Origin of the sequence: Delftia sp. JD2, from assembly GCF_001682645.1 — a bacterium.
Lineage (GTDB): Bacteria > Pseudomonadota > Gammaproteobacteria > Burkholderiales > Burkholderiaceae_C > Comamonas > Comamonas acidovorans.
This window is the reverse complement of record NZ_LFJT01000040.1, coordinates 1-57,671: the sequence shown is the minus strand read 5'-3', so window position 1 is coordinate 57,671 and position 57,671 is coordinate 1. Positions and strand designations below refer to the sequence as shown.

The 57,671-nt window shown below is 64.0% G+C and carries 50 protein-coding genes and 1 pseudogene (1 of these 51 running past the window's edge); 14 read left to right on the top strand and 37 right to left on the bottom strand.

The genetic code is table 11. The annotated features are described in order from the left end of the window. Positions 1–1,851: the 3' portion of an integrase arm-type DNA-binding domain-containing protein gene (locus ACM14_RS20265; protein WP_023083474.1), read on the top strand. Its footprint begins 84 nt before the window's first position; only the last 1,851 of its 1,935 coding nucleotides appear in the window; its start codon lies off the left edge, out of view; it ends in the stop codon at positions 1,849–1,851. A 441-nt stretch (positions 1,852–2,292) separates the two neighbouring features. After that, positions 2,293–2,478, top strand: a complete 186-nt coding sequence (locus ACM14_RS32760; protein WP_367648578.1) for a DUF2790 domain-containing protein — start codon at positions 2,293–2,295, stop codon at positions 2,476–2,478. Between the two features lie 178 nt (positions 2,479–2,656). On the opposite strand, the gene ACM14_RS20260 is transcribed toward ACM14_RS32760, so the two are convergent. The 3 genes from ACM14_RS20260 to istA form a co-directional block, all read right to left on the bottom strand. After that, positions 2,657–3,754 carry an IS5 family transposase gene (locus tag ACM14_RS20260; protein WP_006226249.1) on the bottom strand — a complete coding sequence of 366 codons (1,098 nt, stop codon included), beginning with the start codon at positions 3,752–3,754 and terminating at the stop codon, positions 2,657–2,659. A gap of 1,039 nt (positions 3,755–4,793) precedes the next feature. After that, a complete protein-coding gene (gene istB, locus ACM14_RS20255; protein WP_005800232.1) occupies positions 4,794–5,603 on the bottom strand; it encodes an IS21-like element helper ATPase IstB in 810 nt (269 codons plus the stop codon). Further along, complete coding sequence (gene istA / locus ACM14_RS20250; RefSeq protein ID WP_005800234.1) at positions 5,593–7,116, bottom strand: IS21 family transposase; 1,524 nt, start codon at positions 7,114–7,116, stop codon at positions 5,593–5,595. The genes istB and istA overlap by 11 nt, the downstream gene beginning before the upstream one ends. Positions 7,117–7,309: 193 nt before the next feature. Between istA and ACM14_RS20245 the strand changes: the two genes are divergently transcribed. Further along, complete coding sequence (locus ACM14_RS20245; protein ID WP_254662102.1) at positions 7,310–7,690, top strand: TIGR02391 family protein; 381 nt, start codon at positions 7,310–7,312, stop codon at positions 7,688–7,690. Between the two features lie 83 nt (positions 7,691–7,773). Here the strand turns inward: ACM14_RS20245 and ACM14_RS20240 are convergent, their stop codons facing one another. The 16 genes from ACM14_RS20240 to ACM14_RS20165 form a co-directional block, all read right to left on the bottom strand. Beyond that, on the bottom strand, positions 7,774–8,703 hold the full coding sequence (locus tag ACM14_RS20240) for a phosphotransferase family protein (RefSeq protein WP_065347128.1): 930 nt from the start codon (positions 8,701–8,703) through the stop codon (positions 7,774–7,776). Between the two features lie 15 nt (positions 8,704–8,718). Further along, on the bottom strand, positions 8,719–10,521 hold the full coding sequence (locus tag ACM14_RS20235; protein ID WP_065347127.1) for an ABC transporter ATP-binding protein: 1,803 nt from the start codon (positions 10,519–10,521) through the stop codon (positions 8,719–8,721). Continuing rightward, positions 10,518–12,344: an ABC transporter ATP-binding protein gene (locus ACM14_RS20230; protein WP_065347126.1), complete on the bottom strand. Its 1,827-nt coding sequence runs from the start codon at positions 12,342–12,344 to the stop codon at positions 10,518–10,520. Before ACM14_RS20230 ends, ACM14_RS20235 begins: the two co-directional genes overlap by 4 nt. 46 nt (positions 12,345–12,390) lie before the next feature. Then, positions 12,391–12,813, bottom strand: coding sequence for a hypothetical protein (locus ACM14_RS20225; RefSeq protein WP_206120602.1), 423 nt, complete (start codon positions 12,811–12,813; stop codon positions 12,391–12,393). Next, positions 12,810–13,712 (bottom strand): DUF1259 domain-containing protein, encoded by a 903-nt coding sequence (locus tag ACM14_RS20220; RefSeq protein WP_065347125.1) that lies wholly within the window; start codon positions 13,710–13,712, stop codon positions 12,810–12,812. The genes ACM14_RS20225 and ACM14_RS20220 overlap by 4 nt, the downstream gene beginning before the upstream one ends. A 72-nt stretch (positions 13,713–13,784) precedes the next feature. Continuing rightward, on the bottom strand, positions 13,785–14,165 hold the full coding sequence (locus ACM14_RS20215; protein WP_013722014.1) for a hypothetical protein: 381 nt from the start codon (positions 14,163–14,165) through the stop codon (positions 13,785–13,787). Positions 14,166–14,189: 24 nt separating this feature from the next. Continuing rightward, on the bottom strand, positions 14,190–14,648 hold the full coding sequence (locus ACM14_RS20210; RefSeq protein WP_046987171.1) for a chromate resistance protein ChrB domain-containing protein: 459 nt from the start codon (positions 14,646–14,648) through the stop codon (positions 14,190–14,192). Between the two features lie 4 nt (positions 14,649–14,652). Then, positions 14,653–15,561, bottom strand: a complete 909-nt coding sequence (locus tag ACM14_RS20205; RefSeq protein WP_005797796.1) for a Fe-Mn family superoxide dismutase — start codon at positions 15,559–15,561, stop codon at positions 14,653–14,655. 61 nt (positions 15,562–15,622) lie between these two features. Further along, positions 15,623–16,819: a chromate transporter gene (locus ACM14_RS20200; protein WP_065347124.1), complete on the bottom strand. Its 1,197-nt coding sequence runs from the start codon at positions 16,817–16,819 to the stop codon at positions 15,623–15,625. A 56-nt stretch (positions 16,820–16,875) separates the two neighbouring features. Continuing rightward, the gene (locus ACM14_RS20195; protein ID WP_005797799.1) at positions 16,876–17,838 is read right to left on the bottom strand and encodes a chromate resistance protein ChrB domain-containing protein; all 963 of its coding nucleotides are present in this window, start codon (positions 17,836–17,838) and stop codon (positions 16,876–16,878) included. A gap of 665 nt (positions 17,839–18,503) precedes the next feature. Continuing rightward, entirely contained in the window at positions 18,504–19,601 is a 1,098-nt protein-coding gene (locus ACM14_RS20190; protein WP_006226249.1) for an IS5 family transposase, read from the bottom strand. A 158-nt stretch (positions 19,602–19,759) separates the two neighbouring features. Next, positions 19,760–22,879: an efflux RND transporter permease subunit gene (locus tag ACM14_RS20185; RefSeq protein ID WP_006226248.1), complete on the bottom strand. Its 3,120-nt coding sequence runs from the start codon at positions 22,877–22,879 to the stop codon at positions 19,760–19,762. Beyond that, positions 22,876–24,393, bottom strand: coding sequence for an efflux RND transporter periplasmic adaptor subunit (locus ACM14_RS20180; protein WP_006226247.1), 1,518 nt, complete (start codon positions 24,391–24,393; stop codon positions 22,876–22,878). The genes ACM14_RS20185 and ACM14_RS20180 overlap by 4 nt, the downstream gene beginning before the upstream one ends. Positions 24,394–24,408: 15 nt before the next feature. Next, positions 24,409–25,716 (bottom strand): TolC family protein, encoded by a 1,308-nt coding sequence (locus ACM14_RS20175; protein WP_175403290.1) that lies wholly within the window; start codon positions 25,714–25,716, stop codon positions 24,409–24,411. A 75-nt stretch (positions 25,717–25,791) separates the two neighbouring features. Then, positions 25,792–26,103, bottom strand: coding sequence for a hypothetical protein (locus tag ACM14_RS20170; RefSeq protein ID WP_006226245.1), 312 nt, complete (start codon positions 26,101–26,103; stop codon positions 25,792–25,794). A gap of 286 nt (positions 26,104–26,389) precedes the next feature. Beyond that, the gene (locus ACM14_RS20165; RefSeq protein ID WP_023657317.1) at positions 26,390–27,031 is read right to left on the bottom strand and encodes a LysR substrate-binding domain-containing protein; all 642 of its coding nucleotides are present in this window, start codon (positions 27,029–27,031) and stop codon (positions 26,390–26,392) included. 107 nt (positions 27,032–27,138) lie between these two features. Between ACM14_RS20165 and ACM14_RS30840 the strand changes: the two genes are divergently transcribed. Continuing rightward, positions 27,139–27,444 carry a helix-turn-helix domain-containing protein gene (locus ACM14_RS30840; RefSeq protein WP_003097526.1) on the top strand — a complete coding sequence of 102 codons (306 nt, stop codon included), beginning with the start codon at positions 27,139–27,141 and terminating at the stop codon, positions 27,442–27,444. A 4-nt stretch (positions 27,445–27,448) separates the two neighbouring features. On the opposite strand, the gene ACM14_RS20160 is transcribed toward ACM14_RS30840, so the two are convergent. From ACM14_RS20160 to ACM14_RS20120, 9 genes are all read right to left on the bottom strand, one after another. Beyond that, positions 27,449–28,339 carry a LysR family transcriptional regulator gene (locus ACM14_RS20160; protein ID WP_003097524.1) on the bottom strand — a complete coding sequence of 297 codons (891 nt, stop codon included), beginning with the start codon at positions 28,337–28,339 and terminating at the stop codon, positions 27,449–27,451. 233 nt (positions 28,340–28,572) lie between these two features. Beyond that, the gene (locus tag ACM14_RS20155) at positions 28,573–28,857 is read right to left on the bottom strand and encodes a CopK family periplasmic copper-binding protein (protein ID WP_023093267.1); all 285 of its coding nucleotides are present in this window, start codon (positions 28,855–28,857) and stop codon (positions 28,573–28,575) included. Between the two features lie 128 nt (positions 28,858–28,985). After that, a complete protein-coding gene (gene copD, locus ACM14_RS20150) occupies positions 28,986–29,912 on the bottom strand; it encodes a copper homeostasis membrane protein CopD (RefSeq protein WP_023093268.1) in 927 nt (308 codons plus the stop codon). A 4-nt stretch (positions 29,913–29,916) separates the two neighbouring features. Further along, on the bottom strand, positions 29,917–30,303 hold the full coding sequence (copC, locus tag ACM14_RS20145) for a copper homeostasis periplasmic binding protein CopC (protein ID WP_023093269.1): 387 nt from the start codon (positions 30,301–30,303) through the stop codon (positions 29,917–29,919). Between the two features lie 141 nt (positions 30,304–30,444). Next, complete coding sequence (locus ACM14_RS20140) at positions 30,445–32,751, bottom strand: heavy metal translocating P-type ATPase (RefSeq protein WP_196693534.1); 2,307 nt, start codon at positions 32,749–32,751, stop codon at positions 30,445–30,447. Between the two features lie 287 nt (positions 32,752–33,038). Beyond that, complete coding sequence (locus tag ACM14_RS20135; protein ID WP_006226242.1) at positions 33,039–33,311, bottom strand: DUF2933 domain-containing protein; 273 nt, start codon at positions 33,309–33,311, stop codon at positions 33,039–33,041. Positions 33,312–33,344: 33 nt separating this feature from the next. Next, entirely contained in the window at positions 33,345–33,830 is a 486-nt protein-coding gene (locus ACM14_RS20130) for a DUF411 domain-containing protein (RefSeq protein WP_023087259.1), read from the bottom strand. A gap of 37 nt (positions 33,831–33,867) precedes the next feature. Then, on the bottom strand, positions 33,868–34,848 hold the full coding sequence (locus ACM14_RS20125; RefSeq protein ID WP_005408883.1) for a copper resistance protein B: 981 nt from the start codon (positions 34,846–34,848) through the stop codon (positions 33,868–33,870). Positions 34,849–34,873: 25 nt separating this feature from the next. After that, positions 34,874–36,793: a copper resistance system multicopper oxidase gene (locus ACM14_RS20120; RefSeq protein WP_016852800.1), complete on the bottom strand. Its 1,920-nt coding sequence runs from the start codon at positions 36,791–36,793 to the stop codon at positions 34,874–34,876. A gap of 254 nt (positions 36,794–37,047) precedes the next feature. On the opposite strand from ACM14_RS20120, the gene ACM14_RS20115 reads away from it, so the two are divergent. The 9 genes from ACM14_RS20115 (at position 37,048) to ACM14_RS20075 (ending at position 48,220) form a co-directional block, all read left to right on the top strand. Next, positions 37,048–37,740, top strand: a complete 693-nt coding sequence (locus ACM14_RS20115) for a heavy metal response regulator transcription factor (protein WP_003097513.1) — start codon at positions 37,048–37,050, stop codon at positions 37,738–37,740. Continuing rightward, positions 37,712–39,148 (top strand): Cu(+)/Ag(+) sensor histidine kinase, encoded by a 1,437-nt coding sequence (locus ACM14_RS20110; RefSeq protein ID WP_006226053.1) that lies wholly within the window; start codon positions 37,712–37,714, stop codon positions 39,146–39,148. Before ACM14_RS20115 ends, ACM14_RS20110 begins: the two co-directional genes overlap by 29 nt. Positions 39,149–39,782: 634 nt before the next feature. Further along, positions 39,783–40,109: a DUF2933 domain-containing protein gene (locus ACM14_RS20105; RefSeq protein ID WP_003090285.1), complete on the top strand. Its 327-nt coding sequence runs from the start codon at positions 39,783–39,785 to the stop codon at positions 40,107–40,109. Between the two features lie 18 nt (positions 40,110–40,127). Next, the gene (locus tag ACM14_RS20100; RefSeq protein WP_003090284.1) at positions 40,128–40,427 is read left to right on the top strand and encodes a heavy-metal-associated domain-containing protein; all 300 of its coding nucleotides are present in this window, start codon (positions 40,128–40,130) and stop codon (positions 40,425–40,427) included. An 8-nt stretch (positions 40,428–40,435) separates the two neighbouring features. After that, the gene (locus ACM14_RS20095) at positions 40,436–42,103 is read left to right on the top strand and encodes a DUF3141 domain-containing protein (protein WP_003090283.1); all 1,668 of its coding nucleotides are present in this window, start codon (positions 40,436–40,438) and stop codon (positions 42,101–42,103) included. 295 nt (positions 42,104–42,398) lie between these two features. After that, the gene (locus ACM14_RS20090) at positions 42,399–43,532 is read left to right on the top strand and encodes an acetate/propionate family kinase (RefSeq protein WP_006226052.1); all 1,134 of its coding nucleotides are present in this window, start codon (positions 42,399–42,401) and stop codon (positions 43,530–43,532) included. A gap of 217 nt (positions 43,533–43,749) precedes the next feature. Further along, the gene (locus ACM14_RS20085; protein WP_016852803.1) at positions 43,750–44,202 is read left to right on the top strand and encodes a MerR family transcriptional regulator; all 453 of its coding nucleotides are present in this window, start codon (positions 43,750–43,752) and stop codon (positions 44,200–44,202) included. A 154-nt stretch (positions 44,203–44,356) separates the two neighbouring features. Further along, positions 44,357–45,673 carry a cyclopropane-fatty-acyl-phospholipid synthase family protein gene (locus ACM14_RS20080; RefSeq protein WP_006226050.1) on the top strand — a complete coding sequence of 439 codons (1,317 nt, stop codon included), beginning with the start codon at positions 44,357–44,359 and terminating at the stop codon, positions 45,671–45,673. Positions 45,674–45,790: 117 nt separating this feature from the next. After that, complete coding sequence (locus tag ACM14_RS20075) at positions 45,791–48,220, top strand: D-xylulose 5-phosphate/D-fructose 6-phosphate phosphoketolase (RefSeq protein WP_006226049.1); 2,430 nt, start codon at positions 45,791–45,793, stop codon at positions 48,218–48,220. Between the two features lie 177 nt (positions 48,221–48,397). Here ACM14_RS20075 and ACM14_RS20070 read toward each other — a convergent pair whose 3' ends face one another. Then, entirely contained in the window at positions 48,398–49,000 is a 603-nt protein-coding gene (locus ACM14_RS20070) for a TetR family transcriptional regulator (protein ID WP_006226048.1), read from the bottom strand. A gap of 105 nt (positions 49,001–49,105) precedes the next feature. On the opposite strand from ACM14_RS20070, the gene ACM14_RS20065 reads away from it, so the two are divergent. Then, the gene (locus ACM14_RS20065) at positions 49,106–49,936 is read left to right on the top strand and encodes an SDR family oxidoreductase (RefSeq protein ID WP_003090276.1); all 831 of its coding nucleotides are present in this window, start codon (positions 49,106–49,108) and stop codon (positions 49,934–49,936) included. An 8-nt stretch (positions 49,937–49,944) separates the two neighbouring features. Here ACM14_RS20065 and ACM14_RS20060 read toward each other — a convergent pair whose 3' ends face one another. From ACM14_RS20060 to ACM14_RS20025, 8 genes and pseudogenes are all read right to left on the bottom strand, one after another. Beyond that, positions 49,945–51,207, bottom strand: coding sequence for an MgtC/SapB family protein (locus ACM14_RS20060; protein WP_003090275.1), 1,263 nt, complete (start codon positions 51,205–51,207; stop codon positions 49,945–49,947). Continuing rightward, on the bottom strand, positions 51,204–52,259 hold the full coding sequence (locus ACM14_RS20055) for a type II glyceraldehyde-3-phosphate dehydrogenase (RefSeq protein WP_003090274.1): 1,056 nt from the start codon (positions 52,257–52,259) through the stop codon (positions 51,204–51,206). The genes ACM14_RS20060 and ACM14_RS20055 overlap by 4 nt, the downstream gene beginning before the upstream one ends. 27 nt (positions 52,260–52,286) lie before the next feature. Next, positions 52,287–53,819: an AarF/ABC1/UbiB kinase family protein gene (locus tag ACM14_RS20050; protein WP_006226047.1), complete on the bottom strand. Its 1,533-nt coding sequence runs from the start codon at positions 53,817–53,819 to the stop codon at positions 52,287–52,289. Between the two features lie 86 nt (positions 53,820–53,905). Next, the gene (locus tag ACM14_RS20045) at positions 53,906–54,937 is read right to left on the bottom strand and encodes a hydroxyacid dehydrogenase (RefSeq protein WP_006226046.1); all 1,032 of its coding nucleotides are present in this window, start codon (positions 54,935–54,937) and stop codon (positions 53,906–53,908) included. Beyond that, entirely contained in the window at positions 54,934–55,188 is a 255-nt protein-coding gene (locus ACM14_RS20040; RefSeq protein ID WP_006226045.1) for a hypothetical protein, read from the bottom strand. Before ACM14_RS20040 ends, ACM14_RS20045 begins: the two co-directional genes overlap by 4 nt. Continuing rightward, the gene (locus ACM14_RS20035) at positions 55,185–55,829 is read right to left on the bottom strand and encodes a DUF6629 family protein (RefSeq protein WP_006226044.1); all 645 of its coding nucleotides are present in this window, start codon (positions 55,827–55,829) and stop codon (positions 55,185–55,187) included. The genes ACM14_RS20040 and ACM14_RS20035 overlap by 4 nt, the downstream gene beginning before the upstream one ends. 53 nt (positions 55,830–55,882) lie before the next feature. After that, positions 55,883–56,782 (bottom strand): ribose-phosphate pyrophosphokinase, encoded by a 900-nt coding sequence (locus ACM14_RS20030; RefSeq protein ID WP_006226043.1) that lies wholly within the window; start codon positions 56,780–56,782, stop codon positions 55,883–55,885. Further along, positions 56,779–57,671 (bottom strand): annotated as a pseudogene (locus ACM14_RS20025) (thymidine phosphorylase); the annotation flags it as partial. The gene ACM14_RS20030 and the pseudogene ACM14_RS20025, both read right to left, overlap by 4 nt.

Genomic DNA, 57,671 nt, shown 5'->3' with positions numbered 1-57,671 from the left:
GTGGTCGCCCGCACCGGCGGCAAGTCGTGGCATTTGCGCTATTACTGGCTCGGCAAGCAAAAGCGCATCTCCCTGGGGAACTACCCCGAGATCGGTTTGCGCGAAGCGCGCACCTTGCGCGACGAAGCCCGGGCGCTTCTGGCAAAGGGCGTCAACCCCCATACCGATCGGAAACAGAAGCGACACGCGGTCAAGCTTGCGGCCGACTACACCTTCAAGGCCGTCTTCGATGCGTGGGTCGAGCATCGCCGCAAGGAAATCAAGGAGGGCAGGAACAGCACGCTGTCGCAGATCCTGCGGATCTTCAACAAGGACGTGCTGCCTAGCCTCAAGCAGATGTCGATCTACGACATTCGCCGGCCCCAACTCCTGGGCGTCCTGGCGAGGATCGAGGAGCGCAAGGCGTTCACCACTGCCGAGAAGGTCCGCACCTGGCTGGGGCAGTTGTTCCGCTATGCCCTCGTCATCGTGGAGGGGCTGGAAGCCAATCCGGCCTCCGACCTGGACGTGGTGGCCGAACCCAAGCCCCCGGTGAACCACAACCCCTACCTGCATCTTCCGGAGCTCCCCGAGTTCCTGCACAAGCTCAGGCTCTACAACCCTCGTGGTTGGCAGACCCAACTCGGCATCCGGCTGCTGTTCCTGACCGGCGTGCGTACCGGCGAGCTGCGGCTGGCGACCCCGGACCAGTTCGATCTCGACCGTGGCCTGTGGATCATCCCGCCGCAGATCGTCAAGCAACTCCAGGACGAGATGCGCAAGGCCGGCAAGCGCCCGCAGGACGTTCCGCCCTACATCGTGCCGTTGTCCGTGCAGGCCATCGAGATCGTGCGCTACCTGTTGGGTGTGATGAGGCCGGCTCAGGTCCATCTGCTCACGCACCGCAGCGAACTCAAGAAGCGCATCAGCGAGAACACCCTCAACGCGGCCTTGAAACGAATGGGCTACGAGGATCAACTGACCGGTCACGGCATCCGCGGAACCATCTCGACGGCGCTCAACGAGATCGGCTATCCCAAGATTTGGGTGGACGCGCAGCTTTCGCACTCGGACCCGAACAAGGTGAGTTCGGCCTACAACCACGCCAAGTATGTTGAGCCGCGCCGCCGGATGATGCAGGACTGGGCGGATCGTCTCGATCTGCTCGAACAGGGCCAAGTGGAAGCGGCCAGCGCGCACCTCACGATCCATATCGAGGGCGTGCCGGCCATGGCAGAGGAGGACAAGCCCAACACCATCGTCGCTGCTGCTTCTGCGGCATCCGTTCCGCCTGTGGTGGCCGAACCCATCGTCGTGACGCCAAACGACGGGGGAATCACCTTCCAGCGACTGTCGCAGGTACCACCGCCCCCGACGCATGCGCCAGAGCCGGAGGTGTCAGTCATCCAGCGCGAGCGCGAGGAAATGCTGGCCATCTACGAATCGCCGAGCAGTCTGCCGGTCCCGCTGTTCGGCAAGTTGGCCGGGAAGTCCAAGGACCAGATCAACCGCGAGCTGAAGGCGGGCAAGCTGCTGTCTATCAGCTTGGGCAACCGCGGGCAACGCGTGCCCGACTGGCAGCTGGTACCCCTCAAGCACAAGCTGGCACAGGTGCTCATGAACCAGTGCCCGCATGCGGATCCGTGGGACCTGTACCGGATGCTGACCCGCCCACATCCGGACCTGGGTGATCGCGCAGCCATCGACATCGTGACACCAGGAAATTTGGGCATGGTCGTGCGGGTCATCGCGGGCACCCAGCAGCAGCCAAACAGGCCCGGACCTGACTCGTCTGTGCAAGGTATTCCAGAGGAGACTCGCCAGCGCATTCAACGGTTGCTAAATGATGCGGCAATGCTCGAAAGTGCCTGACGCTGGCCGACGGCCAAAGATGGATGCTTTGGCCGTCGGAATTGAGCTACAGGATGCGGGCCTTTGCAGTCCACAGCGCATACGGCGCGGCGCGATGAGGCGTGCGGCCATCCTGAAGGCCACAGACTTCTGAGCGGCTACAACCGGACTGAGTCAGCCCCTACGTCGTCCCAGAATGTAGTGGTCGTATTAGTGAGCGCGCCGCAGTAATTAGCGAGATGTAATGGGGTCGTCATCTCACTGAAATGTCTGAATTCCTAGGATTAAATCTCCTACTGAGGGAGATTTAAAAAATGAAGTTATTCAGACATTACATCATCGCACTAGCAATTATCGCTCCTGCTCCCGCCTTTGCTGACGGCTCGACGGATCGACTGTATGGTGAAACGCTGCAAGCAAATGAAGCTTCCACACGTGCATATGCCTTGAACGCAGGAAAGAATCCTGCCTCCCGTCGTCCATTATCGCTACGGAATGACGCTTGATATCGCTAAGGTCATCGGGCTCACGCCCACCTATGGAAAGTGCGGAATAATTCCGGCGCAGATGTCTTATGTGGAATCGAAAGGAGAAATCAACATACTCGAATATCGCGCTTCGGGGAGCGACTGTCGAAACGAGAACTGACTGTACGAGATGCGATTTACAGTATTCAACTTGCCCTAGCAGGCTGCTGAAGAACCATCTGATGTGCGGAGCGGTAAGGCCGTTATTCCGTTCCGAGTGATTGCAATGGCCACAGATTGGGCATGAAGGTGCCGATTCAGGGCCTTGAGCGCCGGTTTCAACACGATTCCCGCCCTTTTCATGCCCTTATCCCGCCCTGCAGGCACAACTGTCCCAAGGTGCGCATGCGCACCAGGTTGTAGGCGGTCATGTTCAACATGAACATCTGATCCACCTTGGCCAGGCCCCGCACCATCACCTGCCGGATGTTGCCGATCAGCTTGGCCCAGCCAAAGCCCTGCTCGATCAGCTTCCGCTTGGTCTGCGAGATCGCGTAACCGGCGCTCGTGGCGATGGCATCAGGCACCGCCGAGCGGCGGTTGCTGGTGTTCTGCGCAATGTGCGCAGCAACCCCGATCTCCTGCAAAGCCTCGACGAACTCGGCTGCGTCGTAGCCCTTGTCCGCACCCAGCGTCAGCGCACCGTCGGGGTTGGCCTGGCGTGCATCGCCGATCATCGCCTTGGCCGCTTCACGCTCGGCGTAGCCGTCGGCATGAGTCACCCGCGCATTAGCGATCAGGCCGTGCCGGTTGTCTGCCAGCGTGTGGCCCATGTAGCGCAGTTCGCTCGCCGTCTTGCCCTTGCGGTACAACCGTGCATCTGGATCGGTCGTGGAGGCATGCGTGTCGTTGCCCCGTGACTTGCCCCGGAAGTCCGTCCCGTCGCCATCCTCACCGCCGTCCTTGCGCACGAAGCTCTTGTGACCGGCCCAAGCCTGGATCAGCGTCCCGTCCACGCTGAAGTGCTCGCCCGACAGCCAGCCACGGGCGTCGGCCATCGCCACGATCTCGTTGAACAAGGCCACCACCACGTCATGCTCGATCAGCCGTTCGCGGTTCTTGGTGAACACTGTCGGCACCCACACCGCATCGTCCATCGACAGCCCGATGAACCAGCGAAACAGCAGGTTGTACTGCACCTGCTCCATCAGCTGCCGCTCCGATCGGATGCTGTAGAACACCTGCAGCAGCATCGCCCGCGCCAGCTTCTCCGGCGCGATGCTCGGGCGGCCTCCCTTGTAGCTCGGCTCGTACATCCGCTCGAACAGCCCGTCCAGGCGCCGCAGCGCCTCGTTGACCATCTCCCGCACCGGACGCAACGGATGGCTGGCTGGGATGAACTCCTCCAGCCGCTTGACCGTGAATAACTGCTCGCTGAAGACGTCTACACCGCGCATGGCATTGAATGAAGTGACTATCCCAATAGTCTACGGATAGAGAGGTTCTTCAGCAGCCTGCTAACGGGGCGTTGCGCGCTTTGCTTGTCTCCAGGGGAAAGCCCTGCGGGCTATCCCCGCCGCGCGAGCTTGGCGCCCCTCAAAGGCCGCCGAGCCGGCTTCCCGATGCCTGGAGCATGAGCTTGTGCATCGAGCCTTGAAGTCCGGGCGTCCCCGGCCAGGAAACATGGCCGGTCGCGCTGTCGTGCTGCGCATCGAACCCCCTGCGGGGTTTCGCCCCTGTCGGGCTTCCATCATTCCCTCGCGCTGATCGGCTGACGCCTCCGGCCCGGCTTCCAGCTTCGGGCCTGCGCGCTTCGCTTGCCGTGCGGTCGGCGCATGGGGAAGGCCGTTGCCTTGTCCAGCCGTCTCCCCTGACTTCATCACCTTGTCCGCGACTGTAGCCCGCTCCCGTGCGCCGTCAAGGCGCGCAGGGCCGTGTCCTCGCTGCGCTGCGGGCCGCACCAACCCTGCGCTTGCCTCCTTGACGGCCCCCGTCCGCGCGCTCCTGACCGTCGCGGGCGATGAACTCAGGAAAGACGGTGGCAACAGGGCCAACCAGGTTCCTCGTGCCGACCGCACCGAACAGCCGAAAGGCTGGGCTCCGAATCTAGGAATCCGGTGTGCGGTTTTCTTCAACAACCAAGTCAGGAGAAAGACATGCTTGCATCCCGTTTTGCTTCCCATTCCCCGGCGCTGCGTTCCGATTACCCCTTGTCGGATGACCAAATCCGGCGCGTGGCCCCGTCCATCTTTGCGGATGCCCCGCATGAGAGCCGTTCCGAGCGGTACAGCTACATCCCTATGTCGGCGCCGATCCAAATCTGAGCCACCGTGCCGACCGAATATTGAGCCAGGGGTGGGGGCCGGCCTTCAGAGGGCCGGCGGTGGATAAGTGTAGGTCTGTCCTGGCTCTTTGACCTCCTCGATGTTGAGTTGAGCGCGCGGGGGAAGCCGCGCAGGGCGTAGCCCGTAGCGGATTTCCCCGCGCGGCGCCGCTTCAGAAGTCGTCCTGCGGCAGCTCGGACTTGCTGCCCTTGCGGGCCTGCTCGCGCGCCTTGATGCGCTTCTTGGCCTCTGCCGTACTGCGGCTGAAGCGGATCGACTCGTTGCCCGTCTCCACGATGTGGCAGTGGTGCGTGAGCCGGTCCAGCAACGCGGTGGTCATCTTCGCGTCGCCGAACACGCTGGACCACTCCGCGAAGTCCAGGTTGGTCGTGATCATCACGCTGGTGTGTTCATACAGGCGACTGAGCAGGTGGAACAGCAACGCCCCGCCGGCCTGGCTGAACGGCAGGTAGCCCAACTCGTCCAGGATGACGAGGTCCATGCGCAGCAAGCTCAATGCAATGCGCCCGGCCTTGCCTTGCGCCTTCTCCTGCTCCAGTGCATTGACCAGGTCGACCGTCGAGAAGAACCGCACGCGCTTGCCATGCCGGGTGATGCCCGATACGCCGATGGCCGTGGCCAGATGCGTCTTGCCCGTGCCCGGCCCACCCACCAACACGACGTTGTGTGCGTCGTCTGTGAAGTTGGTTGCGGCCAGTGTGCTCACAAGCTTGCGATCTACCGGCGAGACCTCGAAGTCGAAGCCGGCGATGTCGCGATGCACCGGGAACTTCGCGGCGTGCATCTGGTGGCTGACCGAGCGCATGGCGCGATCCGTGCCCTCGGCCTGCAGCAAGTGCTCGATCAACCAGCGCGAGGAGTCCACCCCTGCGTTCGTTCCTTGCTCCACCAGGTCGGCCCAGGCGCCGGCCATGCCATGCAGACGCAACGCCTTGAGTTCAACCGTCACGTCACGCGTCATGGCCGGCCTCCTCGGTGGCGTTGTCGGCACGCAGGCTGTCGTAGCGCGCCGTGTTGGCCAGCGGCGGTGTGCTCACCTTCAGCTGCGTCGCAGCCGTCTGCGGCATCGGCACCGCATTCAGGCGCCCCAGCACGTTGACCACGTGCTCCACGCTCACCTTGCCGGGCGGCCCGGTCTCCAGCGCCAGTTCCACCGCCACCAGCACCGCGTCCAGCCCGGCGCTCAGCACGATGGCCAGCACCTGCGCCATCACGCGGTCGCCGCCCGGGTTGCGCAGCAGCCCACGGCGCAGCCTCTGCAGCGGCTCGGGCATGTCGGCGAACGGCGCGCCATTCCTCAGCGCGCCGGGCTTCCTCTGCAGCAGCGGGATGTAGTGCTGCCAGTCATACCGCGTCTCGCCGGCGTTGCTCAGGCGGTCGTGGCGCGCGACGATGTGGTCGTTGGCCACCACGACGACGCTGCCCGGGTACAGCCTGGTGCTGACCATTTGCCCGAACAGCTCGCACGGCACCGAGTAGCGGTTGCGCGCCACCGATACCAGGCAGGTGCTGGACACGCGCGCGGGCTTCTCGACGTAGCCATCGAACGGCGCCGGCATGGGCATCAGATGCGCCCGCTCGTGTTCGAGCATCTCGGCCACGCTGAACTGCTCGTGCTCGGGGTGGCGCACCTCGTCCCACAACGCCCGGCACCGCTGGCCCAGCCAGGCGTTGAGTTCGCTGAAGCTGCCGAAGCGCTGCTTGGCCGCGTCGATCCAGATGCGCCGGCGGCTGTCCTGCACGTTCTTCTCGACGACGCCCTTCTCCCAGCCGCTGGCGACGTTGCAGAAGTCCGGGTCGTACAGGTAGTGCGCACACATGGTCGCGAAGCGCTCATTGACGATCCGGCCCTTACCCTTCTTGACCTTGTCCACCGCGGTCTTCATGTTGTCGTAGATGCCGCGCCGGGCCACGCCGCCCAGGGCTGCAAAGCTGCGGGTATGGGCATCGAACAACATCTCATGGCCTTGGCTCGGATAGGCCACCAGCCAGAAGGCCCGCGAAGCGCATAGCTTCATGTGCGAGACCTGCATGCGGTAGTAGATCCCGCCCACCACCAGCCCTTCCTCGCTCCAGTCGAACTGGAAGGCTTCGCCGAGCTCGAAGGCCAGCGGCACGAAGGCGTTGGCGCTCGCAGATTGACCTTCGCCCTGGCGCCACGCCCGGATGAAGTCGGTCACCCGCGTGTAGCCACCGTCGTAGCCAGCGCCCCTGATCTCGGCGTACAGCGCCTTGGCCGTGCGACGCTCGCGCTTGGGCCGCCGGGCGTCGGCCTTCAACGCCTGCCTGAGCGCCTCGTGGAACGCAGTGAGCTTGTTCGGCTGCTCCCCGCGCCGGTACTTCGGCGGGCCATCCACCTCGCCGTGCAGCCACTTCGCAACCGTGTTGCGCGACAGCCCCGTCATGCGCGAGATCTCGCGCTCCGATTTGTTCTTCCGGGCATGCAAACGCCGGATCCTGCCAATCATGTCCATGGTGATCACTCCTCGTCCTCTGCTGCACAAAAAAACAGCAGAGTAGGTTGAACACCTGGCTCAATTTTGGGTCGGCACAACCCTCATAAGTGGCTCAGTTTTCGGTCGGCGCCAACAGCCACGACATTGGACGCCGCGCGCTCGCGCCGGTCGGCTGAAGGCAGCACTGGAAAACCGCAACGTCCATGTCGAAGTGCTCAACTACTGCCGCGCCGAACTGCTGGATGAAAACTACTTCCATGCCGTCTTCGAGTCGACCAAAGGCGTCGCCGAGCGCATCCGTTCCATGTCGGGCCTGACCATGGATGGAGCCGAGTTGGTGAACCGGACGTTTTCGACGCAAAACCCGATCCTGGTTCTCGGTTCTCTCGCCACCGAATCTGAGAAGAGCGAGCAAAAAGGCTTCGCCCATCTGCTGGTAGGCCTCTTCGGCGCCGTGCGCAACCCACTCGCCCATGCCCCCAAGACAAACTGGCCGATGTCCGAACAAGATGCCCTGGACATCCTGACACTGGTATCACTCATTCACCGCAAGCTGGATCGCACGCTGAAAGCGAATACCGCGGCGTTGTAGCGGCTCCCCGTGTCTCCAGAGGATGGGGGTACTACTCTTTCGCGGGTGATCGGCCGGCGCCAAGACAGCCATCACGTAAGCCGTCAGTGCAACTGCTCGACAAGCTCTTCCAACTCGACGAGCCCTGCAGCGCGGCATTCCAGATCCTGCGCAATGGCGAGCATGTCGGTGAGCACGCAGGCCACGCGCCATGTCTGATTGAAGCTCTCGCTCATCTCCGCCTCGCTGCAGTACCCAGCGTGAACTGCGGCCCGATCGATGGGCCGAGGCCATCGGCGCAGATCGAGCGCCGGGTGGCTGAAATACGCATCGCCGAAGTCGATGATGCCAGTCAACTGCCCGGTCTGCGGATCGACGAAGACGTGCTCGAGGCCGGGGTTGCTGTGCAAGGCCACCCAGGCGTCTGCGTCCGGCAAGGCGCGCATCGCGAGGCGCGCCAACTGCAACGGGTCGACCGCAAATGGCCAGGGCTGGGCCGCCCGAGCCACGGCTGCGACAGCGTCGTCGAAGAGGCCGCCGAACCGTGTGCGAACGTCGGCCGCCGTGTGGTCGCCGGGGATCAGGCGCGCCTCGAACACGGGTTGCTGAGGGATTGCGTGAATGCGACGCAACATGCGCCCCAGGTCAACCAGCGTACGCCGGCGGAGGTCACCGTCGAGCCTTGCCGAGTGTATCGGCTCGCCGGGCATGCGCGTCATCAAGGTGTACTCGATCCCGGGCTTGGCAACGCCCCCACCGAGGACTCGTGGAACGCATACGCCCTCCAGGCCTGCCAACTGCTCCAAAAGGAAACGCTCCTTGTCCAGGCTCGTTCGCGCGCGCAGCTGTTGTGGTCGCTGAACCTTCAGGATCAGGCCGTTGTCGATGGCATAGGCGCGCGCTTCGCCGCCGCTCTCGTCGACGGCCCTGACGGCCTTCGCGCCCGCCGCATGCAAGCGCACGATCGCGAGCACCGCGTCGGGATCGAGCACCGGGTCGGCCGCGTCGGGTTGTATGTAGAAGTCCTTGCCCATGTCTGTCCTCCAACGTCAACGTTGATGCCAATCCCAGCCTGCCGTCTCCATGGCCAGCAGCGCGGCGAAGCGACCCCGGCACCGAATCAACTCGTCCGGCGCGCCTTGTTCGAGGATGCGACCGTCCTCGATCACGATGATGCGATCGGCCTCCAGCGCCGTTGACAGCCGATGCGCCACGATCAGAACGGCACGGCTCGAGTCGTGCGCGTCGCGGCGAAGAGCGGCGCGGAACGCAGCGTCGCTGGCGTGGTCGATCGCGGCTGTCGCTTCGTCGAGCAGCAGCACGCCAGGCTGGCGCACCAGCGCGCGCGTGAGCGCGAGCAATTGCCGTTGGCCCGCGGACAACGCGGCGCCGGCCTCACCCGCGTCCAGGGGCGTGTCGTAGCCCTGCGGCAGTGCCCGGATGAACGCATGCGCGCCCGTTGCCTTGGCCGCGGCTTCGCAAGCAGTCCGGGTCACGAGGACGTCGCCCATCGTGAGGTTGTCGAGCACGCTGCCGCTGAACAGTTGCAGCGTCTGCGGCACGACGCCCAGGCGCTGACGGCGTTCCTCGTCCGTCATGGCGCGTGGATCCGCGCCCGCCACGTGAATTTCGCCGGACCAGGGCGCATACAGGCCACCGGCGAGGTGCATCAGGCTGCTCTTGCCGGCACCGGTGCGCCCGACCAGCGCGACGTGCTCGCCTGCGCGAACGCTCAAGGAGACGCCTTTCAGCACGAGGCGATCGGCGACGTAGCCGAAGATCACATCCTTCAACTGGATCAACGGCTCCGGTTCGCTCCTTGCCTGTTGCACGGAATGGGCGACCGGTGTTTCCTCGACCGGCAGCGCCAAGACCTGGAACACGCGCTCCGCCCCGGACAGCGCGCTCTGCACGGTCTGCCATTCCTCGCCCAGCGTCGTTATCGGCGCGAAGAAGCGGCGAAACAGCAGCACGAAGGCCGTGAGCGTGCCGATAGAAACACCCCAGCCCGCCAGCGCGCCCTCGGCGCCTGCCCACAGCAGGCCGCAGACGATCAGCGACGCCAGGATGGCCATCAGCGGCGTGTAGATCGTTGAATAGCGTGTGGCCGCGAGATAGGCGTGTTGCGTGGCCTGCAGAGCGCCACGAAAGCGGTGCTCGAAGAACCCCGTTCGTCCGAAAGCACGAATGACCTCCGCGCCACCGAGGGTCTCCACGAGTGCCGTGTTGACGCTTCCCACGGCCTCCCGGCTGGCCCGTTCAGCGGCCAATACCCGCAGCTGGAACCAGCGCGTGAACCACAGCAGGGGCGGCACGGCCAGTCCGCAGAGCAGCGTCAGCGAGGGACTGAGCACGAGCATCGTCACCGTGATCGTGACCAGTCGCACGAGGTCGGCGACAAGGCTCGCGATGCCCGACGAGAACAGGCGGTCGATGGTGTCGATGTCTGCGGTGCAGCGACTGACGGTGTCACCCAACGGGGTCGTGTCGAAGTAGCGCGCAGGCAGCCGTTGCAGATGGCCAAACAGGCGCGCGCGCAGGTCGCGCAACGCCCGTTGGGCTGCGATCGCGGTGCCGTACGCAGACGCGAAGCCCAACGCCTGCTGCCCGGCCACGACCAGCAGGTAGAGCACGCCCAGCAGCATCAGGCCGTCGCCACGGCCCACGGCCAAGTGGGCGTCCACGGCCTGCCGCACGAGGAGCGGCGGCAGCACCTCCAGCGCCGCACCGGCAAGCACGCAGGCTGCGATGGCCACGAGCAGGCGTCTCTGCGGCGCCAGTAGCGAGCCCACCTGGGCGGTCGTGAGTCCTCGGCGTGTTGTCGGTGCCGGCTGTGACTGTGTTGCGGTCATGCGTCCTCCGGCTGTGCCATCGCGACCTGCGCCGCGTAGATCCGTGCATACAGGCCGCCCGCCAGCATCAGCTGTTCATGAGAGCCTCGTTCGACTATGCGTCCTCCATCCAACACGACGACGAGATCCGCCTGCGGGAAGGCCGCCAGCCGGTGCGAGCACAGGACGATGGTGGCCTGTCGCGCGGCCGGCGCCCCGCGGCCGAACTCCGCGCGCAGGCTGGCAATGATCTGAGCCTCCGTCGCGACGTCGACCGCCGAGAACGGATCGTCCAGCACCAGCAGCCGAGGTCCCGCCGCCGCCGCGCGTGCCAGTGCGACGCGCTGCCGCTGACCGCCGGAAATGCGAATGCCGCGCTCGCCGATCTCGGCATCGACGCCGTGCTCGAAGCCCGAAACGTCCTTCGCAAGCGCGGCGATTTCCAGGGCGCTCATCGTGGCGAGGTCGGCCTGCTCACGTCCCATGGTGATGTTCTCGCGCACCGTACCCGAGAACAGGAAGGGCTCCTGCGGCAGGTAACCGATGTCACCGCGATGTCGTGCGGGCGTGTCGCCGTCCAGGGAAACGGTACCGCCGGCGAGCGGGTACAGGCCCAGCAGAGCCTTCGCCAGCGCACTCTTGCCCGAGCCGACCGGCCCGGTCACTGCTACGAACGCGCCTGCCGAAATCTCGAGCGAGACCTGGTTCAGCGCCGTGACGGCGGCGTCGGCGTTGCCGTGAGAGAAGCTCACGTTGTGCAGGGATACGGCGAGCCCGCGTTCAACTCGTGACGCCGGCTCGGTGAGAGTCGAGCGCGGAGTCGTTCCGGCCAGGTAGCCGGCGCGAAACGAAGCGAACCGATGCTCGCCGCGAGCAGGCAGGGCCGCAGCGAGCAAGGGGGCGAGCCGCGCGTAGGCTGCGCCGCCTGCTTGCACCGAGTTCACGAGCTGCGGCACCCGAAATCCGCGCCCGGTGAAGCGCAGAAAAAGGTCCAGATAGGTCACGAACGCCCCCAGCGTCCACGCGCCTGCGATGACTTTTTCGCCGCCTTGCCACAACACCAGCACGATGCCGGCCGCCATCAGCGTGGTGTAGACCGCGGGCAGGCCGGCGCGGGGCCGCGCCACCGCGAGATTGGTGTGCGCCTGTGCATCTGCGAGCCGCTCGATCCGCGTCTGTGCGGCCTGCTTCATCCCCAGTAGCCTCGCGACGCGGATGCCGGACAGTTGCTCCTGCAGTCCCGCGGTCAACGCGCCGTTGGCTTGTCGAGCCGCCGTCGTACGTTGGTGAATAAAGCGTCCGGCGGCCCAGGCCAGCACCATCGCGAAGGGCACGGGAATCAGCGCCTGCAGGGTCAACGACCAGTCCAGCACCAGCATGGCGACGAAGAACGACATCAAGAACAGGAGCGTGTCCCAGGTCTCGACGATCACCTCGCGGATGCCGATGCCCAGCACCTCGACGTCACCGATGACGCGCGCCATGGTGTCGCCAACAGGCGTGGCAGTCAGCTTTGCCATCGGCCAGGCGAGCACCCCGCGCAGCGCATCCGCGCGCAGATTGGCGCGGATGCGCGCGTTGGCCGTCATCAACCACCAGCGCTTGCCCAGTCGAGGCAGTTCTGTGGCGAGGGTTGCCGCGGCGAACAACGCGACGGCCTGCAGCAGCGTCGCGCGCGTCGCCTGGCCATGCGCGAAGTGCGTCGCGGCGTCGATCGCGCGCCCGAGGCACACGGCGGGCAGGACCACGGCCGTGTTCATGACGACGCCTGCCAGGGAGCCGAGGACAAGCTGCCCGGCGGTCTGCCGGTAGTAGGGACGCAGTTTCCAGAGGTAGTGCGCCATGTCAGTCGCCTGCGTGCATGCAATCCTTAGCCATTCGCGCCCCCGTTCACGGCTCTCGTTTGGGCATGGGCCGCACCAGCCCCCGATACACAACGAACTGCGCATCGTCCTTGTACTGCAGCTCCTGTCCGTCGCGCAGGACTTGGTAGCAGATCGGTTCGTCCTTGCTGATTTCCGGCTGCAGCAGGCATAGCTGATTGCCTTTGACGGACCAGCGCGCAGACCGCTGGCGGCCGTTCTCTAACCGTTCGACGCGCCCGTCCGCGAAATACTTGTGCCCCCAATGGTGTTCATCAGTCACGTACTTGCCGCTGATGGCGGCACGGATCTGCGGGCCAGTCAGCGGCACCTCCTTGGCAGTCGCGGCAAGTGCGCAGAACACGGCTCCGGCGGCGGTGAGGCGCGCGAGGTGCCGGGTGGGGCTGCTTGGGAGGCGCTGCGGCACCGAGCTGAAGGTTTTCTTCGTCATTTCGCAGCCTTCTGCGCGTCCAATGCCTTCTTTACCGCCAGGGCCAGATCCACGGCTTTGCCCTTGCCCCAGTAATGCAGAAAGACGTAGCGCGGTTCCTCGTGGGTCATGTGCTGGTGGATTGCCACGATGTTGATGCTCTGGCCACGCATGGTCTTCAGGACCGTCTGCAGTTCGTTTTCATGCATGGCGAAGTCGCCATCAACCACCGCATGCTCATCGTCGCCAGCAAAGGCCGCCCAGGTATTGATGCCCATTTCATTGCCGACGGTGGTTCCATGCATCTTGGCTGTGCGGCCAAGGGTTACTTTCACCATGCCATCCTTGACCTGCGCCTTGCTGCCCAGAATCTCCTCGATGGGTGCAGCAGTCACATGGCTTGGCGATGCGATGTCACCCGCGAAGCTGCTGGCCGGCGTGCCTTGGGCGGCGCGCACCTGCGCGATGCGGTCGTACACCGCCTTCACGCCTGTGGCGAGCTTGCGTGCATCCCCCATGCCGCCGATGTGCATGAAGAAGACCTTGGGTTGGTCGAAGAAGAAGTGGTTGTGCAGCGCAGTCACTTCCAGGCCGTTGTCCAGCGCGGCGCTCATCGCCGGGTTGACTTCATCCTCGAACAGCACCGTATCGCCCATCATCATGGTGGACGAGCCCATTGGCGTGAACGCGGCCCAGGAGGTGAGCCCCATGAACGGTGGCATGGTCCAGCGATCGACATTGATCTTCACGTCGTCGCGTGGCTTGCTGACCTTGAAGACGTTTTCCGCCTGGTTGTAGCTGCCCTTGAGGCCGGTGGCCGTTTCGATGGCAGCGGTGTCGATGGCCTGGGCCATGGCCGGGGCGCCTGTAGTGAGCAGGCCCGCGGCCAGGGCCAGTGTGGAGAGGGTTAGACGCAGCATGGAGTTTCCTTGGTAGTTGGCGGGATGCAGCTCCGGGGGCTGGCCGGAGCGGGTAATCGAGGCAGGTGCCGGTCAATCGAACGGGTATTTCGACGACAGAGGTTCCGGAGTGACCTCGTAGAGGTCTTGGCCGTGGGCGCGCAGCAGATAGGCCTTGCCTTTGCGCAGTACCGTCCAGCATTCGGGCTCTACACCCGTGCTGATGCTTACGCACAATTCCTTGCCCACGATCTTCCAATGCCCCTGGTGCGGCCGCCCCAGTTCAATGGACTTCGTGCGTCCATCGGGAAGGAGGTAAGCGGACCAGTGCGCGCCTTCGGATATGACATTGCCGACGAAGACTGTCTTGATCTGCGCGCCGGTGAGTTCGCTGGGGCCGGGCGCTGCCGATGCCGCCACCAGGCTCAGGGACTGAATGAGTGTGGCGAAGGCAAGACGGGGGATTGCGGACATTTGGTGCATTTTCAGTTGGGCGGATCAGGCTGGCATGACCGGCGGCCAGTTGTGTGTCTCGGCCTGGCATGCGCGGCACCACGCATAGAGGGCGTCGTACATCACCATGCCGTGCTGGAGCATTTCGTGGTCGTCGCTAAAGTTGTGCGACAGCCCGAGCGAGAGCGCATAGAGCCCTGCTGATTGCGGCGTCAGGTCGAGCCGGGAGGTGTCGGCGCCGCGCACGATCTCGGCCAACTGGCGCAGCGCTGGGTCGTCCAGGTGGTACTTCGACAGGAAGGCATCGAAACTGCACAGCTCGCCCACATGGCTTAGTTCGACATTCGGGATGTCGTAGGGGATGGCGCCGGTAGCGTTGGCGGTTTTCAGCACCTCGCTGGCCGGCACATAGAGAAATTCCGCCTGCTGGTCGATGAAGCGCGCAACCAGCCAGGGACAGGCGATGCGGTCGATCTTGGGGCGTTCGCGTGTAATCCACTTCATGGTGCTACTCCTTTGCTTCAAATGTCACGCCAGCAGCGCGACAGGCTTCGATGCCTCCGGCCACGAAGCGTGCGTCGAGGCCATGCGCTCGTAGCGCGAGCGCCACCGACTGGCTGACTTCATGGCCGTGCACGCAATACACAAGGACGGGTTTAGAGGTATCGATTTCACGGCTCCAATTTGCCAACTGCACGGGATCGCGCCGAATGGCCCCGGCGATGCGATCAGGCGCTTGTGCGTAGCCTGCCGTGCGTCGCACGTCGATCAGTTGGAGGTCACCGCCGACTTCCTCTGGTGCGGCCGACCAGGGCAGTGCATCAGCCTCGACGGCGGCAGCGTAGCGCTGCATCACGGCATTCCAGCGGATGTTTTGCATGAAGGCGTCAACATACGCGGCCGCCTTGGCACCGAAATCCATGTGGTAGGCGTGCTCGTACATGTCCAGTGCCAGCAGCGGTGTGGCGCCGGCCAGCAGGTTCGTATGGTCTGCCGCCCAATGGTTGATCAGCCGCGCCTCGCGTGTGGACCATGACAGCAGCGCCCACCCCGAGCCGCCGCCCATGGCCTTGGCCAGTGCGGAGAATTCCGTGCGCCAGCGGTCAACGCTGCCAAAGTCGCGGGCCAAGGCAACTGCCAGGCCGGAGTCCGGCAATGCACCGTCGCCTCCCAGCGTGTCGAAGTACAGCTCGTGGAGCCAAGCGGAATTGGCGGCGATCAGCTCTTCGCGCTTCAGGCCATTGATCATGAAGACCGGAGCGGTCGGCCAATCCAGGTGCGCCAGTTGCTGGCGAATAGCATCCAGGCGCTTGACTGCGCCGGTGTAGTTATTCGCGTGATGGCTGAGGATGAGTTTCTCGGACAGCCCGTTGAGGGCAGCGAGGTTGATGGTAAGGGGGCGTAGTTGTAAATCCATTGGAGTGTTCCTAGAAATGTGGCAAGTCATGGGTTAAGGCGTGGACTCCTCTCGCTTCTATTCAGCTGCGGGTCACCAGCGGGTAGACGACCAGCCCAATCAGTGCCGCGGCAGCGACAACGATCGGCTCCGGCAACTTCTTGAATTTCCAAAGCAAGGCAGCAGTCCCCAGGGCGAGTAGCGCCGTGGGAACGTCCTTGATCGAGCGCACCCCGATAACTACCACGGCTCCGGCCAACGATCCGATGGCGGCTGCCGTCACGCCATCGACGAATGCCACGATTCCCGGTTTCTTTCCATATTTCTTGAAGTACGGGGCTGGCAGGACTGTGAAGAGATAGCACGGCAGGAAGGTTGCCAGCGCCGCAGCAACCGCGCCCCAGAAGTCCGCGACCAGAAAGCCGATGAACCCGGTAGTGACGACGACAGGACCGGGAGTGATCATGGCGACTGCGACAGCGTCAAGGAACTGGTGATCGGTCAACCATCCGTACTCCTTGACCACTCCGCTGTACAGAAACGGGACGATAGCTAGGCCGCTACCAAAAACAAAGCTGCCCGAGTAGAAGAAATACTTGGTGATCTGCCACAGCCTGGTCCAGTCGACGTTGGACAAGCCAAGCAAGGCCAGCAAAGGAATAGCACTGCTGTGCAGCGTGCTGGACGGCTTAATAAATTTCGGCGGCGCGCGCAACAACCACACGAGAATGCCTGCGCCCAGGAACAGCCACAGTTCCTCGGATTGGGTGATGATCGTCACCGCCGCCGCTACTGCAAAGATGGCCCATTGCAGTTTGTCTTTGCCGATGTTCTTGGTAGAGAGCTTCCAGGTGCTGATAGCAATGATCCCAATGACAGCGGAACTCACGCCATAAAACACGGCCTGCATCCAACCCAGGCCGCCGAAATGCGTATAGGCCCAACCCAGTCCGATCACCATCAGAAACGAGGGCAGCACAAAAGCGAGGCCCACCAGGGTGGCCCCTAGGAAGCTGTAGTGAACAAAGCCCAGGTAGATGGCCAACTGCGCGGCTAACGGTCCTGGCGCGAGCTGCGCCAAGGCCAGCCCTTCCTTGTAGTCTGCCTCGGTGAACCATTGGCGCCGTTCCACCAAGTCGCGATCCATGTAGCCGGCCAGGGCTACGGGTCCGCCGAAGCCCAGTGCTCCGAGCCGTAAGAAATAAGCAATCAATTGCCACAGCGTATAGCTGCGAGGCGCCGCACTGCTGATGGCTGCAGCTGAAGTGGTCTCGTTCATGAAGATTCGTTCCTAAAAAAGTGATCTGAGTTAAAGAAGTGATCTGAGGTGGGTCGTCACGTTTTGCGACTACTGGAGAAATGGGCATGGAGCGAATCCAGCACGCCGCCGATGTCGACCAGCAGCGCGTCGTCGTCCGGCCAGCGCTTGCGTGCGCCGGCCAGCACGGCCTCGAAGCCGCTGGCCTCGGGTGTGGTCGCGCCACCCACGTCGAGCGCATGCACCATGGCTCCCAGGCGCGAGAGACCCCGATCGTCCTCCAGGCCGAAGCTCGCCAGCAGTACCTCGAACGTCACCCGCTCGCCCACGTGCGAGAAAGTCGCGCCGTCGAAATCGAAACCCAGCGCATCGGACGGGCAGTCTGCTGCGGTGTTCAGCCACAGGAAGCGCGCGTGAGGGTCGATAAAACGCTGGATCAGCCAGGCACTCGCCACGCGGTCCACCCAGAGATGGCGGCGTGTGGCCCAGACTCGCCCCTGGTACTGCATGCGATCACGCCGAGCAATGCGGCCGGCCATAGGCTGCGGCTCGCCGGGTGACTGCATAGATTCGAGGGCGTTGGCGAAATCGCGCCACTGGGCGTCGGCGCGGATCGACGTCTCGCCGGGAAAGAAGTCGATTTTGCGGATGACCTCATAGGCACGCGCATGCTTGCGCTGTGTACGCTGGAGTTCGGCTGCGCTCAGGGCGGAAAGCGTCTGGCGTGCTTGCGCCAGTTCCTCCAGCCAGGGGGTGTAATCGGCCGTCCGGTCGAACAGCGCCTGAAAGGTGGCCTGCTCAGCCAGGTCAAGGGCTTGTACCTGCAGCAGCCAGGCTTGGCCACCTTCCTGCAGCGCTTCATCGGCCAGCATTTGTAGCTGCGCAGCCTGTTCGGCCTGAGCGGGCAGTAGGTAGGCGCCGTCGCGCAAGGCGGCACAGCCGAGCGCCTTGACGGCGCGCCAAATCCGCATGCGTGCCGTGGCGCTCGCGGAGGGGAGGCTGACGATGAGGGTCAGCCAAGAGTCGGAGGTGAGAGTCATGGCAACAGCTTAAATCCCTTTCACGGTCGTTGCAATGATGTAGCGATCTCTACAAAACAGTAACTACTGGGTTCAGAAGATTTGCACCCCGCCCTGGGGCGTGTCGGCGCGCGGCGCCGTCAGGCTCTCGGGCGTTGCCCCGTGCTTCGTGCCGAATCACGGCCATGCGGCGTCGATCCTTCACGCAACTGCGGCCCTGATCGCAGATCCGGGCCTGCGCGCTGCGCTTGCTAATACCGGCTGTGCCTGGGTGGCGCGGTGTGGCGGCTTGTTGCTTCTCCATCGTGCCACGGCGTTCTCGCCGTGCAAGGGCGGCGCGTGCTCGCACTCTTGCGGCCTGCGGCCGTCGTTGACCCTTGACTGCTTGCGCTGCGCCGTGCCCCGAAAGGGTCGGGCAATTCCGCCCGGCAACCTTTCAGGAGCTCACCATGAACAACGCACTCATCACTGACGAGCAGCGCATCGTGCTGCTGTCGGAATCCAGCCTGCGCTCTGACGACTCGGCGTGATGCCTTCGCGCCCCTAACAGGCTGCTGAAGAACCATCTGATGTGCGGAGCGGTAAGGCCGTTATTCCGTTCCGAGTGATTGCAATGGCCACAGATTGGGCATGAAGGTGCCGATTCAGGGCCTTGAGCGCCGGTTTCAACACGATTCCCGCCCTTTTCATGCCCTTATCCCGCCCTGCAGGCACAACTGTCCCAAGGTGCGCATGCGCACCAGGTTGTAGGCGGTCATGTTCAACATGAACATCTGATCCACCTTGGCCAGGCCCCGCACCATCACCTGCCGGATGTTGCCGATCAGCTTGGCCCAGCCAAAGCCCTGCTCGATCAGCTTCCGCTTGGTCTGCGAGATCGCGTAACCGGCGCTCGTGGCGATGGCATCAGGCACCGCCGAGCGGCGGTTGCTGGTGTTCTGCGCAATGTGCGCAGCAACCCCGATCTCCTGCAAAGCCTCGACGAACTCGGCTGCGTCGTAGCCCTTGTCCGCACCCAGCGTCAGCGCACCGTCGGGGTTGGCCTGGCGTGCATCGCCGATCATCGCCTTGGCCGCTTCACGCTCGGCGTAGCCGTCGGCATGAGTCACCCGCGCATTAGCGATCAGGCCGTGCCGGTTGTCTGCCAGCGTGTGGCCCATGTAGCGCAGTTCGCTCGCCGTCTTGCCCTTGCGGTACAACCGTGCATCTGGATCGGTCGTGGAGGCATGCGTGTCGTTGCCCCGTGACTTGCCCCGGAAGTCCGTCCCGTCGCCATCCTCACCGCCGTCCTTGCGCACGAAGCTCTTGTGACCGGCCCAAGCCTGGATCAGCGTCCCGTCCACGCTGAAGTGCTCGCCCGACAGCCAGCCACGGGCGTCGGCCATCGCCACGATCTCGTTGAACAAGGCCACCACCACGTCATGCTCGATCAGCCGTTCGCGGTTCTTGGTGAACACTGTCGGCACCCACACCGCATCGTCCATCGACAGCCCGATGAACCAGCGAAACAGCAGGTTGTACTGCACCTGCTCCATCAGCTGCCGCTCCGATCGGATGCTGTAGAACACCTGCAGCAGCATCGCCCGCGCCAGCTTCTCCGGCGCGATGCTCGGGCGGCCTCCCTTGTAGCTCGGCTCGTACATCCGCTCGAACAGCCCGTCCAGGCGCCGCAGCGCCTCGTTGACCATCTCCCGCACCGGACGCAACGGATGGCTGGCTGGGATGAACTCCTCCAGCCGCTTGACCGTGAATAACTGCTCGCTGAAGACGTCTACACCGCGCATGGCATTGAATGAAGTGACTATCCCAATAGTCTACGGATAGAGAGGTTCTTCAGCAGCCTGCTAGGTGTGATGTTTCAATAGGTTATTCACTTGGGGTGCCGATAGGCCGCACCGGAGACGGCAGGGCCTCGGTTATGAGACCCTGCCGCGTTGCAACGTTAGCGCGGCTTACGCATCAGCAGATAGGCAGCCGGAATCACGAACAGCGACAGCAACGGTGCGGTCACCATCCCGCCGAGCATCGGAGCTGCTATGCGGCTCATGACTTCAGAGCCCGTGCCGCTGCTCCAAACAATGGGTACCAGGCCCGCCAGGATGACCGCAACGGTCATCGCTTTTGGGCGCACGCGCAGCACCGCCCCTTCCCGGATCGCATCTAGCAGTTCTTCTCGCGTTGGGTTGCGCCCATCGGGGCAACGTTCCGCCAAGGCCTGCTTCAAATAGATGAGCATCACCACGCCGAACTCCGCCGCCACACCTGCCAGCGCAATGAATCCCACGCCGGTGGCGATGGACAGGTTGTAATTCAGCAGGTACAGGAACCAGATGCCCCCCGTGAGCGCGAAGGGCAAGGTCGCCATGATCAAGCCCGCTTCGTCCACACGCGCGAAGGTCAGGTACAACAGAACGAAGATGATCAACAGGGTGGCAGGCACCACAACCTTCAGGCGTGCATTGGCCCGCTCCATGTATTCGAACTGCCCGGAGTAGGTGATGCTCACACCCGGCTCCAGCTTGACCTGCTGCCCGATGGCATCGCGCAGTTCGTTGGCCACCGAGGCTAGATCACGGCCGCGCACATCGACATAGACCCAACCGGAGGGCCGTGCGTTCTCGCTCTTGAGCATGGGCGGTCCATCGGTGATCGCGATGCGTGCCACGGTCCCCAACGTGATCTGCTGACCCATCGGCGTGAAGATGGGTAGTTCTGCCAGCCGTTGTGGTGAATCACGCCATTCTCGCGCGTAGCGCAGATTGATCGGAAAGCGGGCAAGCCCCTCGACCGTTTCCGAGACGTTTTCGCCACCCACCGCGCCGGCGATGACCGCCTGGACATCGGCGATGTTCAGGCCGTAGCGACCGGCGGCTACGCGGTCGATCTGAACATCCACGTAGCGCCCGCCCGTCAAGCGCTCCGCGAGTGACGACGTCACGCCGGGAATGCCCTTGGCGACCTGCTCGACCTCTGCAGCGATGCGATCGATCACGCCCAGGTCGTTGCCGGTCACCTTCACCCCGATCGGGCTCTTGATGCCGGTAGCCAGCATATCGATGCGATTGCGGATAGGGGGAATCCAGATATTGGACAGGCCCGGGATCTTCACGGCACGATCCAGCTCTTCCACGAGCTTCTCGGGCGTCATGCCTGGACGCCATTGTTCCCTGGGCTTGAGCTTAACCGTGGTCTCGAACATCTCCAGGGGCGCCGGATCGGTCGCAGTTTCGGCCCGTCCTGCCTTGCCGAACACCTTGTCCACTTCAGGTACGGTCTTGATCATGCGGTTGCTCAGCTGCAGCAACTCCGTGGCGCGCTGCGCCGAGAGTCCCGGCAGGGCCGAGGGCATGTAGAGCAGGTCCCCTTCGTCCAACCTCGGCAGAAACTCACCGCCGAGCCGCGCCAAGGGCCAGGCCGTGGTCGCCAAGGCCAGCACGGCGATCAGCAGCGTCGCCTTGGGCCGGCGCAGTACCCACTCCAGTGCTGGCCGGTAGGCTGCAATCAGGATGCGGGTGATGGGGTTCTTCTGCTCATCCGGGATACGCCCGCGAATCCAGTAGCCCATGAGTACGGGAATCAGCGTCACTGACAGCCCTGCGGCCGCGGCCATCGCGTAGGTCTTGGTGAACGCCAGCGGGCCGAACAGCCGGCCTTCCTGCGCTTCTAGGGTGAAGACCGGGATGAACGAGAGCGTGATGATGAGCAGCGAGAAGAAGAGCGCAGGACCGACTTCCTCCGCGGCCTGTGTGATCACGTCCCACCGTTCCTTGCCCTGCAGCCGTTGATCTGGGTGCGCGTGCTGCCAAGCCTCCAGCTTCTTGTGGGCGTTCTCGATCATCACCACCGCTGCATCCACCATCGCCCCCACGGCGATGGCAATCCCCCCCAGCGACATGATGTTGGCGTTGATGCCCTGGTAGCGCATGACCAAGAACGCCGTCATCACGCCCAGAGGTAGCGAGATGATGGCCACCAGCGCAGAACGAAGATGCCAAAGGAACAGTGCGCAGACCAGCGCCACCACCAGAAACTCTTCGCCTAGCTTGGTCGTGAGATTGCGAATGGCCCGCTCGATCAGCGCGCTGCGGTCGTAGGTGGTGACGATCTCGACGCCCGGCGGCAGGCTGCCCTGCAGCTCCGCGAGCTTGGCCTTGACGGCAGCGATCGTCTCCTGGGCATTCTTGCCGGAGCGCAGCACCACCACGCCGCCGGCGACCTCGCCTTCTCCGTCGAGTTCGGCAATGCCACGCCGCATCTCCGGGCCTATCTGGAGCGTCGCAACATCCCCCAGCCGCACCGGCACACCGCCGCGTGCCGTCAAGGGGATCTCCCGGAACTCGTCCAGGGTCTTGAGGTAGCCGCTCGCGCGGACCATGTACTCCGCGCCTGACAATTCCAGGACGGAGCCGCCGGTCTCCTGGTTGGCCCCCATCAGGGCATCGCGGACTTGAGCCTGACTGAGGCCATAGGACGCCAACTTGATCGGGTCGAGCACGACCTGGTACTGCTTGACCATGCCCCCCACCGATGCCACCTCGGCCACGTTGGGCAGGCTCTTGAGTTCGAACTTCAGGAACCAGTCCTGCAACGCACGCAGTTGCGCCAGATCGTTCTTGCCCGTGCGATCCACGAGCGCGTACTGGAAGATCCAGCCGACGCCTGTGGCGTCCGGACCCAGGGCCGGCTTCGCCGTGGCGGGCAATCGGCCCTGGACCTGGTTCAGGTATTCCAGTACCCGTGAGCGGGCCCAGTACAGGTCGGTTCCGTCCTCGAACAAGACATAGACGAACGAGTCGCCAAAGAACGAGAAGCCGCGCACGGTCTTGGCCCCTGGCACCGACAGCATGGTGGTGGCCAACGGGTAGGTGACCTGGTTCTCGACGATCTGCGGCGCCTGTCCTGGGTAGTTGGTGCGAATGATGACCTGCACGTCTGACAAGTCCGGCAGCGCATCCACGGGCGTGCTGCGAACGCCCCACACGCCCCATGCCGTGAGCATGGCGGTGGCCAGCAGCACCAGGAAGCGATTGGCCACCGACCATCGAATCAGCTTGGCGATCATGGCTGCACCTTTTCGATGGCGGTGATCACGTAGCCCTCACCTTGCTTGGAGAAGGTGAATCGCACCTGCTGCCGAACCGAAAGACCCGCGGCGAGCTGCGGGCTGCTCAGCTTGAAGCCCATGGTCATGGCCGGCCATTGGAGGGCTGGCACGGCCTCGTGCGCCAGCGTCAGCTCGGTGGGCGACATCTCCTCGATCACGCCGCGCACCACGAAAGCGTTGGTGGCCGCGGCCGTTGGCGACGAGGTGCCGTGCCCGTTGTGCGGCGATGCAGGCGCGGACGCCGCGGCACCTGCAGGCAGCACGCCCCGCAGGCTGGCTTCCGAATCGATCAGGAACTGCGCCGAGGCCACCACCTGCTGTCCCGCCGCGAGCCCGCCGTTGACCACCAGTTGATCGCCTACCTCCGCGCCCACCTGGACCTCCACGGGATGGAACTTGCCGGGTCCATCGACCACATAGGCCAGTGCGCGCTTGCCGGTGCGGATGACCGCTTCGCTGGGAACAAGCAGCGCGGGCTGTTCGTTGCCTTTGAGCGCGATCTGGCCGGACATGCCGGCCTTCAGGCGCTGGCCGGGATTGGCCATTTCAAGCCGCACTCGCACCGTACGGGTGTCGCGGTTGGCTTCGGGCAGGATGCTCACGATGCGCGCCTGGAGCACTTCACCGGGAAACGCCGCCAGCCGGACCTGCGCCGTTTGGCCGACCTGCAATGGTCCGCTTTGTGCTTCGGGGACGGCCGCTTCGATCCACACCGAGGCCAAGCCATTCACCCTGGCCAGGCTTTCCCCGGCGGAAACCGTCATGCCCTGGCGCACCATCAGTTCGGCCACCAAGCCGCCTTGAGGTGTTGTGACCGTGTACAGCCCCTTGGGCTCGCCTGTGCGCTCCACCTGGGCGATCAGGGCTTGCGGCATGCCGAGCAGCAGCAGCCGTTGGCGGGCAGCTGCGGTCAACGGTGCGTCGCCCATCGCGCGAACCGAGAGAAACTCGCGCTGTGCGGCGATCCACTCCGGCAGCAATAGGTCAGCCAGCGGTGCCCCTGCTGCGATCACGTCGCCCGCAGCCCGTGCGTAGACACGCTCGACGAAGCCGGCGGTCCGCGCCTGCACGATGCTGACGTCGCGGTCGTTGAGCAGCACGGTGCCCACGACGTTCACATCTGCGCCGATCTTGCCTTGCAGGACTTCGGCTGTACGCAGCCCTAGGGCTTGCACCGCTTGCGCCGACACGCTGAGGCCCGTGCTGTCTTGCGTGTCTTCATCCGCGTACTTCGGCATCAACGGCATGTCCATGTAGGGCGACTTGCCGGGCTTGTCGAACTTCTGGGTCGGCACCATCGGGTCGTACCAATACAGCACCTTCCGCTCGGTCGGAGCGCTTGCAACGGTGACGTTGGCAGCGGGGGAGCCGCTGAGGTGGCCGGCGCGCCATTGGGCGACGCCCCATCCAACGGCAATACCGGCAGCAACCAGCGTCAAGCCGGCAAGGATGTTTCTCGAAGAGGTATTCATGGCGAGGGTCTCCACTCAGTCCGCGATCAGGCTGTTCAGTCGGGCGACGAGGCTGTCGCGCTGCGCTCCAAGGTCGATCAGACGCATGCGCGTCTCCAGCACCTGGGCGCGTGCACTGAGCACAGCGCTCAGGTCCCCCTTGGCGGATCGGTAGTTGCTCAATGCAAGTGCCGCTCGGTTCCGTACCAGTTGCAAGCCGGCGGTCTGCAGGCGGTCGATCTGGCTGTTCAACGCTTGGAGTTCGGCGGCGCTGTCGTCCAGCTCCTGCAAATGCCGCCGCGCCACGTCTTCGCGTTCGGCGTCCAGACGTTCCAACTCGTGCCGTTTTGCCTCGATCATGGGCACTTGGCGTCGATCCTTCTGCCAAGGCAGATCGAATGTCACCTGAAATGACACCATGTCGCCCCATCGGCGATCACGCCGGCTATAGGCTATCTCCCAGGCCCAATCGCCGCGGGTCTCTGATTGGGCTTCGCGGGACTCGGCCCGGGCCATGCTTTGCATCGCCGGATAGAGTTCAAGCTCCGCGTGATTCGCCAGTTCTGTGCGCAGTTGCGCGACGGGGCGAGTGAGCGGGCCTGGATCGCCTTGCAGTGCTTCGTCGGCCCTGGAGCCCACCCAGCGCCGCAACGCGGCCCTGGCCTTGGCCCGGTCCCGCTGTAGATCGTCACGGCGGTCCGTGAGTGTCAGCGCCTCCTGTTGCGCGACCAACAGATCGCCAGCCTGGGCGGTGCCGCCGGCGACGCGAGCGGGGAGACTGTCTTGCAGGCGCTGGTTCTCCGCGAGCAGTTCCGTCAGCAGTATCTCCCGTTGCTCCACCGCCTGCGCGGCGATCCACGCCAGGCTGAGTTCCTGGCGGATCTGCAATCGCTGCAAAACCAGCGCCGCGCGTTCTCGATCCACACGCGCCTGCGCGCTGGCGACCTGGGCGTCGCGCTTGGCCCAGTTGGGCACTTCCTGCATGAGCGCCAAGCGCTGCATCGTCATGGATTCGCGCGTCATGCTCCAGCGATCCATGCCGCTGATGGGGTAGTTTTCGATGCCGAGCGAGAGCTTGGGGTCGGGCAGCGAGCCTGCTGCCTTCTGCACGGATTCGGCGACGTTAACCTGCAACTGCTGCGCGCTTATGCGTGGGCTCTGCTGCTCCGCGATAAGGCGTGCCTCAGCAAAATCGAGGGCGTAGGCTACAGGCGAGACAAGCGCACTGCCCGCCAACGCGATGCTGATAGCTTTCAGACGATGCACTCGCATCGAGGCCGGCGTTGTGCCTCGGCCGTACGCCGACGGGCGCCCCTCGGGGGCGCCAAAAAAGGGAGTAAACATGGTTGTCCTCGGAATTGGTATTCACGAAATCACGTGGTCTGCCGCATCGGTGCGCGGCGAGCACGGACACATAAATCAATTCCGCAGGACTTGGAACGTGAGGTAGATCGGCGGAAAGCCCGCGCGGGGATTGGGAGGAATGTAGGTAACGTGCCGCCTGAGGGCTACCCGGTCGAGAACCAACCCGGGCAGCGAGTTGGCGAGCCACATCACGTGCGCCGCGAGAAACTGAATGTCCAGCCCCTGCCATGAAAGCGCCGACTCCCGATCGCCACTGCAATGAGCGTGGCACAACTGTGGCGCTTCGCTGTCCATGGAATCAGGCATGCCGGTGCAATCCGACATTGGCAACTTGTCAGCCTGCTGCATCGAGATCGTGGCACGCATTTGCGTGGTTTCCACAGATGCCCTCGGGTCTGGCTTGGGACAGACGTACATCGCCATCGCAACCTGCGAGAAAAGCAAGGTTACGACTAGGCCGCTGGTAATCCAGCGGCTCCATCTTGCGAGAAGGCGCCTTAAGCCGATCATGCGGACATACTATTGGAAGTTGTAGGGAGTTGAATTGATCAAGGTCAGTTTCCAGGATGAATTGATGCGTCTGGACGGCGCCTTGGCCCGAACCGGCACCCGCTGCAAATCCACCGGCAAGGGCGGGCACCGCACGTGGTTGTCATGCTTTACGCGCCTCGGCAACTCGCAAGGCTCTAAGCTCAAATCGATCAGCTACAAGATTCGTCTGTCCCGAGAGTCGCTGCAGGTGCGTAATGACCTCGTAGGGGCCATCGGCTATTGGGCGCGTGCAGATTCCGCACTGGCTAGCGGTTTCGATGCGTGATCGCGAGGAAATCCCTACGCCATATCCAGCTGCGACCCAGAGCAATAACATCTCAAAAGAACTGACATGCTGGACATTCGGCCTTTCCGTTGATGACATGGAGGACAGGTACTGGTCCAGCGAAGGAGAATATTCGGCCTTCCATCGAAACACGGAGTGCTCCTTAAGTTCGTCTATTCTGATTGACTGCTGCCGGAGCAGTGGGTATCGCAGCGGCGTGGCAAGAGCTGTCGCCTCGAACCAAATAGAAAGACTCTTCAGCGAAGAATCGCTCACCTGCTTCAGAGAAAGGCCGACGTCGAAGCGCCGTTTGTAGAGGCCCGTAATGAGATCGCTCGCCGTAACCTCATTAAATTCCATAGAAACTTCGGGCTCCTCCGCGCGCTGCAGGGCAAGCAATGCAGCTAGGTACGAAGAGGCCACACCAGGCGCTATGGCGAGCCTGAGCTGTGGGCGTGGGCTGGTGGCGTCGTGCATGAGAGGCCCCAAGAAGCGATAAGACAAGGATGGAAAGTCTTCATGATAGCTAGTTTGAGTTAAACTTAACGTGGTTAAATTGTTTGGACTGTTCGACGCTTCCAAGGATGGAGAAGCGAACTGTCCGACGAGGCCGTCCCCCAGGAACTACCACTTTCGACGCCGAGCCAGCGTTGGCATTCGGAGCGGCCGTTCGTGTCGCCCGCCTGACGCAAGGTGTTGCTCAGGAAGAACTGGCTGCGAAAGCAGGGATCGAGCGATCGCACATGGGCAAAATAGAGCGTGGGGAGCACATGCCCACTCTCGCTCTGATCTTAAGAATCGCCGCCGGACTCAAGCTCAGTGCTGCGGAACTCGTCAGCGCAGCCGAACGCAATCTTCGTGCCGCGGCGCACGATTCAGATAGGCATTGACGCTTTAGTCATCCGGAGGTCCTCGCAGACGTTCGATGAAGCGATCCAGCGAAACCGATGAGTTGCTGCTTTCTGGCCGAAGCAGATAGGTTGTGATTACCGCCGTGTCCTGCGCCAGAGGGCGAATCACCACGTCCGGCCTCTGGCTGATGGGAATCTTGGTCGCCGTCATGAAACCAATCCCATAGCCTGCGCCGACGAGCGTTAGCATCATGTCCAGCGACGACACTTCTTCGACAACGTTGAGTCTGTGTTCCAGAACCTGTAGCAGCCGATTTAGTTCTCGGCAGTAGCCTTCGCAGGCCAGTTTGTCGCACAGAACCAGTGGGTGACCCTGAAGTTCGTTCAGCGGAACTTGCTTGTGCGCAAGAAGCGAGTGCCGCGCTGGCACGGCGATCACAATCGGGTCTCGCCAGATCGGTTCAGCCACGATGCCTTCGCCAACATCCGCCGCGTGTGCAAATCCGATCGTGAAGTCGCCAGACCGTAGGCCCCGTATCTGCTCGGTCAGCGGTACCTCGGAGAGACGTATCTCGACCTCGGGCTCTTCCGCGCGGCAACGAGCTAGGAACGCCGATAGTCGTGGGTCCATCGCACCATCGGAAATTGCAATGCGCAGGCTGCCCCTCAGGCCCGCGGCAATGGCTCTGGCATTCTCACGCGCTTGCTCCAGGACAGTGAAGAGTCGGCGGGTGTCCTGCAAGAATGCCGCCCCCGCCACGGTCAGCCGTGTGCCCCTGCGGTCGCGGTCAAACAGCGTGACCCCAAGCTCATCTTCCAATTCCTTGATCGCGCGAGACAAGGGGGGTTGCTCTATATGCAGCCTCTCGGCCGCCCGCGTGAAATGCAACTCCTCTGCTAAGACGACAAAGCATCGTAGATGACGCAACTCCATAAATCGGGCTCCTCGCAAGTTCTCATTCGCGCCAGATGTCCCGTGGACGAATCACGGTGGACGGGGAGGCTGGATCCATTTCAGGGAAGTTGATGCGCTTGACATCGCAAAAACTGGCATCTTGAGCGCTCGTGGTTGCTCGTGCCGCGTCCCAAGCGCGCGCGCGCCCGATCGGGGCGCGCGTCTCTGTCACACTGTGCAGAAGCTTTGAAAAGCACCGCACACCCGCGGCGTCATCCGCCGTGCTCTTCTTGTAGCAGCGACCCGAGGCGAGCGACTTCATTGCTGGTGATCGCGATGTTGCGCCCATCCTTCGTCGACACCGAAGCTCCGACATTGAGATAGACGGCGCGCCCGAAGCGGCTTTCCTGTGCCATCTTTCCGTCCTTGAAGATGTACAGCGTTCCCCCGTCAGCCAAGGGAACCATTTCCTTGGCTGCTTGGGCTGCTGCATGACCGGCGAAGGCTGGCACGGAGAGAGCGCTCAACAGGGCGGCAATGACAATTTGCGATTTCATGATCGACTCCTTTGTAAAAACGACGACAACTTGCGCCGCGTCGTTAAATGTAAAAGCAGGCGGTCTACAGAGCGCTTACCCGTGCATTACATTCAATTCATGTGCTGTCATCTGCCGCCCATGAAGGACTAGGTTCCAGTGGGAGACAAGATGCCAAGCCATGCAACGCTCGCCAGAACCAAAACGGCCAAGGTCGCCTCCGTGAACAGACTCTGCCTAAGCTTGATGACGGCCTGTGCGCGATTGCCTGCCTTCAAAGCTGCCTCCAGGCTCGGGCTCAACCGATACCGATTGGCAGCAGCCAACGCCAGCATGCCTGCGAAAAGCAAGAGCTTTACCATCAGCAGCCGGCCATACAGCGTCGAGATGAGCGGATCAAACGATGGTCCGGCGATCAACAGGTAATTGAGAATTCCACTCACGACGAGTGCAGCCACGATCGCTGTACCTATGCGAGCAAAGCCATTCGACGTCCGACTGAGGACCGCTACCGGGTCTTGCGCGACATCCCGCTTGTGGGATGCCAGCATCAAGAACGCCACCAATGCGCCCACCCAAGCGCCCGCTGCCCAGAGGTGCGTGATATCCGACGCAAGATGGATGTAGCCGCGAACGCCGTCGTCCATCGCGCCGTGGCCTGCCCACGCAAGGGTCGCCAGCGCCACGCCGGTGGAGAGCGCCATCACTGCAAATCGCAAGGTAGCGTTCAATTTCAACATTGCGACGAGCACACACACCAACAGCGCGAGGATGCGAATGCACCAGGCGATGCCCATGTGCGTGCCCGTAATGAGCATGACGAAGACGTGCGTTGACAGCTCCGCGTAGCTCTGGGCACCGGACATGGCCTTGGCCATGACCGTCATGCCCCACATCGACAGGGCAATGCCGATGGCAGCGGATGCGCCAATGAGGACGCGATAGCGGCGCGAGATCGTCGAGGATCGCTCGTCGTTGCCCAAAGCATAGAGACCGAACATGGCGACGCCAAACGCCGCCGCCAGGTCCAGATACAGCGCCAGGCGCAGGACGATGGTCAACCAATCCCCGGCCATGGGCTTACTTCACCTTGAAGGTGACGTTACCCGAGATCGGATGCGTGTCCGAGGAGACGGCGCGCCATTCGACGCGATAGTCACCGGGCTGGAGCGCCTGTGCCGGCGTGATGACCATGGTCTTGCCGTCGCCGGCAGCCGCGACGCTGGCGTTGATCTTCGTCGGGCCATGGCTCGCCATTCCCGGCATGCCAGTCATGACAAGGCTCGCGGCGGAGAACTGCGGCACCAGCGTCTCGGAGAACTTCAGCTCGATGGTGGCTGGCGCGGAAACCTGCGACTTGTCGGCCGGCGTTGAAGACACCAGCGAAGGATGCGCGAATGCGGCGGTGGCGAACAGACCAGCAGCGATCGGCGCGACGAGCTTGGCGATGAAATGTGAACGGGTCATAGAAGTTTTTACCTGGATGTGTGAGGTGTGGTTTAAGAACGAAATGCCGAGATAAGGCTTGCACCTTCGCAACGGCGTGGAACGAAAGAAACGGTTCGCTGGGCGATAGCAGGCTCCTGTAGGTTCAGAAAGAAAATCCGGTCACAGTCGGCTCGCTCTCAGGCGCAAGGCGTTGCCAACGACGGACGCCGAACTCAGGCTCATCGCCAATGCTGCGATCAGCGGCGACAGCAGCCAGCCCGTGAGGGGATAGAGAACCCCGGCGGCGATGGGGATGCCCAGCGCGTTGTAGAGGAAGGCGAACATGAGGTTCTGCTTCATGTTGCGCACGGTACTCACCGAGAGCGTGCGAGCGACAGCGATGCCACGCAGGTCGCCCTTGACAAGCGTGACCTGGGCGCTGTTCATCGCCACGTCGGTTCCCGTTCCCATGGCGATGCCCACGTCTGCCTTCGCCAAGGCCGGCGCGTCGTTGATGCCGTCACCGGCCATGGCGACGATGCGTCCTTCTTTCTGCAGCCGCTCGATCAACATGAGCTTGTCCGCCGGCTTGACCTCACCATGCACCTCGTCGATGCCCAGGCGTGCACCGACGGCTTTGGCGGTGGTCTGCCCGTCCCCGGTGGCCATGATGACCCGCAGGCCCGCAGCCTTCAACGCGGCCAGGGCCTCGGGGGTGCTGCCCTTGACCGGATCGGATACGGCGAGCAAGCCCGCGAGCTGCCCGTCCACCGCCAGGTACATGACGCTGGCCCCTTCGCCGCGCAGAGCTTCGGCCTGGGGTACGAGCGGTTCCACCGATACGCCAGACTGTTCCATCAGCACTGTGTTGCCCAACGCCAGTTGCCGGTGCTCAACCTTTCCGCGCACGCCGATGCCGGTTCCCGATTCAAAGCTCTGAGGCTTCACGAGTTGGAGGCCCTGGGCACGCGCGGCCTGCACGATGGCGTCGGCCAGGGGGTGTTCACTGCCCTGGTCCAGGCTGGCCGCAAGACGCAGCACCTCATCGTTCGTAAAGCCGGGCGCTGCGACGACCTGATCGAAAGCAGGTCGGCCTTCGGTCAGGGTTCCTGTCTTGTCGATGACGAGGGTATCGACCTTGCGAAGATTCTCGATCGCCGCGGCATCGCGGAACAGCACGCCCTGCGTGGCGCCACGGCCCGTTGCGACCATGATCGACATCGGCGTGGCCAGACCCAGCGCGCACGGGCAGGCGATGATCAGGACGGCCACCGCATTGATCAGTCCATAGACCCAGGTGGGCTGTGGCCCGAAGAATCCCCATACAAAGAGCGTCGTGACCGCAATGGCGACGACGGCCATCACGAAGTAGCCGGCAACGACATCGGCCATGCGTTGCATCGGTGCCTTGGAACGCTGCGCCTGGGCGACCATCTGGACGATCTGCGACAGAACGGTGTCCGAGCCGATCCGCTCCGAACGCATGACCAGCGCGCCGCTGGTGTTGAGTGTGGCCCCGATGACCTTGTCGCCCACGCGCTTGCTGACGGGCAGCGGTTCGCCGGTCAGCATGGATTCGTCAATCGAGCTGCTGCCCTCGTGCACGATGCCATCCACCGGCACCTTCTCGCCGGGTCGGATGCGCAGCAGGTCGCCGACGTGCACATGGCTGAGCGGCACGTCTTCCTCGCTGCCGTCCGCATTGATGCGCCGCGCGGTCTTGGGCGCCAGCCCCAGCAGCGACTTGATGGCCGCCGAAGTCTGGGAGCGGGCCTTGAGTTCCAGCACCTGGCCGAGCAGTGTCAGCGAGATGATGACGGCGGCGGCCTCGAAATACACGCCGACCCGTCCCATGGACATGAAGGAAGCTGGAAACACTTCCGGCGCAACGGTTGCCACAACGCTGTAGATGAATGCCGCACCTGTTCCCAGGCCGATCAGTGTCCACATGTTCGGGCTGCGGTTGACCACGGACAGCCAGCCGCGGGAGAAGAAGGGCCAGCCGGCCCACAGCACGATCGGCAACGACAGCACCAACTCGACCCAGCTCTGTGTAGCCATGTCCATCAGGTGCAGCCGCTCGCCCAGCATCGCCAGCGCCAGGACCACGAGCGTCAGCGGCAAGGTCCACCAGAAGCGACGCGAGAAGTCACGCAACTCCGGGTTGTCGTCATCGAGGTCGGGCAGCAGAGGCTCCAGCGTCATCCCGCACTTGGGGCAGGTTCCCGGATGATCCTGGCGGATCTCCGGGTGCATCGGGCAGGTGTAGATGGTTCCGGGCGCGGTTGGCGATGCCGCCGGGGCCGGTGAAACTGCGGTGCTGGCATGGTGATGCGGTGCATGGCCGCTGCGTGTGCCTATGCCCGCGTCACCGCTGGCATATCGCGCCGGATCGGCGTCGAATTTGGCCTTGCATCCGGTGCTGCAAAACAAGTACGTGTTCCCCAAGTGCGTGGAGCGGTGCTGCGACGCCGCCGTGACCGCCATGCCACACACCGGATCTCGCGTCGCGGCATCGGGCTGCGTGTGGCTTGAGGACCCGCCCGCATCGTCACTTCCAGCATGGCTGGCGTGATGGTGGTGCGTATGCGGGCCGGACGTTGTGGCACCCGCGGCCATGCCTGCGTGCTCCTGTCCTGAAGACTTACTGGGTGAATTCATAGTGACAAGTGGCCTCCGCCGTTAACCGTTGGTGTCTGGTGATCGCAGCAGGCCGCAGGCGCGCAAGGAGACAAGCGCGGCGTCGCGTGCTCGCACGGTGCGAGTGCCTCGACTCATTGCTTCTGCTCCTTGGAGGCTGCGGCACCTTCCTCACCCTGACGCGCGGCATGATCGTGTCCGCCGTGGCCGTGACCACGGTGCATGAACAGGTGCATCAGCGGACAAGCCGCCAGCAGCAGGAAGGGGAGATAGCCGGCAACATGCGCCGTGTGCTCCTTGAGCAGGAAATACGCGGCGACAGCGGCGATGATGAGGAACGCCACGCCGTAGCGCGATCGCCAGAACCGGGGACGATCGCTGGGGGTCTGTGTGTGCTGATGCTGCATGGCATATCTCCACGAAGAAGGGTTGATGGATGGTCAGCGATGCGACTGATAGACCGTGCTGCTACCGCTTTTCCCGATCAGCAGCACGTCGTAGGCGTCCTTGCGTCCACCATAGGCCGGACCATCCATGCCGGGCGAACCGACCGGCATGCCCGGCGCCGCGAGGCCGATGGCCTGGGGGGCTTCGCGCAGCAAGCGTTGAATGTCCGAGGCAGGCACATGACCCTCGATGGCATAGCCGCCGATCTGCGCCGTGTGGCAAGAACCGTACTTCTGTGGGATGCCCAGCCGCGTGCGCGCTGCGGTGTTCCCGGTGTCGAGAACCTGCACATCGAAGCCTGCGCCTTGCAGGTGTGAGACCCAGTCCTTGCAGCATCCGCAGCTCGGGTCCTTCCAGACCTTGGCAATCGGTCGGCTCTGCGCCAGGCTCGGTCCTGCGAGTGCCATCACCAACAAGCCAGCGATCAATGCCTGGCGTCTCGGCACTTTGCCCTGGCTTCTGTCGTAGTGCATGTTCATAGATTGCCTCTCATCAGATGATCAAACCCGCTAGGTTCTAGAACCAGAATCGCACGCCAGCCACCCAGCGCGTCTGCTGGGCACGGCCGCCTTCGGCACGCACATAGTCCGCGGTGCGTCCGAAGCTGCCCGCCCGTTCCACGCCGATATAGGGGGCGAACTGGCGACTGAATTCATAGCGCAGGCGCAAGCCAGCAGACGCTTCGGCCAGGCCCTTGCCGATACCGCGTTCCGGGTCGTCCTTGCCATAGAACTGCAACTCGGCGCGAGGCTCCAGAATCAGTCGCTGGGTCAGCAGCAGCTCGTAGCTGCCTTCGACACGCAGCGCCGTACGTCCACCACTTCCCACGTAGCCCGTCGCCTCCAGCTCGAACCAGTAGGGGGCGAGGCCCTGGATGCCGAAAGCCAACCATTGACGGCTCGGGCCTTCTCCGTTATCCACCCGAACGCCGAGCTGGGTGTCCCAGTACGGTGCGACGGCGTGCCCCCAGAGAAGCTCGGTACGCGATTCTTCGAGCTTTCCTTTGGCGATATCGCCTTCGGCCTTCACGACGGCCTTGTTGTAGGTCGTCCCATACCACGCCTGGAGGTCGTAGGCCGTGGAATCGTCCCCTTTGCGCGTGAAGCGGCGTTCCAGGGTTTCGCCGCGCAACGAAAAGAACCTGTGTTCGTCGGCCAGCATCAGCCGCGGCACACCGGGTACGGCGTAGTCGCCCGATCCCAATGTCAGGCCATTGGAGTAGCCGTGCGGATCGCGGGCGTCAGGAGGCGCCGACCCGCCCTGCATCTGCATGTTGCCGTGATCCATGGCCGGGGCCGCGGTCGAGCCGCTCGCCGATGTCGCGTGACCCGCGTGCGGGTCGGCGGCAGGAGCCACGGTCTGAGTGGATGGCGCGGCCGTTTGAGCGTCGGCCTGGCCGTGCGCTGCATGGTCGTTCTGTGCTTGTGCCTGGGCGGCGACGCTTACCAGGGCCAGAAGCGTCGTGGCCAGTGCGCGAGTGGGGAGTGCTTTGGACATTCTTGGTCTTCCTTGTGCGCTGGGTTCAAGACACCACGACTTCGCGGAACATGCCGGCATCCATGTGGAACATCAGGTGGCAGTGCCACGCCCAGCGGCCGAGCGCGTCGGCTGTCACCAGGAAGCTGATGCGTTGTGCTGGCTGCACCGGCAGGGTGTGGCGGCGCGCAAGGAAGCGACCGTCGGGGCTTTCCAGCTCGCTCCACATGCCGTGCAGGTGCATGGGATGGGTCATCATGGTGTCGTTGTGCAGAATGACCCGCAGCCGCTCGCCGTGTTTGAAGTGCACCGGCGTGGACTTTCCGAACTCCAGCCCGTCCAGGGACCATGCGTAGCGTTCCATGTTGCCCGTGAGGTGCAGTTCGACCTCCCGGCCGGGGCCTCTCTTGTCCAGCGGCCCCGACGGGGTATGCAGATCCGCGAGGGTCAACACGCGCCGACCGTTGTTGCGCAGTCCGATGCCGGGGTCATCGAGGTTGGTGCGCGCCATGTCAACGCGCATGTCCGTGCTGGCACCATACTCGGTGCGAGCGTGGCGAGCAGTAGTGCTGGGCACGGCCAGTCCCCCCGCCGCCGCGGCGTGTTGGCTGTGATCCATCGCCATGCCACCGTGGTTCATGGCGCCGTGATTCATGCCTGCCATCGCCCCATGATCCATCCCGGACATCGAACCCGAGCCCATCCCGGTCATCCCGGTCATGCCCGTCATGCCCGTCATCCCGGTCATCCCGGTCATCCCGGTCATCTCCATGGCCTGGCCGGACCCGCCATGGTCCATGCCCCCCATCATGCCGCCCATCATGTCGTTCATGGTCAGCCATTCGACCGGATCGAGGGCAGGCACGGGAGCTTGAAGACCTTCACGCACGGCCAGCGTGGCACGCGCGTAGCCTGTCCGGTCCATCGCCTGGGCGAAGATCGTGTAAGCGTCATCCCGTGGCTGGACGATCACGTCGACGGTTTCGCCAGGACCGAATCGGAACTCATCGACGGTCACCGGCTCCACGTCAACACCATCGACGTGCACCACCGTGAGTTTCAGTCCTGGAATGCGTACGTCGTAGAAGGTGTTGCCCGCACCGTTGACCATGCGCAGCCGCACGCGCTCACCCGGTCGGAACAGCGCCGTCCAATTGCCGGCGGGGGTGACGCCGTTGGCCAGATAGGTCAGCGTGGCGGCAGACAGATCTGCGAGATCCGTCGGATTCATCCGCATCTCGTTCCACATCTTGCGCTTGTCGATCGCAGCGGCCGTGCCTTCGCGCGAGGCGTCCCGGAAGAAGTCGAAGACGGTAGGTTGGTTGTAGTTGTAATAGTCGCTTTGGGACTTGAGCTTGGTGAACACCCGCATCGGGTCTTCGTCGGTCCAATCCGAGAACAGCAGCACGTGGTCACGGTCGGCGTGGATGGTCTCGGCGCCAGCGGGGTCGATGATGATCGCCCCGTACATGCCCGTGAGTTCCTGGAAGCCGGAGTGCGAGTGGTACCAGTAGGAGCCGCTCTGCTGAACCTTGAAGCGGTACGTGAAGGTCTCGCCGGGAGCGATGCCATTGAAGCTGATGCCCGGTACGCCATCCATCTGATACGGCAGGATGATCCCGTGCCAGTGAATGGATGTGGCTTCACGCAGCTTGTTGGTTACACGGATTGTGACGGTGTCACCCTCGCGCCAACGCAATGTCGGTGCCGGCAGCGAGCCGTTGATGGTCGTAGCCACGCCTGGCTTGCCCGTGAAGTTCACGGGCGATTCGGCGATCACCAAGTCGAACTCGGTGCCCTTCAGCACAGGGGCGGCACCGCGCGTCGCGGAGCCTTGCTGGGCAAATGCCTTGAACGCCGGCGTGGACAGCCCAGCGAGAACGCCGCCGGCGGCTAACCCTTGGACGAAACGCCGACGAGAAAGGCCCTGTGTGGGCACGATAAAAAAGGGTGAACGAGGCGGCATGGCCTGAAATCCTCCATAGATGACTCGGAAGTCGTTCTAAACGCCACCCCATCCTGAGCGGCACAGTTCGACGCAATGCAGGTCATGCTATGGGTTGGGCACTTTCCATCGAATGACCCCTGAATTACATTCATGTAATGTTCGTGTCATGTTCGTGGAAGCTGGCAACCAGTAAATTGCTGATTGAAGGTGGATGAATGCGTACATCGTGAGCGGCTATTTTTCCGCGCCGTAGCGATTTCATGGGACATGCGATGAAACTGCTGGTCGTTGAAGACGAGAACAAGACGGCGGATTACGTCCGCCAAGGTCTCATGGAGGCGGGATTCGTCGTGGATCTGGCGCGCAACGGATTGGACGGACACCACCTGGCCATGGGCGAGACATACGATCTGGTGGTCTTGGATGTCATGCTGCCGGATGTCGATGGCTGGCGCATCGTGCGTGCCCTTCGAGATGCCGGTAAACAGGTCCCTGTGCTCTTTCTGACGGCGCGTGGCGGTGTAGACGACCGTGTCAAGGGATTGGAACTGGGAGCGGACGACTACCTCGTCAAGCCATTCGCGTTCTCTGAGTTGCTGGCGCGGGTGCGGACGCTGCTGCGACGCGGAAGCGCTCCGAGCCAGCCTGATCGCATCCAGGTTGCCGATTTGGTACTGGACTTGGCGCGCCGGCGCGCAACGCGCGCTGGCCAACGCATCAATCTCACCAGCAAGGAGTTCGCGTTGCTTGAGCTTCTGGCCCGTCGCCAGGGGGAGGTCCTTCCACGTTCTCTGATCGCGTCGCAGGTGTGGGACATGAATTTCGACAGCGACAGCAACGTCATCGATGTAGCCATCCGCCGTCTACGCGCGAAGATAGACGATGCGTTCAATCCGAAGCTCATCCACACCGTGCGTGGAATGGGATACACGCTCGATGCGCCCGATGATGCCCCTGCGCCATAAGCCGCGGCAAAGCCGTCCAGCGTCGCTTGCATTGAGGGTCACGGCCCTCGTTGGTATCGCCACGACCTTGGTGTTTCTTGTGTTCAATTGGGTCATTCTCCGGTCGTTGGAGCACCACTTTGCTCAACAGGATGCCCACGAACTGGAGGCAGTGACAACCGCTTTGGCTCAGCCCGTGCACCAGCTTGCAAGTGACATCGCAAGCGACGAACTGAAGCAACACTTGGCCAACGCAGTCGCAGGACATCATGGGATGACGTACGGCGTCTACGATGGGGCTGGCAATAGCATCTATGCCACGCCCGGTCCTGACCTGTCTAAACTTGCCAGTAGCAAAAAGTTGGTCAACCGCATCACCGCTGACGATTTGATCGTGTGGCAGGAGGATCAGAGGTCATATCGAGGTGTGGTGATACAACTGCCTGCTGACGATTCAGCGGCGCCCGGCTACCGCATCGTCGCCGCCATGGACATCGGCTTTCATCTCGACTTCCTGGCGGAGTTCAAGCGCATGCTCTGGTGGGCAACCGGCTTGGTCATGTGTCTGGCGCTCGGTGTGGCTTGGCTGGCGGTGCAGTGGGGCCACCTGCCGATTCGCAAGGTCAATGAAGAGATTCGGGCGATTCGCTCTTCAAAGCTGGATGTGAGGCTGGATCCTCGGGATGTGCCGATCGAACTGGCGGAACTGGTATTCGCCTTCAACGATATGTTGGCGAGAATCGAGGAAGGCTTCACCCGGCTATCACACTTTTCCGCAGACATCGCGCACGAGTTGCGCACGCCCGTCACCAACCTGGTCACGCAGACTCACGTGGCGCTTGGCCAGCCGCGCAGCAACGAGGAATACAGAGAAATCCTCTATTCAAATTTGGAAGAGTTTGATCGGATGGGACGCATGATTGGTGACATGCTGTTTCTTGCCCAAACGGAAAATGATCCCCGCAACTTGCGTCTGTCTACCATTGATCTGTCCGAATTGGTGCGGAGTCTGTTCGACTATTTCGAGGCGCTGGCAGAAGATAGCGGCATTACGCTTGGTGTTAAAGGGGCGATCGGCAGCATAGCGGCGGATCGGGAAATGCTCACCCGGGCGCTGAACAATCTTCTCTCGAATGCAATTCGACACACGCCTCGCGGCAAGAGCATCACGGTCTTGCTTTCGCAGGATGAGCAGTGGACAACGATCAGTGTGGTCAATCCCGGTGAGAGAATTCCTGAGCGCGATCTACCAAAGCTCTTCAACCGCTTCTACCGAGTTGATCCGGCACGGCAACGAAATACGGCGGGCGCCGGTCTTGGCCTTGCCATCGTGAAATCGATTGCGGAGGCACATGGTGGCTCCGTTGCCGTGACCTCCAGTGAGCTTGTCACCAGGTTTGACTTGGTATTGCCCCATCTGCGGCAGTAGTCCGAGGGCGCTGCGGTCCGTCCAGCCAACTGGCGTATCTCTTTGCCTGATTCTGGGATCTACCCGGCCGGCCACGTTGCTACGCGAGCGGGACATTTTTTCTCCGTGACTGCCACGTGCCCAGTCCTAGCGGCAGGCGCCGACATCATGCGCTTGTGTATCCCATCGCTACGTCCACACCGCACGCGAGGGCCTTTGCTCGGCCGCGATCCGGTCACAGTTCCGGACACCGTTCGTAGATAGCCTCCGATCGGTGCCGAACGTCTGCCTGCTCGGCACATCTGTCGCGCGCTCACTTGGCGGTGTGCGCTGAGCCCCTGAGGTGAGCTGGTCTGCTGGTTCGCTGCGCGGGGTATGTACCCCGTAGCTGGGTACAGAGAGTCTTTTTGATCAAGATCAAGGTACTGCCTTCACCTCAGCTCTATGCTGAGCTTAACAAGCCACATTTGGCACGGGTCGATCATGCTCAGAAACTATCGAGGACTTTTTAGCGGGGCCATGGAAATCTCCGGTGTTCAGCCCCATTCTTCTGGCATACCTGTTTTATGGATGGGCCTGATCAGCGCCCTGCACGGCACTCGAATGCGGGAATCTCGCCAATCGACAAGGGTCAACTTCACGAAGGAGCATCGCCATGAATATTCCGCCCGATCGAAGTAAGAGCACAGGAAACGGCCCGAACTGGTCTCGCATCAACCAGTGGCTGCTGTGGCTCGGCCTCGCCGCCGCCGTTGCCTGGATGTTCTACCGCCACAACGCCCATCTTCTGCAACTGCTTCCCTTCCTCTTCATCCTCGCCTGTCCGTTGATGCACATCTTCGGCCATGGCAGTCACGGCGCACATGGCGGTCATGACCATCAAGATCAGCCGCCTCGGGGCGATGAAGGGGGTTCGCCTGCGCGCCAATCAGACGACCGGAGCCGCCCGAAATCCGTCGACCAGTCCGGGCACCACCACTGAAACCACCGGAGCATCATCATGGAAACCATCGAACTCAAGGTTGCCGGCATGACCTGCGCCTCCTGCGCGAACTCGGTCAGCAAGGCGCTCAAGCGCGTAGCTGGTGTGCAAGACGTGCATGTCGATCTCGCTCGCGGCGCAGCGAGTGTCACCGGCGACCAGACGGCCCAGAAGACGCCTGAGCTGATCGCGGCCTTAGCTGCCGCGGGCTACGAGGCATCCGCTGATTCCTCGCCGGGCATTGCGGCGGGTGCCGGTGCCTCCCATGCGCCGGCCGCTGCCCGTTCAAAGGGGCATGGCGGCTGCTGCTGCCGCTGATCGACGCCATGGACGCACGCACGAACTCCCAGGGTATCGCCGCCGCACCGCTTGGACTCTTTGCTGCCTACTGGGGCGACATGCTGTGGCGGACCGTCGCGTCCGGCGAAGCGCTGAGACAGCGCGCCAACAACATGACCGAACACGAAGCGGCGGGTATGCCGCCGCTGCTCCACTTCGAGTCAGAGCAGGTGGCTGACGGCCACGACTTGCAACCGGCGAGCAACTACCGGCTCCTGCGTGTCACTCGCTGTGGCACCGACGCCTTGGAGAAGCATGTGCGCAAAGGCGCCGCGCCGGTGCTGGTGGTCGATCCACGCGCCGGCCACGGCCCTGGCATTGGCGGCTTCAAACGCGATTCTGAAGTTGGCATGGCACTGCTCGAAGGCCATCCCGTGTACTTCGTAGTGTTCGATCCGGAGCCCGTCGAGGGCCAGACCATGGGCGCAGTCGTCCAGACCCTGGCCACATTCATCGACATGGTGGCCAAGCGCCACCGAGGCAAGGCCCCGATCGTCTACGGCAACTGCCAAGGCGGTTGGGCGATCACGCTGGCGCTGTCGCACTGCGAGCACCGTGCCGCCTTGGCAGTGCTCAATGGCTCGCCGCTGTCGTACTGGGCAGGCGAGAGAGGCATCAACCCCATGCGGCTGCTCGGTGGGTTCACGGGCGGCATCTGGCCGGCGCACTGGGCGTCGGACCTCGGCGCCGGGCGATTCGACGGTGCCTGGCTGGTCCAGAACTTCGAGGCGTTGCGGCCCGAGGGCGTGTTCAAGAAATACGACACGCTCTTCGCGCAGCCGGAGACTGAGCGCGATCGCTTCCTGGAGTTCGAGCGTTGGTGGAATGGCTTCTACCAGCTTGCCCGCGAGGAAATGTTGTCGATCGCAGGCGATCTTTTCGTAGGTAATCACCTGGAGAGCGGCGAGGTCGTGGTCGATGGCCACTGCCGCGCGGATCTCAGCCGCATTGGCGCACCGCTGGTGGTCTTTTGCTCCAACGGCGACAACATCACACCGCCCCACCAGGCGCTCGGCTGGCTCAAAGCGGTATATCCGACGACCGCAGACCTGGTGGCGGCGGGCCAGCGCGTGGTGTACCTGCTGCACCAACATGTTGGCCACCTTGGCATCTTCGTCTCCGCGGGGGTGGCGCGACGCGAGCACCGCGCCATCTTGCATCATGCCGAATCGATCCAGGCACTCAAGCCTGGACTCTACGAGATGGTTCTGGAGGACAGCGCCTCTTCGGAGTCGGCCGCCGCTGCGCAGTTCCAGCCGCGGCGGCTGGAAGACCTGCCTTACGACGCCAACCCGGCGGGGTTCGACAAGGTCGAAGCACTCTCGGAGATCACCGAGCGCTTCTATTCGCAGTGGGTGTCGCCGTGGGTCCGCTTCGCCGTCACCCCCGACTCGGCTCGTGAACTTCGCGCGCTGCACCCCATGCGCGTCAGTCGCAAGGTCTGGTCCGAGCAGGTGACCCCGGCCCTGGCGCTGCTGCCATGGGTGCAACGATGGCTTGAGCAGTGGAGTGCGCAGGATCCCCATCGGGTCGAAAATCCTTGGTATCAGCTTGAGCGAACTGGTGCAGACGCGATTGGGCAGGCCATGGAATCATGGCGCAAGAGCCGGGACCTGTGGGCTGAGCTTGTGTTCGAGCAGGCCTATGCCAACTGAACGACCCTCCACTGTGGCTGCAAAAAGAGACGCTCACGGGTCGCAAGCAGCACGCTCCTTGTCGGAGGCGATGCGCCTGCCACGGCCGATTTCGCTTTTCAGCGTCGTCCAGGCACGGATCAAAGTTGGATTCTCCCGTATCACCACGCCAGCAACGGCGCTACAGCATCGGAAGCATGGGCCTGATCGGCGGCCTCGCGTGCTGCTAGCGCCGAGCGAAACTTGGCAATTCGATCTGATGAACGTTGCCAATGGCGGCGACGTCGGCACTGACCGGCGCTGACGGAGCTCCGACATGCGCGTCCTCGCCATCAATGCCGGCAGTGCGACCCTGAAGTTCGGAGTTTTCGAGTCGGCTCGTACCTTGCCATTGATCGACTCGGCGATTGATCATCCTGCGGTGGATGCTGCGACCTTCGAGGAGATCGAGCGGCACTTGCACAGGGCGGGTGTCACAACGCTCGATGGCATTGGTCACCGCGTCGCACACGGTGGCCCACTGTTGAGCAACGCGGTGCTCGTGGATGAAGAAGTCGAACGCGAGATCGGCAAGGCTTCGGCTCTGGCGCCGCATCACAATCCTGCCGCATTGGCCGGCATACGCCTGACCCGTGAGCGTTGGCCCGGCGTGCGCCACGTCGCGGTCTTCGACACCGCTTTCCATGACGACATGCCCGAATACGCCCATTCCTATGCTGTTCCGCCATCGTGGCGCGCGGCAGGGGTACGGAGATACGGCTTCCATGGCCTGTCCCACCAGGGTGTACTGGCCGCCGTCAGCACCGAGCTGAAACGGCCGCCGTCAGAACTTCGTATCGTGAGCTGCCACATTGGAAGCGGCGCCAGCGTCTGCGCGATCGATCGCGGAAGGTCGGTCGATACATCTATGGGAATGACCGCGCTTGAAGGTCTTGTGATGGGCACGCGCTGTGGAGACCTCGACCCTGGCGTACCCGGCTTCGTCGCACGCGCACTGGGTTTGACGTTGGCGCAGATCGAGGCGGCGCTTTACAGCGACAGTGGACTCAAAGGATTGTCGGGTGAGAGTTCGGACCTGCGGATTGTGGAGAAGCGCGCGGGAGAAGGAGTCGGAGCCGCCCAACTGGCAATGCAGGTTCACGCGTACCGCGTGCGCAAATACATCGGCGCCTACGCCGCCGCGATGGGCGGTTGCGATGCTGTGGCCTTCACTGGCGGAGCTGGAGAAAATTCGGCCGCGTTGCGTCGGCGCATCGTTGATGGCCTGGAGTTCATCGGCCTGGAACTAGACGAAGAGCGCAATCGCGCCTACTCGCCCAACACTGAAGTCGCCCAGTTGCAGTCATCCCGATCCGCCGTCGCCGTGCTGGTGGTTCAAGCACGCGAGCAGTTAGCGATCGCGCGTGAGACGTTCCGAGCGCTGAATGACCAGGCAAGTGGTTTGGTATAGGCAATGAACTGGGACAAGACCACGATAAGTCTTCCTCCGGGCCGGGAGCCACGCCCGTTGATGCTCGCGCCGATGATGGTCCAGTTGCCCATCCAACCGCACGTTGAAGGAAGAAACGGAGCGGTTCAGACACCGGGCCCTTGACCCATGTGCAGCACCTGGGTTCAAACTCGCTCGAAAGTGAAGGGATTCAAGACAACCTTGCTGGAGGATGGTGATGCAACTCATTGAATGCGCCAAGGCGGCAGGCGTCACACCGGACACGTTGCGTCACTACCTTCGGGTGGGGCTTGTGGTGCCCGATGGCCGGGGCACGAACGGCTACCGCGCATTCTCGGATCGAAGCGTCACCCGGGTTCGTTTCATACGCAATGCATTGGCCCTCGGCTTCACGCTCAAGGACGCTGCAGAGTTTGTCGAGATGAGCCAGCGCGGTGCATCGCCTTGTCCGCGCGCGCGGGCGCTGCTGAGCGAACGGCTTGACGAGCAGGCCCGGCGGCTGAAGGAGGCGACAGATTTGCATCGCCGCATGCAGCAGGCAGAGCGCGACTGGAAGCGGCTGCCGGACGGCGTCCCGGATGGCCATTCCGTCTGCGGTTTGATCGAAGGAGCGGATGCGGACGTTCAGCGCAATTCGGTGCGCGCGAAGTCCCGTCGTGTACGCGCATGAATCGCTCTGATCATCGTCGACATTCCCCGGCATCACGACGCTCTACGTACATGCGGTGCAGCGGTTGTGGTCGTGCCGATCACGCCAGCGCCAAGTATGAGTCGTCTATCCACTTCGCAGCATCCGCTGCACACGAGCGAGCGAGGCGCCCCCAATGAGCCACCTCACGACACGGGATCGAACCGTATCGCCCGACGGATATGCCGCCGCGCTACGGATCTTGCGCCGGCTGCTGGCCGGCATCGAGCGCCCGCCGGCGTTGCGTCTGGGCGATATGCTCTTGCACGAGCTCGAATCGCACCCGGAATACACCCTGATCATCCGTGACCCGGGTCTGCTGCGTCGCTTGGTCCTGCGCCCGGATCCGCTGCTGCTGGCGGAAGCCTATTTCCGCGGCACCATCGACATTGAGGGAGACCTGTACACCGCGCTCGGGCTCAAGGCGCATTTCGAGAGGTTTTCGCTCTCTTGGCGCGACAAACTGGCCCTGTTGCGCGACGCACTGCTGCTGCGCGTGTCCGACCAGGACGGGTTGAAGCCCTCGCGGAGTCTGGCCTCGCGCGTCGCACGTCGCTTCTCCCATCGCCATTCGCGTCAAACCGATCAGGCCGCAATCTCCTTTCACTACGATGTGTCCAACGCGTTCTATGGACTCTGGCTCGATGCCGAGAGGGTCTACTCATGTGGCTATTTCAAGGCGACGGATGACACGCTGGACCAGGCTCAGCGCAACAAGCTGGAGCACATCTGCCGCAAGCTGCGCCTGCAGCGAGGCGAACGCCTGCTCGACATCGGCTGCGGCTGGGGCGCGCTCGTGTGCTGGGCGGCAAGAGAACATGGCGTCCGTGCGCACGGCATCACGCTCAGCCAACAGCAACTCGAATACGCGCGCGAGCGCATCCGCTCGGAGGGCCTGCAGGATCTCGTCACCGTTGAACTGCGCGACTACCGTGACCTCGAAGGCACGGCCGTTTTCGACAAGGTGTCAAGCATTGGCATGTTCGAGCACGTGGGACTCGCGAACCTACCGGCCTACTACGCGGTGGTCCAGCGGGTTTTGCGGCCAGGAGGACTCTTCCTCAACCACGGGATCACCCATGACGAGGAGGGCTGGAGCCGAACCGTCGCGACTGAGTTCATCAACCGCTACGTCTTCCCCGACGGCGAATTGGACTGCGTCAGCAATATCCAGCTAGGGATGGAGCGCTCCGGCTTCGAGATCCATGACGTCGAAGGTCTTCGACCCCACTACGCGCTGACCTTGCGTCATTGGGTCCAGCGACTCGAAGCGCGCCGGGAGGAGGCCTTGCGGGAGGTCGATGAGGTGACCTTCCGCATCTGGCGCTTGTACATGGCGGCGTGTGCACTGGAATTCGAGGCCGGGGGGACTGGGATCTACCAGATCGTCGCGTCCAAACGCGACGGCGGAAGCTGGCCCGTGCCCTTGACCCGCTCTGATCTTTATGGATAACACAGCCATGAACGCTAGATGGCCGTGCCGCTGGCGCGCGAAAGACGATCACAGACGCCAGCCTTCCCAATCTCGCCGTCGCGCTTACCTGCGTGCCGGCTCTCAAGGACTTTCCACATGAACCACGAGCTTCCCTGGGTCGCCGAGCGCGTCCGCGTGTTCCGCGAGTCTGATCCCGAGTTCGCCCGCTGGGCGCGCGGCCACGGCCCCATCACCCACAACGATCTCACGCAACTGCGAGTCCACGATCTCGCACAGGTGCTGGTTGCCGAAGGCAAGGCGAGCGACACAACCGCGGTGTATCGCACGCTCTGGTCGGCGGACCGCCTGGCCGTGGCAGGCATGTGGTTGACGGTTCACATGACCTATGCCGACCGGGTCTATCCCGATGGCCGGGAGATGAGAGCCGAGGATTTCAAGGAGACGCCGGAGGGGCATACCGGTGGGGCGCTGAACATCGTGCCGGCCTATGTCGGCTACCTGGCCGCGAACGCGCTCAGTGGGTTGACGCGTGGCTGGTTGATGGGCCAGGGCCATTGCGTCGCGGGCATCGATGCCTGCAACCTTCTGGTGGGCAACATGACGCCGCGCCACGCCGAGAGATACGACCGCAGCGAAAGCGGCCTCACGCGCTTTGCCCGGGATTTCTATAGCTACGCGATCGACGCACAGGGGCGTCCCGCCTCGCCGCTGGGCAGCCACGTCGGCCCGAATACGGCAGGCGGTCTGTCCGAGGGCGGCTATCTCGGCTTTGCCGAACTGCAGTACGTGCACATGCCCTTGCCCGGCGAGCGGCTGGTGGTGTTCCTCAGCGACGGCGCTTTCGAGGAGCAGCGTGGCAGTGACTGGGCGCCGCGCTGGTGGCGGGCAGAAGACAGCGGCTTCGTGGCACCGTTCATGATCCTCAACGGTCGCCGCATCGAACAGCGCAGCACCATGCAGCAGCAGGGGGGCCGAGAATGGTTCCACCAGCATCTGCGGCTGAACGGCTTCGACCCGATGGAGATCGACGGCACCGACCCCGCCGCGTTCGCCTGGGCCGTTCACGCGATGGAGGAGCGGTTGTCGGCCTGCGCGGCTGGAGTTTCGCAGGGCACCGTTCAGTACCCGGTACCCCTCCACTACACCATCGCCGAAGCGCCCAAGGGATTCGGCTTCCCCGGTGCTGGAACCAATGCCGCGCACAACCTGCCGCTGGAGGGGAACCCCCGGGTCGACCAGATAGCGCTTCAGCAGTTCAACGAGGGTGCTCGCGCTCTCTTCGTGCCGTCGCACGAACTCGACGAAGCGGTCGCACTACTGCGCCGGCACGAAGTGCAGCATCGTCCCCTGGAGCGGGACCATGCCCTGGCGCACCGCCAGGTGGCGGCCCCCAGACTTCCGGTTCCGCAGTGGCATGTTGCGGGCCAGGGCGAGGTCTCGCCAATGGCGGCACTCGACGGAGCCTTCGCGGCCCTCGTCCAAGCCAACCCACAGCTGCGTCCGCGGGTAGGCAATCCGGACGAGCTGCGCAGCAACCGCATGGGCCAGACATTGGACCTGCTCAAACACCGCGTCTTCACGCCCGAACCGGGCCTGGCGGAGGCCGTCGATGGCGCCGTGATCACGGCGCTCAACGAAGAAGCGGTGGTCAGCGCGGCGCTGGGCAACAAGGGCGGCATCAACTTGGTCGTCTCTTACGAGGCATTTGCCGTCAAGATGCTGGGCGCGCTGCGCCAGGAAATGCTGTTCGCGCGACATCAGGCGCAGGCAGGCACACCACCCGGATGGCTGTCGGTGGTCACGGTTGCGACGTCCCACACCTGGGAGAACGGCAAGAACGAGCAGTCGCACCAGGATCCGACGCTGGCCGAAGCGCTGTTGGGCGAAATGTCCGACACCTCGCGCGTGTTGTTCCCGGTCGATGCCAACAGTGCCGTTGCGGCGCTGCGCGCGGCCTACGCCTCGCATGGCCAGTTCTGGACGCTGGTCGTTCCCAAGCGGGCCGTCGCCAGCCAGTTGAGTGCCGAGCAGGCCGAACGCTTGGTCGATCAGGGTGGTTGGGTGGTGAAGCCCTGCGACGCCCCCGACGTGTTGCTGGTTGCCATCGGCGCATACCAGCTACAGCAGGCCCTGCTTGCGGCGCGGCGCCTCGAAGCCGCTGGACATCGGACCGCAGTGACCTGCGTCATCGAGCCGGGCCGCTTCAGAGCACCCCGCGACGAACGCGAGCAGGACTTTGTGGCCGGCGACCAGGCCTTGCGCGCCCTGTTCCCGGAGACTGCCGCCGTGCGCGTCATCGTCTCGCACATGCGACCCGAGCCGACGCTGGGCCTGATGCGTCGGATCGATACAGGGGCGCGGCAGACCCGTGCCTTGGGCTACCAGGCGCGCGGCGGGACACTCGATGTGGCCGGCATGCTGTTCGCGAACCGTTGCACGTGGGCGCACGTCGCGGCGGAGGCCGCTCAAGGGCTCGGTGTCGATCCGCAGAGCTTGCTGAGCGCCGAGGAGTGGGCCGCCGTGCAGGGGCGTGGCGACCCGCGCGTCATCACGGTCTCGGCTTAACCCCCTTCCAGCACGACCCACGACCGGACGCTGATTGCGCCAACGCACTCTGCTTCTTCATGTGCGTTGCCAGGTCGCACTGGGTTCGGATGTCTGACGAATGGCTGTGGGACCGATGGCCACGTCGCGCCTGAATGTCGTCCTCCCGTGCCAAGTAGCACTTCCTTGTCCGGGCGTTCAGCGCGAGGCGTCAACTATTTTCCCGCGCTGGAGAGGGGATTTGCCAGGCGAAAGCATCCGCGCAATCGCCAACTGAATCGCCCGTCTGCGCGCCTCGTGCTCCTGCGAATCCCTCGCCGCCGGTGCCATGCACCACGTTTGCACGATCGTCGCTACCAGTCGCACGATCTCATCAGGCGTGAAATCCGCGGTGATGCGTCCTTCGGCCTGGGCAGCGGTGATGGCCGCATGTTTGGCTTCCAGTACGCTGTGACCGGCGGGGAGCAGGAGCACTTCTTGGCCTCGCTCCAGGTGGAACCAGGTCATGAGCCGCCATAGGTGCGGCCGCTCGGTGAGCAAATCGTAGGTGCGCCCCGCATAGCCGGGAAGATCGTCCGCATCGAAGCGCTCGTCCTGCGCCGCGGCGAGGATTTCCCGGCTGAGCACGGCGTCGAAGAGAGCCTCCTTGTCCCCGAAATGGACATAAAGCATCGGCTTGCTGATGCCTGCAGCCGCCGCGATCCGGTCAATTCGTGCCCCCGCCAGCCCGTTCTCGGCAAATTCCCCCAGCGCAGCATCCAGCAGCATTTGCTGGGTCTCGGCGGGACGTCTCTTGGCCATGGGCCGTTACTCCTCAACAACATTTCACCCGAGCGCCCATCATCGCTTGACACGGGTGCCATCAACTTACAAACTAGTTGGTAAGTAAATCACAGGAGTGCATTTATGTCCAGACATTGGTTCCTCACCGGCGCATCCAGCGGCATCGGTCGCCATCTTGCCGAAATCATCCTGGCTTCGGGGGATGACCTCACGGCCACCGTCAGGCGTCCCGAGACGCTCGACGACCTGGCAGCACGCTACGGTGACCAGCTCGTTGTCGAACGGCTCGACGTGACCGTGAAGGGGGACATCGCACCCGTGGTCCAGCGCGCCGAGGCCCGCCGCCCGGTCGATGTCCTGGTCAACAACGCCGGCGGCGGCATCATCGGCGCCACCGAAGAGTTTTCCGACGCGGACATCGAAGGGCAGATCAGCCTCAACCTGCTGGCGCCGGTGCACGTCACGCGGGCCTTCATTCCCGCCATGCGCACACGGCGAGCCGGTCGGATCATCCAAATCTCCAGCGCCAGTGGCCAAGGCTCCCTGCCGACCAGCAGTCTTTACCACGCCGCGAAATGGGGTCTGGAAGGCTTCAGCGAATGCCTTCGCCAGGAACTGGAGGGGTTTGGGGTCTTCGTCACACTCATTGAACCGGGCGGCGCACGCACGAGCTTCAGCCGCAATTTGCAGTACGCGCTGGCGAACCCCGCCTATCAGGACACGCCTGCTGGACAGATTCGCGCGATGTTCGAGAACGCGGGTGACGAGTTGTACACGCTCGATCCGCAGAAGATCGCGCACCGGATCTTCGACACGGCCACGAGCGAGAAGCCACCGCTTCGGGTGGCGCTGGGCGGTGACGCCTTCGGCGTCATCCAGGCGGCGCTCAAGGGCAGGCTGTCTGCTCTTGAAGCGCAGGAGAGTCTGGCGCGATCGGTGGCCTTCGATAGCTGATCGCTGTTTCAGGTCAAGCCCAGGGCGACGGCAAAGCCAGCAGCAGCCATGGCCGCGTACGACGGCAGCACTCTCCATGCGAGCGCCCTACCGGCCAGCGACATCAACAGGACAAGTTTGGTGACCTGATTGACGGATGCGGCGATGAACAAGGCCAGGGTGGCCGAAGCGGCGGTGACGGCGCCCTCGGTCACCAGGCGGCCAATCGAGAGCGTGATCGCATCGACGTCCACCAGACCCGAGGCAGCGGCGGTCAGCATGACGCCAGCATCCCCGAAGCGATCGGCAAGAAAGCGGCCTGCCAGCATCACCGCGGCCAGGAAGGCTGCGAACTGGAGCGCGGAGCGCAGCTGCAATGGGTTGCCAAGCTGAAGTTCGGGCAAGTCGTCGGCGGGCGACCGCGCCGCCAGGAACGTCCCCAGAACACCGCCAGCCACGGCCATGGCCACGAAGATGACCACCGGGTCCCAGCCGATGCCGGGGGCTGCGATGGCGACGAGAGCCGCCATGCGCGCAAACATGGCTGCGCAGGCGAGCGCCGCCCCCGCCGCTGCCAGTGGACGCCAGCCTGGCGTCTGCCCGGCCCAGCGCGCCAACGTGGCCGTGGTGGCGGTGCTCGACACGATCCCGCCGAGCAGCGCTGTGAATACCAGCCCTCGTTTCCTGCCGAGCGAGCGCATCAGGACGAACCCAGCGAACGACAGCACTGCCAGCAGGACAACGGCCCACCAAAGGCGATAGGGATTCAACGCCTCATAGGGGCCAAAGCCACGATCAGGGAGTACGGGCAGTACGACCACGCTGATCAACAGCAACTGCGTGCCGCTGCTGATCTCCGCCTCGGACAGCTTGCCGACGCCGGCGTGCAAGAGCTGCTTGAAACGCAGCAGCGCCAGCACGACCACGGCGGCGACCGCCGAAACGTGCCAAGCGCCACTGGTCGCCAGCGCCCCGATGGCGAAAGTCGCAAGGGCGGCGACGGACGTGGTCAGTCCCATCACGGCATGCATATGCGCCGTCACCAGGTAGCCCACCACCAGATACACCCCGACGAGTACGAGCAGCGCGATGAGCATGCCGGCTCCCCAGCGCTGGGCCAGCAGCCCGCCAAGGCCGCCGAGCAGGCCGATCAGCGCAAAGGTGCGAACGCCCGCGACGCGATGTCCCTCGGGCCGCTCGCGTTGCTGCCATCCCCGTTCCAGGCCGATCAGAAGTCCCGAAGCGAGTGCCAGCCCGAGCCCGACCAGCGCGGGATCATCGAATTCACTCATCGTCTAACCTGGACGCGGTCACGGATGAAATCACGCTGCAGTCCCAGCGAAGCATCGGTGCGCGCCATCGACACCTGGAGATCGGTCTCGATGCCGCTCAAGGCGCGAATGGCATCGATGGTCTCGGGGATTACGATCGCCTGGTTGAAGACCTGGTAGGTGTAGTACGCCTGATCGCCATCGACCGAAAGCACGTCCTCCCACAACGCGACCTCCCACAGGTCGCCGCGCGGGCGGCCGAGATCGGCCATCAGTTCCACCGTGCTGTTGAGGGCCACGAGACCATCCGAGGATCGCACGAACGCGATCCGTGGCGCAGCGCGAAAGGCAGCCAGCACCTCGTCGCGCGTGGCCGGCCTCGTCAGTTCGACCCACCAGGTGTGCAGGTGGCTGCTGTTGTGCGGCGCCTTGACCGCGATCGTGACGACGTCCAGGTCCGGGATCACAGTGCGCGCGTCCGGTCCCTGATGGCTGGGGATCGTCTTCTCCGGCACGAGCGTGTTGATGATGCCCTCCGCATGCGCCTCCCACGGGTCGGAAGCCCGGCGGATCAGCGTCCCGCGGGCTCGCTTGAGCAGGCCCGCTGTCCGAAGCGCCCCCAGGGTGCGCACGATCGACGTCGTGTTGCAGGACACCACCCGGGTGGAGGTGCGGCCGATCGCGGTTGCGTAGTTCTCCTGCGCGACGAACGAATGACCGGTCAACGCGTGGGACTCGCCGCCATGGAAGATGGACTTCACACCGGCAGCGTCGTACGCCCTCTTGTTGACCGCGGCGACTTTCTTGGGTGTGCAATCGACCACGACGTCCGCGTTGGCGAGCAGGTCGGCCAGATCGCCCGCGACAGGAAGCCCCGCAGCACGCATCGATTGTGCGGCTTCAGCGGTCGCCGCGTAAATCGGGAAAGCGCGCTGCGCGGCCACCTGCAGGCGATAGTCGTGCACCACATCCGCGACGCCGGCTAGCGCCATGTCCTCCTGGAGTGCGACCGCATCCGCCACCCGCTTGCCGATCACACCGTATCCGTTCACCGCCACTCTGACCTTGTTCATGCCTGACTCCTTGCTTGATGAGGCGCCTCAGCCGCGGCTGCGCGCGATGGAAAACGTGAACCGGATCGCCAGCGCATAGCCCAGCAGCGCGAGTACCGGCATGTCGCCCCAGCGCGGGCCCACGCCGTGCTGCATCAACAAGCTCGATGCGATGTACAGGCCGAGCGTCACGAGCGCCAGCGCGACGCGACGGCCGAGGCGGTCGATCCCGCTCAGCATCCTGGCATCCGGCTTGATCGACAGTTGCAGCAGGTCACCCTGCCGCAAGACGCTGTGCAGACGCCGCGCCATCAGGGAGGGCAGGGCGTGGGCCGCGTTCCCCAGTTCATATGGCAGACGCTGCGATGCCGCAGACTTGGGCTCGTCGAAGACGCCCGTGGTCGTGTGGCGAGAGATGGCTTCGATGATGGAAAACTCGGGTGCCAGCAGGCGCACCGTCCCTTCGAGCAACAACAGGGTACGCGTGAGCACGAGGAGGTCCCTGGGCAGCCGGACTTCCTGGGTCCGGCCCGCCGCCACGAGCTGCGCGAGAGCACCTGAGAGCGACCAGTCCTTCAGCGGCCTCTGTGCGCAGTCTGCGACCAGGGCACGCACGACAGGCACGAACACGGCCCGATCGGTGCCGTCGCCGAGCAGGCCCAGGTCGAGCCAGGCATCGACCACCCATTCGGCATCCTGCTCGACGAAGGCCAGGGCGAACGCCACCAGCGCCCGCCGCATGTTGCCGTCGACCCGGCCCACGATGCCGAAGTCGTGCAGGCAGATGCGGCCATCGTCCATCACGAAGACGTTGCCGGGATGGGGGTCGCCGTGGAAGAAGCCATCGCGGAAGATCTGGGCGACGTAGCTGTCCACGAGTTTGCCCGCGGCCGCCACCGCGGTGGGCGAAGGCAGACCGTGCAGGTGAGCTCCGTGGCTGAACTGCTGGACCATGACGGTCGGCGTGCACAGGCCGTCCACCACGTCGGGGATCACGATGTCGGCAGAGCCGCGCCAGGCGTCGGCGAAACGTCGCACGGAAGCTGCCTCGCGCGACAAATCCATCTCGTAGCGGAAGTTGGCCGCAACCTCGTCCACGATGGCTGCCAGCCCCCAGCGACGCAGCGAGGGCACGAGCCCCTGCATGACCAGGACGATGCGGCGCAGGATGCGCATGTCGGTCTCGGCCTGCTCGGCCGCGCCAGGGCGGCGGATCTTCACCACCACTTCCGTCCCGTCCGGCAGGGCTGCACGATGAATCTGGGCGATCGAGGCCGCGGCGAGCGCGTGCATGTCGAAGCGTGCGAAGACCTGCTGCCATGGGCGGCCGAGCGCCGCCTCGACCTCCTGGACCGCCTGCTCGGGAGGAAACGGCGCCACATTGGCCTGCAGGCTGGCCAGAGCCTCTTGCGCATCGGGCGCCAGAATGTCGGCCCGCAGGCTGAGATGCTGGCCCAGCTTCACGAAGGTCGTGCCCAATCGCTGCAGCACTTCGGCGAAGCGGTCGGCCGCCCGGTGGGTATCGCAGCGCATCAGGCCCCGGTGCCAGGCCACCCAGAGCAGGAACCCGCTCAGGGCCATAGCGATCTGCGTGGCCCGGCGCAGCGCCGAGCGTTGCGTTGGGCGGCCCGCAAGACGCACGGTGGAAACGGGGCGGTTCGGTCGCGTCATGGCTCATCCAACCTGTTGCGCAGGCGGCCCGCATGCCAGGCTGCGATGTTCGAGATGGTCTCGTCGAGGATGCGCGCGATCGCCTCCGACGTATTGAACCCGACATGCGGTGTCACGAGCACACGCGGATGCGTCAGCAGTGGGCTGGATGCCGACCAGCCGGTATCGCAACCCAGTCCGCCGCAGCCCGTGGGCACTTCGGGAGACAGATCCCCTTCCTGTTCCAGCACGTCCAGACCTGCTGCGGCGACGGTACCTGCCTCCAGTGCGTGCAGCAGGGCGGCCTCGTCGATGAGCGCACCCCGTGCCGTGTTGATCAGTACCATGCCCGGTTTCACGCGCGCGAAGGCCTGGCCATCGAGAAGGTGGTGCGTGGCCTGCGTGGCCGGAACATGAAGGCTCAGAACATCGCTGCTTTGCAGGATCTGCTCCCACGTCACCACGCGGACGCCGGCGATGGGTGCTGCCGTGATGTCGAGCGATTGGGCGAGGGCCGGGTCGTAAGCGAGAACTTCCATGCCGAACCCCAGGGCGATACGGGCCACGTGGCGCCCGATCCGGCCCAGCCCGACGATGCCCAGCGTCTTTCCTTCCAGCTCGAAGCCGGTGAGGCCGCGGTAAGCGAAAGAACCTTGGCGCGCCCGCTCGTGGGCTTGTGTCAGATGGCGAGCCACGCCCAGCAGCAGCGCGAAGGCATGTTCGGCGACGCTGGCAGACCCATAGTCCGGCACGTGGCACACGGCAATGCCGCGTCGGCGGCAAGCCTGCAGGTCGATGTGATCGAAGCCCGCGGAGCGCGTTGCCACGAGCCGCACGCGCGGCAGCAACCGGAGCACCGATTCGTCAACGCGCGTGCGCACGAAGACGCACAGCACCTCGGTGTCTTCATCGCCGACATCGGATACCACCAGGCGTTCGTTCTGGACGAAGTGCGCGTGCCAGTGGGTCGGAAGCCGTTGCTGCAGCGCGGCCTGGTCCGCCGGTGCGATGTCGGAGAACAGAACGGACAGACGGTTTTGTGCGGTCATGAGCCCTCCTCGATTACCCGGTGCAGGGACAGGATGCAGAACGCGGCGATGAAGTGCCCGGTCTTGGTGCCTTGCGCGAGTTCCGCTTGCGCGAACACCGTCGGCAGCCGGCCGGCGACCGCATCGCGCATGGTCTCGAATCCGTCGAGCAACTGAACCGTGAAGAACGCCGCGCAGCGCATCGGGCCCTGCGTGCGGCCGCAGTCCGCGTAGGCCAGTGCGGGCTTGAATCTGGCCGGAGGATTCGTCATGGCACGGCCAGCCTCGCTCGGGGCTCACGGAACTGCCACAGCACGATGAAGCTGAGCCCAGCGGCAAAGAAGCACCACACCGAGATGAACCAGGTTGCATAGAACATGTAGGCGGCGATTGCGGAGACAAAGGCGGCCACCCCAAAAGCCGCCACGCGCCGGTGGCTAGAAACCATCAGGCTTGCGCAGGTGCCGATCAGATACAGGGCCATCGTGGTCATCACGTAGAAGTGCGGAGAGTCGTAGAGGATGTGCTGGCCGACCACGCGGGCCGTGATGGGCAGCTTCACCAGCATCGCCAGCAGGTACAGACCGACGAGCGCGCCCGCGACTGCAATGGCCACCAGAACCCGACGGCGCCAACGGACGCTCTCCAGCGCCAGCGCAGCCAGCGGGACGTAGATCGGCCACAGGACGTGCGAGAAGAACGAGTAGAGATGCGTCAGCGCCACGTTCAGCAAGGGCGCGCGGTCGGGGAACGTCAGCCACAGCATGCCTTCGAGCAGTTGCTGGACGCCGAACAGCAGCGGGATGGCGGCATACGGCAGTTCGCGCCGTGAGCGGGCCCGGCGCATGGTGACGGTCCCCAGGCCCAGCAGAACCGCTGCGGCCGTGAAACTGGCGGGTGCGGAAAAGCACATGGGCAGTCATCTCCCCTCGATCGTGAGCGTCATGACGAGCGTGGCGCAGCGGCTCATGGCGCGCCGGCTTCCATCAGTTCCTGCACCGCTGTCGCCAGCGGTGCCACCACGCTGATGCCGTTGGAGACATGCGGCACGGTGTCGCAGGTCACCACCCGCTGGGGCCCTGCCGCAAGAAGTGTGTGGTACGCGTCGGCGGCGAACAGGGCGTGCACCCCGATGCACACCGGTGGCGGCAATCCCACGCTGCGCACACTGGCGATTGCCTGGATCATCGTGCGCGCGCTGGACACGATGTCATCGATGAGCACGGGCTGGCGGTCTGCCAGGGCCGCGGTGTCGGGAAGGCTGACCTCCACGTCCTTGTCGCCCCGGCGGATCTTCTGCAACACCGTGAACGGCGCGCCAGCCAAGCGCGCGACTTCCTGGACCCATTGCTCGCTTTCCGCATCGGGTCCGATCAACACGGGACGGTCCACATGGGCTGCGACCCAGGCCGCGATGGCGGGCGCGGACTGGACCACACGGGTCGGCACCCGGTAGACCTCGCCGAGCGAGCGGTAGCGGTGCAGATGGGGATCGACGGTGACGATACCGTCGAACACCGTCGACACCAGCGCAGCAAACGTGCGGGACGTGATGGCTTCGCCCGTGTTGAAGCGCCGGTCCTGACGCAGGTACGCCAGGTACGGGGCAGCCAGCAACACGCGGGTGGCGCCGAGGTCGCGCGCTGCGTCCGCGGCGAACAACAAGGGCAGCGCCTTGGCGTCCGGCTGTGCCAGGCTGGCCACGATCACGACGGTGCGGCCGGTGACGTCGGCGTCCAGCCGCACCAGCGACTCGCCGTCCGGGAACCGGTGCAGTTGCAGGGCAGCCCGCTGCGCGCCCAACGCCCGGATCAGTCCATCGGCGAAGTCTTCGTCGCCCGGCAGGTGAAAAACGAGAGGTTTCATAGGTTCTCCGAAATCTGGAAGATCGGTGGGCGCGAGCGGACGAACTGCAGCGCATAGGCCAGCTCGCCCGGCGCCTGGGCGTGCAGCGTGAAGAGCGGCTGTCCCGCTTCGACCTGGTCGCCCAGGCGCGCATGCACGTCGATGCCGGCGGCAGCGGCGGTCGGTGCTCCGGCGAGCTTGGCCGCCCGCGCGAGCAGCCGGTTGTCGATTCGGGAGACCCGTCCCGTGGACGGCGATGCGACGGTGTGCCGATGCGTTGCCACCGGGATGCTGCGCAGGCCGCCCTGCTCAGCGCAGATCGCCTGGAACGTGGCCCAGGCGCGGCCGTCGGCCAGCACCTGCGTGGCGAGCGTCAGGCCGCCGCCGGCGGGCGCTGCACCGCCCATTTCGAGGATGTCCGCCGCCAGCCGCAACGCTCGCTCCCGCAGGTCGGCCGGGGCCTCGGGCGTCCCTTGTAGGACGGCCAGCACGTCGCGGGCCTCCAGTGCCGGGCCGATCCCGCGGCCGACCGGCTGCTCACCATCGGTGACGCGCAAGGCCACGTGCAGGCCGATGGCGCTGCCCACCTCCTGCAGGCGCCGACCGAGCGCCGCCGCGGCCTGCGCGCTGCGCACTTTGGCGGTGGCACCCACGGGCAGGTCGATCAGCACATGGGTCGAGCCCGCAGCGGCCTTCTTGGACAGGACCGAGGCGACGAGCTGGCCCTCGCTGTCCAGGTCCAGCGGCCGCTCGACGCGGATGAGGATGTCGTCGGCGGGGCTGAGCCGTACCGAGCCGCCCCAGACGATGCAGCCGCCCGTGCGTTCGACCACGCGCCGCATGCTCCGCACATCCAGGTTCACCGGCGCCAGCACCTCCATTGTGTCGGCCGTCCCGGCCGGGCTGGACC

Coding starts and splice junctions, on each gene's coding strand:
- ACM14_RS20260 (WP_006226249.1), bottom strand. CDS start 3,754: ATGCGCGGTGTAGACGTCTTCAGCGAGCAGTTATTCACGGTCAAGCGG.
- istB (WP_005800232.1), bottom strand. CDS start 5,603: ATGACGCGTGACGTGACGGTTGAACTCAAGGCGTTGCGTCTGCATGGC.
- istA (WP_005800234.1), bottom strand. CDS start 7,116: ATGGACATGATTGGCAGGATCCGGCGTTTGCATGCCCGGAAGAACAAA.
- ACM14_RS20240 (WP_065347128.1), bottom strand. CDS start 8,703: ATGGGCAAGGACTTCTACATACAACCCGACGCGGCCGACCCGGTGCTC.
- ACM14_RS20235 (WP_065347127.1), bottom strand. CDS start 10,521: ATGACCGCAACACAGTCACAGCCGGCACCGACAACACGCCGAGGACTC.
- ACM14_RS20230 (WP_065347126.1), bottom strand. CDS start 12,344: ATGGCGCACTACCTCTGGAAACTGCGTCCCTACTACCGGCAGACCGCC.
- ACM14_RS20225 (WP_206120602.1), bottom strand. CDS start 12,813: ATGACGAAGAAAACCTTCAGCTCGGTGCCGCAGCGCCTCCCAAGCAGC.
- ACM14_RS20220 (WP_065347125.1), bottom strand. CDS start 13,712: ATGCTGCGTCTAACCCTCTCCACACTGGCCCTGGCCGCGGGCCTGCTC.
- ACM14_RS20215 (WP_013722014.1), bottom strand. CDS start 14,165: ATGTCCGCAATCCCCCGTCTTGCCTTCGCCACACTCATTCAGTCCCTG.
- ACM14_RS20210 (WP_046987171.1), bottom strand. CDS start 14,648: ATGAAGTGGATTACACGCGAACGCCCCAAGATCGACCGCATCGCCTGT.
- ACM14_RS20205 (WP_005797796.1), bottom strand. CDS start 15,561: ATGGATTTACAACTACGCCCCCTTACCATCAACCTCGCTGCCCTCAAC.
- ACM14_RS20200 (WP_065347124.1), bottom strand. CDS start 16,819: ATGAACGAGACCACTTCAGCTGCAGCCATCAGCAGTGCGGCGCCTCGC.
- ACM14_RS20195 (WP_005797799.1), bottom strand. CDS start 17,838: ATGACTCTCACCTCCGACTCTTGGCTGACCCTCATCGTCAGCCTCCCC.
- ACM14_RS20190 (WP_006226249.1), bottom strand. CDS start 19,601: ATGCGCGGTGTAGACGTCTTCAGCGAGCAGTTATTCACGGTCAAGCGG.
- ACM14_RS20185 (WP_006226248.1), bottom strand. CDS start 22,879: ATGATCGCCAAGCTGATTCGATGGTCGGTGGCCAATCGCTTCCTGGTG.
- ACM14_RS20180 (WP_006226247.1), bottom strand. CDS start 24,393: ATGAATACCTCTTCGAGAAACATCCTTGCCGGCTTGACGCTGGTTGCT.
- ACM14_RS20175 (WP_175403290.1), bottom strand. CDS start 25,716: ATGTTTACTCCCTTTTTTGGCGCCCCCGAGGGGCGCCCGTCGGCGTAC.
- ACM14_RS20170 (WP_006226245.1), bottom strand. CDS start 26,103: ATGCGTGCCACGATCTCGATGCAGCAGGCTGACAAGTTGCCAATGTCG.
- ACM14_RS20165 (WP_023657317.1), bottom strand. CDS start 27,031: ATGCACGACGCCACCAGCCCACGCCCACAGCTCAGGCTCGCCATAGCG.
- ACM14_RS30840 (WP_003097526.1), top strand. CDS start 27,139: ATGGAGAAGCGAACTGTCCGACGAGGCCGTCCCCCAGGAACTACCACT.
- ACM14_RS20160 (WP_003097524.1), bottom strand. CDS start 28,339: ATGGAGTTGCGTCATCTACGATGCTTTGTCGTCTTAGCAGAGGAGTTG.
- ACM14_RS20155 (WP_023093267.1), bottom strand. CDS start 28,857: ATGAAATCGCAAATTGTCATTGCCGCCCTGTTGAGCGCTCTCTCCGTG.
- copD (WP_023093268.1), bottom strand. CDS start 29,912: ATGGCCGGGGATTGGTTGACCATCGTCCTGCGCCTGGCGCTGTATCTG.
- copC (WP_023093269.1), bottom strand. CDS start 30,303: ATGACCCGTTCACATTTCATCGCCAAGCTCGTCGCGCCGATCGCTGCT.
- ACM14_RS20140 (WP_196693534.1), bottom strand. CDS start 32,751: ATGGCGGTCACGGCGGCGTCGCAGCACCGCTCCACGCACTTGGGGAAC.
- ACM14_RS20135 (WP_006226242.1), bottom strand. CDS start 33,311: ATGCAGCATCAGCACACACAGACCCCCAGCGATCGTCCCCGGTTCTGG.
- ACM14_RS20130 (WP_023087259.1), bottom strand. CDS start 33,830: ATGAACATGCACTACGACAGAAGCCAGGGCAAAGTGCCGAGACGCCAG.
- ACM14_RS20125 (WP_005408883.1), bottom strand. CDS start 34,848: ATGTCCAAAGCACTCCCCACTCGCGCACTGGCCACGACGCTTCTGGCC.
- ACM14_RS20120 (WP_016852800.1), bottom strand. CDS start 36,793: ATGCCGCCTCGTTCACCCTTTTTTATCGTGCCCACACAGGGCCTTTCT.
- ACM14_RS20115 (WP_003097513.1), top strand. CDS start 37,048: ATGAAACTGCTGGTCGTTGAAGACGAGAACAAGACGGCGGATTACGTC.
- ACM14_RS20110 (WP_006226053.1), top strand. CDS start 37,712: ATGCGCCCGATGATGCCCCTGCGCCATAAGCCGCGGCAAAGCCGTCCA.
- ACM14_RS20105 (WP_003090285.1), top strand. CDS start 39,783: ATGAATATTCCGCCCGATCGAAGTAAGAGCACAGGAAACGGCCCGAAC.
- ACM14_RS20100 (WP_003090284.1), top strand. CDS start 40,128: ATGGAAACCATCGAACTCAAGGTTGCCGGCATGACCTGCGCCTCCTGC.
- ACM14_RS20095 (WP_003090283.1), top strand. CDS start 40,436: ATGGACGCACGCACGAACTCCCAGGGTATCGCCGCCGCACCGCTTGGA.
- ACM14_RS20090 (WP_006226052.1), top strand. CDS start 42,399: ATGCGCGTCCTCGCCATCAATGCCGGCAGTGCGACCCTGAAGTTCGGA.
- ACM14_RS20085 (WP_016852803.1), top strand. CDS start 43,750: ATGCAACTCATTGAATGCGCCAAGGCGGCAGGCGTCACACCGGACACG.
- ACM14_RS20080 (WP_006226050.1), top strand. CDS start 44,357: ATGAGCCACCTCACGACACGGGATCGAACCGTATCGCCCGACGGATAT.
- ACM14_RS20075 (WP_006226049.1), top strand. CDS start 45,791: ATGAACCACGAGCTTCCCTGGGTCGCCGAGCGCGTCCGCGTGTTCCGC.
- ACM14_RS20070 (WP_006226048.1), bottom strand. CDS start 49,000: ATGGCCAAGAGACGTCCCGCCGAGACCCAGCAAATGCTGCTGGATGCT.
- ACM14_RS20065 (WP_003090276.1), top strand. CDS start 49,106: ATGTCCAGACATTGGTTCCTCACCGGCGCATCCAGCGGCATCGGTCGC.
- ACM14_RS20060 (WP_003090275.1), bottom strand. CDS start 51,207: ATGAGTGAATTCGATGATCCCGCGCTGGTCGGGCTCGGGCTGGCACTC.
- ACM14_RS20055 (WP_003090274.1), bottom strand. CDS start 52,259: ATGAACAAGGTCAGAGTGGCGGTGAACGGATACGGTGTGATCGGCAAG.
- ACM14_RS20050 (WP_006226047.1), bottom strand. CDS start 53,819: ATGGCCCTGAGCGGGTTCCTGCTCTGGGTGGCCTGGCACCGGGGCCTG.
- ACM14_RS20045 (WP_006226046.1), bottom strand. CDS start 54,937: ATGACCGCACAAAACCGTCTGTCCGTTCTGTTCTCCGACATCGCACCG.
- ACM14_RS20040 (WP_006226045.1), bottom strand. CDS start 55,188: ATGACGAATCCTCCGGCCAGATTCAAGCCCGCACTGGCCTACGCGGAC.
- ACM14_RS20035 (WP_006226044.1), bottom strand. CDS start 55,829: ATGTGCTTTTCCGCACCCGCCAGTTTCACGGCCGCAGCGGTTCTGCTG.
- ACM14_RS20030 (WP_006226043.1), bottom strand. CDS start 56,782: ATGAAACCTCTCGTTTTTCACCTGCCGGGCGACGAAGACTTCGCCGAT.